The organism is Lactiplantibacillus pingfangensis, assembly GCF_005404945.1.
Taxonomy (GTDB): domain Bacteria; phylum Bacillota; class Bacilli; order Lactobacillales; family Lactobacillaceae; genus Lactiplantibacillus; species Lactiplantibacillus pingfangensis.
Genome location: NZ_BJDG01000003.1, coordinates 170,856 through 214,156, shown reverse-complemented (window position 1 = coordinate 214,156; position 43,301 = coordinate 170,856). Strand labels below are relative to the sequence as shown.

General features: G+C 42.3%; 45 protein-coding genes (1 of these 45 only partly in view). 6 read left to right on the top strand and 39 right to left on the bottom strand.

Annotated elements, in window-relative coordinates; all coding sequences use genetic code 11:
- Nucleotides 1-365 precede the first annotated feature (365 nt).
- Entirely contained in the window at nucleotides 366-1,781 is a 1,416-nt protein-coding gene (locus tag FFM74_RS02385) for an oligosaccharide flippase family protein (protein WP_137625023.1), read from the top strand.
- A gap of 119 nt (nucleotides 1,782-1,900) precedes the next feature.
- On the opposite strand, the gene FFM74_RS02380 is transcribed toward FFM74_RS02385, so the two are convergent.
- From FFM74_RS02380 to FFM74_RS02300, 17 genes are all read right to left on the bottom strand, one after another.
- The gene (locus FFM74_RS02380; RefSeq protein ID WP_223877138.1) at nucleotides 1,901-2,797 is read right to left on the bottom strand and encodes a glycosyltransferase family 2 protein; all 897 of its coding nucleotides are present in this window, start codon (nucleotides 2,795-2,797) and stop codon (nucleotides 1,901-1,903) included.
- Nucleotides 2,790-3,713: a GT-D fold domain-containing glycosyltransferase gene (locus tag FFM74_RS02375; RefSeq protein WP_171000631.1), complete on the bottom strand. Its 924-nt coding sequence runs from the start codon at nucleotides 3,711-3,713 to the stop codon at nucleotides 2,790-2,792. The genes FFM74_RS02380 and FFM74_RS02375 overlap by 8 nt, the downstream gene beginning before the upstream one ends.
- A 39-nt stretch (nucleotides 3,714-3,752) precedes the next feature.
- The gene (locus FFM74_RS02370; RefSeq protein WP_223877139.1) at nucleotides 3,753-4,730 is read right to left on the bottom strand and encodes a glycosyltransferase family 2 protein; all 978 of its coding nucleotides are present in this window, start codon (nucleotides 4,728-4,730) and stop codon (nucleotides 3,753-3,755) included.
- 4 nt (nucleotides 4,731-4,734) lie between these two features.
- Nucleotides 4,735-5,865 carry a glycosyltransferase gene (locus FFM74_RS02365; RefSeq protein ID WP_137625019.1) on the bottom strand — a complete coding sequence of 377 codons (1,131 nt, stop codon included), beginning with the start codon at nucleotides 5,863-5,865 and terminating at the stop codon, nucleotides 4,735-4,737.
- Nucleotides 5,789-6,565: a DUF4422 domain-containing protein gene (locus FFM74_RS02360; RefSeq protein WP_137625018.1), complete on the bottom strand. Its 777-nt coding sequence runs from the start codon at nucleotides 6,563-6,565 to the stop codon at nucleotides 5,789-5,791. Before FFM74_RS02360 ends, FFM74_RS02365 begins: the two co-directional genes overlap by 77 nt.
- A 45-nt stretch (nucleotides 6,566-6,610) precedes the next feature.
- Entirely contained in the window at nucleotides 6,611-7,804 is a 1,194-nt protein-coding gene (locus tag FFM74_RS02355) for an O-antigen ligase family protein (protein ID WP_137625017.1), read from the bottom strand.
- A 206-nt stretch (nucleotides 7,805-8,010) separates the two neighbouring features.
- Nucleotides 8,011-8,628, bottom strand: coding sequence for a Wzz/FepE/Etk N-terminal domain-containing protein (locus FFM74_RS02350; protein ID WP_137625016.1), 618 nt, complete (start codon nucleotides 8,626-8,628; stop codon nucleotides 8,011-8,013).
- Complete coding sequence (locus FFM74_RS02345) at nucleotides 8,625-9,692, bottom strand: acyltransferase family protein (protein ID WP_137625015.1); 1,068 nt, start codon at nucleotides 9,690-9,692, stop codon at nucleotides 8,625-8,627. The genes FFM74_RS02350 and FFM74_RS02345 overlap by 4 nt, the downstream gene beginning before the upstream one ends.
- 35 nt (nucleotides 9,693-9,727) lie before the next feature.
- Nucleotides 9,728-10,387 carry a sugar transferase gene (locus tag FFM74_RS02340; RefSeq protein WP_137625014.1) on the bottom strand — a complete coding sequence of 220 codons (660 nt, stop codon included), beginning with the start codon at nucleotides 10,385-10,387 and terminating at the stop codon, nucleotides 9,728-9,730.
- Complete coding sequence (glf, locus tag FFM74_RS02335; RefSeq protein WP_171000630.1) at nucleotides 10,384-11,526, bottom strand: UDP-galactopyranose mutase; 1,143 nt, start codon at nucleotides 11,524-11,526, stop codon at nucleotides 10,384-10,386. Before glf ends, FFM74_RS02340 begins: the two co-directional genes overlap by 4 nt.
- A 149-nt stretch (nucleotides 11,527-11,675) precedes the next feature.
- Nucleotides 11,676-12,389 (bottom strand): D/L-lactic acid transporter LarD, encoded by a 714-nt coding sequence (gene larD, locus FFM74_RS02330; RefSeq protein ID WP_137625012.1) that lies wholly within the window; start codon nucleotides 12,387-12,389, stop codon nucleotides 11,676-11,678.
- 307 nt (nucleotides 12,390-12,696) lie between these two features.
- A complete protein-coding gene (locus FFM74_RS02325) occupies nucleotides 12,697-13,830 on the bottom strand; it encodes an acyltransferase (RefSeq protein ID WP_171000629.1) in 1,134 nt (377 codons plus the stop codon).
- A gap of 97 nt (nucleotides 13,831-13,927) precedes the next feature.
- Nucleotides 13,928-15,577 (bottom strand): glycosyltransferase family protein, encoded by a 1,650-nt coding sequence (locus tag FFM74_RS02320; protein WP_137625010.1) that lies wholly within the window; start codon nucleotides 15,575-15,577, stop codon nucleotides 13,928-13,930.
- Nucleotides 15,574-17,139 carry a glycosyltransferase family protein gene (locus FFM74_RS02315; RefSeq protein ID WP_137625009.1) on the bottom strand — a complete coding sequence of 522 codons (1,566 nt, stop codon included), beginning with the start codon at nucleotides 17,137-17,139 and terminating at the stop codon, nucleotides 15,574-15,576. Before FFM74_RS02315 ends, FFM74_RS02320 begins: the two co-directional genes overlap by 4 nt.
- A gap of 244 nt (nucleotides 17,140-17,383) precedes the next feature.
- Entirely contained in the window at nucleotides 17,384-18,946 is a 1,563-nt protein-coding gene (locus FFM74_RS02310) for a glycosyltransferase family protein (protein ID WP_137625008.1), read from the bottom strand.
- A 51-nt stretch (nucleotides 18,947-18,997) separates the two neighbouring features.
- Nucleotides 18,998-20,551, bottom strand: coding sequence for a glycosyltransferase family protein (locus tag FFM74_RS02305; protein ID WP_137625007.1), 1,554 nt, complete (start codon nucleotides 20,549-20,551; stop codon nucleotides 18,998-19,000).
- A gap of 100 nt (nucleotides 20,552-20,651) precedes the next feature.
- The gene (locus FFM74_RS02300; protein WP_137625006.1) at nucleotides 20,652-21,560 is read right to left on the bottom strand and encodes a YihY/virulence factor BrkB family protein; all 909 of its coding nucleotides are present in this window, start codon (nucleotides 21,558-21,560) and stop codon (nucleotides 20,652-20,654) included.
- A gap of 123 nt (nucleotides 21,561-21,683) precedes the next feature.
- Here FFM74_RS02300 and FFM74_RS02295 point away from each other — a divergent pair, with 123 nt between their 5' ends.
- Nucleotides 21,684-22,625, top strand: a complete 942-nt coding sequence (locus FFM74_RS02295; RefSeq protein ID WP_137625005.1) for a glycosyltransferase family 2 protein — start codon at nucleotides 21,684-21,686, stop codon at nucleotides 22,623-22,625.
- A gap of 46 nt (nucleotides 22,626-22,671) precedes the next feature.
- On the opposite strand, the gene wecB is transcribed toward FFM74_RS02295, so the two are convergent.
- From wecB to FFM74_RS02275, 4 genes are all read right to left on the bottom strand, one after another.
- The gene (wecB, locus tag FFM74_RS02290) at nucleotides 22,672-23,793 is read right to left on the bottom strand and encodes a non-hydrolyzing UDP-N-acetylglucosamine 2-epimerase (protein ID WP_137625004.1); all 1,122 of its coding nucleotides are present in this window, start codon (nucleotides 23,791-23,793) and stop codon (nucleotides 22,672-22,674) included.
- Nucleotides 23,794-24,069: 276 nt separating this feature from the next.
- On the bottom strand, nucleotides 24,070-26,322 hold the full coding sequence (locus tag FFM74_RS02285; RefSeq protein WP_137625003.1) for a serine hydrolase domain-containing protein: 2,253 nt from the start codon (nucleotides 26,320-26,322) through the stop codon (nucleotides 24,070-24,072).
- A gap of 116 nt (nucleotides 26,323-26,438) precedes the next feature.
- On the bottom strand, nucleotides 26,439-27,992 hold the full coding sequence (locus tag FFM74_RS02280; RefSeq protein WP_137625002.1) for a serine hydrolase domain-containing protein: 1,554 nt from the start codon (nucleotides 27,990-27,992) through the stop codon (nucleotides 26,439-26,441).
- Nucleotides 27,993-28,009: 17 nt separating this feature from the next.
- Complete coding sequence (locus tag FFM74_RS02275) at nucleotides 28,010-28,336, bottom strand: hypothetical protein (protein ID WP_137625001.1); 327 nt, start codon at nucleotides 28,334-28,336, stop codon at nucleotides 28,010-28,012.
- Between the two features lie 73 nt (nucleotides 28,337-28,409).
- Between FFM74_RS02275 and FFM74_RS02270 the strand changes: the two genes are divergently transcribed.
- Nucleotides 28,410-29,435, top strand: a complete 1,026-nt coding sequence (locus FFM74_RS02270; protein WP_010622496.1) for an IS30 family transposase — start codon at nucleotides 28,410-28,412, stop codon at nucleotides 29,433-29,435.
- Here FFM74_RS02270 and FFM74_RS02265 read toward each other — a convergent pair.
- Nucleotides 29,432-30,331 (bottom strand): serine hydrolase domain-containing protein, encoded by a 900-nt coding sequence (locus FFM74_RS02265; protein WP_137625000.1) that lies wholly within the window; start codon nucleotides 30,329-30,331, stop codon nucleotides 29,432-29,434. The genes FFM74_RS02270 and FFM74_RS02265 overlap by 4 nt on opposite strands.
- Nucleotides 30,332-30,576: 245 nt before the next feature.
- Between FFM74_RS02265 and gdhA the strand changes: the two genes are divergently transcribed.
- Complete coding sequence (gdhA, locus tag FFM74_RS02260; RefSeq protein ID WP_171000628.1) at nucleotides 30,577-31,932, top strand: NADP-specific glutamate dehydrogenase; 1,356 nt, start codon at nucleotides 30,577-30,579, stop codon at nucleotides 31,930-31,932.
- 85 nt (nucleotides 31,933-32,017) lie between these two features.
- On the opposite strand, the gene FFM74_RS02255 is transcribed toward gdhA, so the two are convergent.
- Both FFM74_RS02255 and FFM74_RS02250 read right to left on the bottom strand, forming a co-directional pair.
- Nucleotides 32,018-32,581 (bottom strand): hypothetical protein, encoded by a 564-nt coding sequence (locus FFM74_RS02255; RefSeq protein ID WP_137624998.1) that lies wholly within the window; start codon nucleotides 32,579-32,581, stop codon nucleotides 32,018-32,020.
- A gap of 462 nt (nucleotides 32,582-33,043) precedes the next feature.
- On the bottom strand, nucleotides 33,044-33,490 hold the full coding sequence (locus tag FFM74_RS02250; RefSeq protein ID WP_137624997.1) for a hypothetical protein: 447 nt from the start codon (nucleotides 33,488-33,490) through the stop codon (nucleotides 33,044-33,046).
- A gap of 193 nt (nucleotides 33,491-33,683) precedes the next feature.
- Here FFM74_RS02250 and FFM74_RS02245 point away from each other — a divergent pair, with 193 nt between their 5' ends.
- Nucleotides 33,684-33,887, top strand: coding sequence for a hypothetical protein (locus tag FFM74_RS02245; RefSeq protein WP_137624996.1), 204 nt, complete (start codon nucleotides 33,684-33,686; stop codon nucleotides 33,885-33,887).
- Nucleotides 33,888-34,077: 190 nt separating this feature from the next.
- On the opposite strand, the gene FFM74_RS02240 is transcribed toward FFM74_RS02245, so the two are convergent.
- Nucleotides 34,078-34,941, bottom strand: coding sequence for an alpha/beta hydrolase (locus tag FFM74_RS02240; protein ID WP_137624995.1), 864 nt, complete (start codon nucleotides 34,939-34,941; stop codon nucleotides 34,078-34,080).
- Nucleotides 34,931-36,262, bottom strand: coding sequence for a PTS transporter subunit EIIC (locus tag FFM74_RS02235; RefSeq protein WP_223877137.1), 1,332 nt, complete (start codon nucleotides 36,260-36,262; stop codon nucleotides 34,931-34,933). The genes FFM74_RS02240 and FFM74_RS02235 overlap by 11 nt, the downstream gene beginning before the upstream one ends.
- Before the next feature lie 122 nt (nucleotides 36,263-36,384).
- Between FFM74_RS02235 and FFM74_RS02230 the strand changes: the two genes are divergently transcribed.
- On the top strand, nucleotides 36,385-36,825 hold the full coding sequence (locus FFM74_RS02230) for a universal stress protein (protein WP_137624994.1): 441 nt from the start codon (nucleotides 36,385-36,387) through the stop codon (nucleotides 36,823-36,825).
- Between the two features lie 49 nt (nucleotides 36,826-36,874).
- Here FFM74_RS02230 and FFM74_RS02225 read toward each other — a convergent pair whose 3' ends face one another.
- From FFM74_RS02225 to FFM74_RS02165, 13 genes are all read right to left on the bottom strand, one after another.
- Entirely contained in the window at nucleotides 36,875-37,411 is a 537-nt protein-coding gene (locus tag FFM74_RS02225) for a DUF1697 domain-containing protein (protein ID WP_137624993.1), read from the bottom strand.
- 299 nt (nucleotides 37,412-37,710) lie between these two features.
- Complete coding sequence (locus FFM74_RS02220; RefSeq protein ID WP_137624992.1) at nucleotides 37,711-38,085, bottom strand: phage holin; 375 nt, start codon at nucleotides 38,083-38,085, stop codon at nucleotides 37,711-37,713.
- Nucleotides 38,072-38,368: a hypothetical protein gene (locus FFM74_RS02215; RefSeq protein ID WP_137624991.1), complete on the bottom strand. Its 297-nt coding sequence runs from the start codon at nucleotides 38,366-38,368 to the stop codon at nucleotides 38,072-38,074. Before FFM74_RS02215 ends, FFM74_RS02220 begins: the two co-directional genes overlap by 14 nt.
- Nucleotides 38,369-39,442: a GH25 family lysozyme gene (locus FFM74_RS02210; RefSeq protein WP_137624990.1), complete on the bottom strand. Its 1,074-nt coding sequence runs from the start codon at nucleotides 39,440-39,442 to the stop codon at nucleotides 38,369-38,371.
- On the bottom strand, nucleotides 39,442-39,729 hold the full coding sequence (locus FFM74_RS02205) for a phage holin family protein (protein WP_137624989.1): 288 nt from the start codon (nucleotides 39,727-39,729) through the stop codon (nucleotides 39,442-39,444). Before FFM74_RS02205 ends, FFM74_RS02210 begins: the two co-directional genes overlap by 1 nt.
- A gap of 1 nt (nucleotide 39,730) precedes the next feature.
- Nucleotides 39,731-40,003: a troponin gene (locus tag FFM74_RS02200; protein ID WP_137624988.1), complete on the bottom strand. Its 273-nt coding sequence runs from the start codon at nucleotides 40,001-40,003 to the stop codon at nucleotides 39,731-39,733.
- The gene (locus FFM74_RS02195; RefSeq protein WP_223877136.1) at nucleotides 40,000-40,386 is read right to left on the bottom strand and encodes a hypothetical protein; all 387 of its coding nucleotides are present in this window, start codon (nucleotides 40,384-40,386) and stop codon (nucleotides 40,000-40,002) included. The genes FFM74_RS02200 and FFM74_RS02195 overlap by 4 nt, the downstream gene beginning before the upstream one ends.
- Nucleotides 40,387-40,446: 60 nt before the next feature.
- A complete protein-coding gene (locus FFM74_RS02190; protein ID WP_137624987.1) occupies nucleotides 40,447-40,890 on the bottom strand; it encodes a hypothetical protein in 444 nt (147 codons plus the stop codon).
- Between the two features lie 93 nt (nucleotides 40,891-40,983).
- Nucleotides 40,984-41,118, bottom strand: a complete 135-nt coding sequence (locus FFM74_RS02185; protein WP_137624986.1) for an XkdX family protein — start codon at nucleotides 41,116-41,118, stop codon at nucleotides 40,984-40,986.
- An 11-nt stretch (nucleotides 41,119-41,129) separates the two neighbouring features.
- The gene (locus FFM74_RS02180) at nucleotides 41,130-41,582 is read right to left on the bottom strand and encodes a hypothetical protein (protein ID WP_137624985.1); all 453 of its coding nucleotides are present in this window, start codon (nucleotides 41,580-41,582) and stop codon (nucleotides 41,130-41,132) included.
- Nucleotides 41,583-41,598: 16 nt separating this feature from the next.
- Complete coding sequence (locus FFM74_RS02175; RefSeq protein ID WP_137624984.1) at nucleotides 41,599-42,006, bottom strand: hypothetical protein; 408 nt, start codon at nucleotides 42,004-42,006, stop codon at nucleotides 41,599-41,601.
- A gap of 48 nt (nucleotides 42,007-42,054) precedes the next feature.
- Nucleotides 42,055-42,522 (bottom strand): hypothetical protein, encoded by a 468-nt coding sequence (locus FFM74_RS02170; protein WP_137624983.1) that lies wholly within the window; start codon nucleotides 42,520-42,522, stop codon nucleotides 42,055-42,057.
- Nucleotides 42,523-42,633: 111 nt separating this feature from the next.
- Nucleotides 42,634-43,301: the 3' portion of a phage baseplate upper protein gene (locus FFM74_RS02165; RefSeq protein WP_137624982.1), read on the bottom strand. Its footprint extends 436 nt past the window's final position; only the last 668 of its 1,104 coding nucleotides appear in the window; its start codon lies off the right edge, out of view — the gene reads right to left on this strand; its stop codon occupies nucleotides 42,634-42,636.

Genomic DNA, 43,301 nt, shown 5'->3' with positions numbered 1-43,301 from the left:
GTATAAAAAGCACATAAAAAATCCGTTGCCAGTAATCAAGATTGGTCTTGATTACCAACAACAGATATTATAGAGCCGTTTTTCGATAGTAACTTTTATTACACTTTATCGGCTTAACGCCACAATGCTTTCCAACTGTTCTATTCATATTGGGGCGCACCATCAAACAAAAGCTACCACGTAAGCATTAACTATTGTCCATCGATTGGTTGACCCTCAGCTTCTTTATTTCCACCGCCAGTCGGTTAGGACTAGCTTTAAGTCCCAAATTCAACACACTTCGAAGACATAATATGCTAAAATGAAAAGGTCGTTTTTATACATCAAATTGATTATTTTAGTCATCCGTTCTGAGGAGGACCTTAATGAAGTTAGTCAAAAATTACCTATACAACGCCAGTTATAATCTTCTAATCTTGCTAACACCATTACTTACAGTTCCTTATATTTCTCGTGTGCTTGGTCCAACCGGTGTTGGTATCAATGCGACGACAAATTCAGTGATTACCTATTTTCTGTTAGCTGGAACAGTTGGAATCACAATATACGGCAATCGCGAAATTGCATTTATTAGAGATGATGAACAAAAGCGTTCACAAGTGTTTTGGGAAATCGAATTGTTACAAATTCTAACGATTGCCCTCGCCTACATTGCCTTTTTAATTTTTCTACTGTTTGAAACCCAGTTTAAGATGGCCTTTTTTTATCAGTCCTTCTATATTATCGCAGGTGCCTTTGATATTTCATGGTATTTCATGGGATTAGAAGATTTTAAGAAAACCGTTGTTCGTAACACATTCGTTAAACTTGCATCGTTAGTTGCTATTTTTACACTTGTTAAAAGCAGCCATGATGTTGGCACATACATTTTAATACTTTCTTTATCACAGCTTTTGGGAAATGTTAGTCTCTGGCCGTATCTGATTAAATCGATTTCTAAGCCGGTCTGGCCTAAAATCAATCTTTTTCGGCACTTACTACCATCGTTGTCTCTGTTCGTTCCACAAGTTGCCACAACCATTTATTTAGCGGTTAACAAGACAATGCTTTGGAAACTTGATTCAGTCGTGGCCTCAGGATACTACGATTACTCGGACAAATTAATCAAGATCGTCTTGGCAGTCGTCACTGCCACCGGGACTGTCATGTTACCCCACATCGCAAACTTGTATGCAAATCATAAAATGGCACAGGTGAAAAAGTATTTATACTTGTCATTCGATTTTGTTTTGGCAATTTCGATGCCAATGGCATTTGGAATTGCGGGTGTTGCCACAACCTTTGCTCCCTGGTTCTTCGGTGCTAAGTTTTCATCGGTCAATACACTTTTGATTATTGAAGCACCAATTATTATCTTCATTGGTCTTAGTAATGTTCTTGGACAACAGTATTTATTACCGACGAAAAGAACTAAGGAATTCACCAAGTCTGTTGTGCTTGGTGCTCTCGTTAATATAATCATAAACGTCCCGCTAATCCTATTTTTGGGGGTTCGTGGTGCCATGTATGCCACGGTCTTTTCAGAATTAGCCGTTACCGCATATCAATTGTTCTGTGTCCGAAAAGACCTGAGTATTCCAAAACTATTCATTAATTTTGGGAAATATGCACTTTCAGCCGTAATTATGTTTATAACAGTCTATGAACTTAACGTCATGATGCCAATTTCAACGGTCAATCTAATTATCCAAATCTTAATTGGGCTACTCATTTATGTTGGCCTGCTATTAATCTTGAAACCAACAATATTGAAACAATTAAAACTTTTTCGAAAAGAATAACTATTTCGCTCAAAGGCTCGACGGAGGTACTTCCGCCGAGCTTTTTTATAGATAGCTCGTTCTAAAAACAAAAACGTTCTATTAGAATTACAAATTGACAACTCCAATAGAACGCATTATTACTTAACATATTCAGTTTTAGGATTAAAAATGAGCCCTTTAAAAGTCCCACTCAAAATGACGCCACTTCGTTTAAAGCGATGATCATGACTTTTGAACAAAATTAATAAGGCAGAAATCAGATTTCCCAAAATTCGTTTAATCATTTTCTTCTTCGAATGATATTTTTTGTCAATAAAAATCAGATTCCGATACATATATCTATACCGTGATAGTCGATTTAAACTATCGTTTTCAACGGTCACATCACTAATGTTTTTTTCGGAAAAATGTAACACATGACTGTTAGTGACAAAATAACAAGGATATTTTGCAGAAAGACGTGTTGTAAACTCAGTATCATCACCCCAAATAAATAGCGCAGCTGTGGGCAATCCAAGTTCTCTAACGACCCTTCTTGAAACCATCACCGAAACAAAAGTTGCTGTTTCAACTTTGACAATTCCCGAATCAATCTTTTCACTCCATCGACTGGCAACTGCTGGAATATTAGTCGTTTGACCATCCTTCCAACGGACGTTGCTACATAGAAAACCAACCTCAGCATGCAAGTCTTGCTCTGCTTTCAACAACTCTCGCAGGGCGTCTTCATCTGGAAAAGTATCATCATCCATAATCCAAAAAAAGTTGTCCTGAGTTTTTTGAAAAGCATACTTCATTCCAGTGTTGAATCCTTTGGCACCGCCCAAATTCTCAGACATGTTTAACACTAATACCTTAGGATTTTTCAACGCATTTAGATAAGAGGTCGTCCCATCCGTACTTTTATTATTGACGACAACAATATGTGAAACTGGTTCGGACTGATTTAATAACTTGTCTAGGCATTGCTTCAACAACGCGAGTCGATTATATGTCACGACAATGGCACAGGTAGACTTTTCCAATTTACTCAATTCCTACTTTCATAACAATCTGATTGTTATACTTTTGATTATTGATGGTCGCATTTACCTCACGACCACCTTCTGTGGGTGCCTCATTCACATACTTACCAGGAATGGCATGCTTCTTTTGATAGCCGGCCTTCATCCACTCGTATTCGACATCGACATGTCCAAGATCCAAAGCTTGTATCCCCGCATGAGACAAATCAAACGCCAATACTGTGGCAGTTGGCCCCAAAGCAACAATTACAATAGGATCTTCCAAACGATTGGCAATTCTGATCGTCGCATCATAAATTTCTTGGTACCTTTCCCACGCATCCCGCTCAGGACACAAAATTCGATGAACTGAAGCAGCAGAGTGAAATAAATCATTGCCAACACCTAAACGCGATTTAGCCCCTTCAACAATCAAAACTTGCCGTTGATGCCATAGCTGCTTAAACTGGTTAAAGGTATCATGTGCAGCCTCTTTATCCTTAAAGTCCATGTACGGCCGCGAAATATTTGCATTGCCATATACTCGATTCAAATCCAAACGTGGTAGCATTGGCAATACATCCTTTGCCATAATCAGTCGCCATCCACGTTTACCGTCATTCGTAAATTGGGCCGTTCCTGAAAATGCGTCCGGCAACCCAATAAGACAGTTTTCATTATCGGACTCCAGCACTTTGCTTAACCGTTCACTCAGTTTCCTATCAGGTCTTTGAAAAGAATCTTGTTTCCGCATTTCAATCCACTTGAACTCACCATCACCAAACCGACTGATTGATAGGTGCTTTTCAGTTATTAACTTCAACGTTTCAGGGATACTCATCACATGATAATTCTCAAACTTTGAACGTAACCGCAAGTACTTCAAATTGTAGTAGAAGACTGTTAGTCGGTTCCCAAGTACCTTCAATAGATTACGATGTGTCAATTTATACAAAAAATTTTTTATCATTTATTAATACCACACCTATGACAGACTTGGCTTATATTTACGATATAATAACTTGTACACCCTAGGAAAATATCTAAGCCCTATCCATGATACCTTATACTTCATTGAAAGCAAATTGTTTTTTAACACCGGAGTCGTTTTCATACTCTCTTGAAGAAAATTTTTCTCCCAGTTGGCACTCCAGGTTGGACTATACTGAATATAGTGGTGACTAACATGAATCAGTAATCGACTACGTAATGCAATCAATAGTGCATCAATTTGCCGCTGATCGAGCCTTGAAGCCACTAGGCGCTGTTTAACAATACGATAATAACGATTAGACTTATTAATAATATCCGGTGAAAAGTGACTCGTTGTCGTATGCCCTTGCTTGATTAAGACATATAAAGGCTTCTCAACATAATTGATATCAGCAGGGGTCATTTCTGAAAGATAATCTAACACAAATAAGCTATCTTCAAAAAAGTTTTCATTAGTAAATGCGAGTTGCTTTTCCTCAATTAATTTTCGTAAAAACACTTTATTCCAAACACCAACGTCCATCTCCAAATTCTTGGCGAGATAATTTTGTAGAATTTCTTGAGGAGTTGTACTGGCAGTCAGTGCCGATTTGACTTCAAAAACGCGCTCTGACTTATATTTCTTTTCGATTCCAAAAATTGTTAATTTATTTTCAGTCAAAAACACTTGTTTTAGTAATCCAGGCCGCCAAAAATCATCCGCATCGGCAAACATCACATATTTCCCAGTGGCATGTTTCAGACCATTATTGCGCGCAGCAGCCTGTTTTTGATTTCGTTGCTTATAACTCCTGACCTGGTCTGATTTCAAAGAATACTCACTCAAAATTGACCAAGTATCATCAGTTGACCCATCATCAATACAAATTATTTCATAATTAAAATCACAGTCTTGATTGAGAATCGACGCCATCAACTTTTGAATAGTTGCACTTGAGTTGTAGGTTGGGATAATTATACTCAATTTCACCAAATCAGCGCGGCTCCTTCCTTAGAATCTTCGAAAGTGTCATTGTCATCCTTTTAGTATAACTTGCAAGATAGAACGCTCCAATTGACTCCTGAACATCGCTTACATCAAAGCTGTGCTGGCTTACCTGTTCCAACGCTTGCGTATAAGCACCTATTGAGCCAAGTGGCACCAAATAGCCATTCTGGTCGTTTTTGACAATATCACTTGGACCAGTTGGACAGTTCATTGTGACAACCGGCAGCCCAAAGCTCATTGCCTCGAGTACAACCATCGGAAACCCTTCATAATTCGACGCTAATAATAACGCAGTCGCCTTATTGACTTGCCGCCATGGATGTTTCACAAATCCATTCCAACTAATCTGATCGCTAATTTCGAGCTTCTCTGCATAGTTTTGACAGTGTTTTAAATCAGCACCATCACCAAAAACGGTCAAGTGCCAATCTGACTTCAGCCCGGCCAATGAATCCAACAATAGTTTGACATTCTTTTGCCCCTCAAAAGTCACCCGACCCAGATAGATAAACTCTGCCATTTTAGGTTGAAACTGATATTTGATTTCTGTCTGTCTTGGGACACAATTATAAACTAAAAAAATAGTCTCTGGGTTAATTCCGAGTTGTTCAATCTCTCGCTGGATTCCAGAACTGATAGCCAAATGATAATCCGCTAACTTCAAAAATTTGGGGTTAACCGTTTGTTCATGATAGATCGAATAATGTATCCAAGAAATTAAATGGTACTTTTTTAGCGCCAATTTTCTAAACGCACTGAATAAAAAAATCAGGCTGGTGCTCAACGCAATATAGGCATCAAAATTAGACTTGAGTACAAAAGCACCAATTTTTAGTAACCTCGTTATCTTATTCGAATGGCTAACCATAACGGTTTTTACTTGCTCCGGTAGCTGTGCCGGCCAATCCACGTCACCCACACCATCAGCAAACAAAATTGTCACATCATAGTCATTGATTAGAAGCTGGCTAACTGTCGTTAAGATAGTTTCGGTGCCACCCTGCCCCGACAAATACGGCACAGCTAGACATATTTTGGACTTACCTGACATTTTCTCTGTGACCTCTAAAAAATTTTCTATAAAGAAAGTTAAAAATCTTCCTAAACCAATGTTCATTTTCTAAATTGGACTTTTGAACTTCAACATAGCTTAAATCATTTGCATCTAGCCACACATCAAGTAATAATTCACTCACAAACCCAAATACTCGTCGCTCATATTCGTCATAGCCGCTAACGTCAACCTGTTTCTCTAAAGTAAATAATATATCAAACAACCACTTACAGTATTTGTCGTTAAGACTCTTCTTCATAATATACATGTTAAACATGTGCGCTGACCGACGCTTTAGTACCTTATCAAATGACGCTAAATATCGTGGATATTTTTTTGAAATAATTTCGCGTGTCAGTTCTAACGGTTCTACATGGTGTACATGAATATAATGTGAATAGTTAGTCTCAATGTAATAATGGCGCTTGGTTGGCAGGATAATATCTGTCGTTTGGAATAACTTTTTAAGTTGTTGCGAGGTTAAGACATCCACTATGTTTTTGGACTTATGTAAAGTCATATATCTACGATAATGATCCAAGCCGATATAATCACAGTCTAAGTTTTTCCAACCCCAGTACAGCGCTGTTAACTCATTAAATGTGGTGTTTTTTGCTGAAATGTTGTCACCTGTGTTATCTGCAGTGTAGCTATCGTCAGGCTTTGGCCGCAGGGCACTTCCAACAAATACAGGTAAATACAAAGTCGTATCTTCCGGCATTTTATATGGCTTATGTGCTGCCACCATTATTTTAATATCCATCTAAATCCTCCATTAAATTGAACAACAGTAATTTGCTGCATTCGCTTATAGAATCTTCTCGTGATCACTGAACCAATTAATTGCATGTATAAAGAAGAAAAACATCAACAAAGTCGAAAAATCTGTGATTTGAAAACTAAAGCACCCTAAAATCAAAAACATTAATAGATAAACATAGAATGCCGTCATGAGAGAATGCTTAAACCGTTCATTCCAGGTAGAATCTTCATGTTTTACCCGTCGCATTTGCCAACTAGTTGCGATTTTATCCCAAATAAACCACAGCAATGGAATCATGATAATCAGGCCATTTTCCGCAAACATGGCCCCCCATACACTTTGAGGGGCAAACGACTTTTCTGGCAAGATGTGTTGAATATATTCAATATTATTTCTAGTCCAGGACGGGACGTACTCAAATGTGAAGTAATTTGTAAAGCCTTCCCCCACACCTAAAATTGGATGGTGTAAAAATGTCATCAGTAACCCAATTGAATTACCAAGACGATTGGAAGTATTCCCTTTGTTAAATAAGTATTCATTTAACAAAGTGTGAATACTGGCTATTCGACTATACGCCACTCCAACTAAAACCAATCCAATGACTGCGGTAATCGCCAATGCAACTTTTTCACGTTTATTGGCGGCTAAAAACAATAGTATTAGTGTTGTACCGATGACTAAGAAACCCGTCGTTGTCTTGGCAAAAAAAAGTATAACAAGCACACTGAAAATTGCCAACCAATATTTTAATAGCTTCGTCTTACTGCTGTCAACATGAAAATAATCGATTCGATTCCGAATCGCCGCGATGGAAAACGGAATGAATACCAAAGCAAGTTGAGCCGCAAGAAAACTTGCCTCTCCTTGAAAACCATTCACCCGTAGAAGACTTGAAACATAACTCCCGTTCCAATAAAAATCTGGACGAACAGCCTCCCGATCTTCAAACCATCTGCCTAAGAAGTTTACCCATGGATCAAGCGCTCTAGTTGATGTCGCAATAATCTGCGGAATTAGCACAAGTATTTCAAATCCCAACAGACTCCAAAAAACGCCCAAAATAAAGCGCCGCATATCAGCAATACTATCTATTGAAATTGCAATTGCTGTATAGGTAAGCATAATACTCGTCACTAATTCAATAAAGTGAACCGTTCCGCTTAAAACCCCCGGCATTGGTACAGTATTATTTGCAATCAGAAAGCTCAGAGTCATCGCCACTACTTGTGCAATCATCGCGACCATCATTGTAATAATAACTGGCCGACGATATATCTGACCAGTCAATAAGTTACGTTTCTGCTTTCGAAGTACAGTTACGATACAATAGCAGAGCATCACCCAAAAAGTTACTCGATGAAAGAAAATTGGCACACCATTGAAATAATTCTTTGAAAACAAGCTCAAACCGATCCAAAATGACGCCATATTCAACACCTCACCTAATGTTCTTCCCTGGCATGTAGGTTGGCACCTTTAATGGCTGCAATAAGTCCTCCCACTAATAAGCCTAAAATCAACCCAATTTCCATAATCTGACTCTTTGAAAAAACTGTTTTTGTTTCGACGTTGGTATCCTTTATGGGACCAAGAATTCTCACATTTCCAGCACCAGCAATATTATTCAATCTTTTCTTCGTCACATTTCTGACTTCATTTACAATATCAATCGCCATTTTTTTATTGTCTACATTGGTCACACTGATGGTCATGACAACTGAATCAGCGGCAGGTGTCGCTAAAACCATGTTGGTTAACTCATCAGCCGTGTAATGATAGCCAGCATGTTGACTTAAATTACTGTCCACTTCATTAATAATTTTTGAATCTGTAATCACATGCGCATACGTCGGCATCATTGCGATATCACCACTCAAGTTATCAAATTTATTCAAATGACCGTGATAAAGCATGACTTGCCCACTTACCGAATAACTAGGTTTGCTATATTTTTTAGCAATAAAATAACTAGCAGTTGCAAAGACAGCAATCGAGATAATTATTATGAAAACATTTTTCCAAATACGCGTTAAGACATCACCGAGACTTACTCTTTTCATTTTGAATTATCGATGCTCCTTTTCAAAAATGGATATTCACGCGACAAATATATCGATCTCACAATTGGAACCCATTTAATCGTATACATCGCCATTAGTGGAATAATCAGATGATAGACAATCACAATGATTGCAGCCACATTAGGACCAACACTATTGTTCATCCGAGCAGCAAGCACACCACCAACATTAAATGCATCTAAATCAATTAGGTGAAAGCAAAAAATGATTATCGAATAATGACCACACTTTTGTAAAAAACTGCCCATTTTCTTAAATCTGGATAACCACTTGCCAAATTGAATCAGGCAAACCGCACCACCAAATGCACCGACAATACTGACAAGCATATTGGGTGACCGTGTCGTTACAACCGAAAGGAAGCCTTGGGAGGCACTAACTGTCCAAAGCCCAAAGCTAATCAATAAAAGCAACCAGCTAATCTTGTATGGCAGGCGCCATTTCTTCATTAGATAGCCCATGTATAAAAAGACTTGCACTAAAAACGCCGCATTTAGTGACCAAGGTAACAAATAAACTTGTCCAATTTCAAATCCTACCACGCCACAGGTACTAAAAAAAACAAACCTCACAAATTCCCGATGGTACACATCTTTGGTAATTCGCATTAATACATTAAAAATCTGAATGGCAAGAAACATTGCCAGCAGGAACCAAATTGCACCAATTGGTTGGATATTTTGGAAAAAAGCATACTTTCCTACGTCACCTGCTCCATACAGACTGCCCTTAATAGCACTCTGAAAATCTGGAAACTGTGCTTTCAAAATATGAAAACTGTAAGGCGTCAACAGTCCTAAAATAATTACCATTAAAGCAGTAAAAGCATATGGTACCACCAAATTTTTTAACCCATTGGTGAACTCACGCTTATAGCCTTTCTCGCGATACAAGTAACCGCTGAGTATAAAAAAGATTGGCATATGGACAGCATAAATATATTGATTTAATAACCCATTATCAGTCTGTTGTAACGAATGACCAACGATTACTGCCAATATGGCTATGCCTCTAACCGTATCTATCCAACGAATCCGCTTCATCACTGCCTCCTAATGACATACTTTCCTATGATTGTTTAGTACGCTCCTTCACTTCGGAAAATACTAATAATATTTTTAAAAAATATCTTGATGTCAAATGACAAGGACGCATGATCAACATAAAATAATTCAATTTCACAGCGCTGTGGATAACCAATATTCGAACGCCCCGATGCTTGCCAATATCCCATTGCACCCGGCTTGACCGAAAGCAACTTATCAACCCGCTTACCATACTCAGAGAGTTCTTCTTCTACAACCGGTCTGGGACCAATAAGCGCCATTTCACCCTTCAAAACATTGATAAACTGCGGAATTTCATCTACCGATGTTTTCCGCAAAAAATGACCGAGCGACGTGATTCTCGGATCTCGCCCCTCTGGTAACTTATAACTATTCTTGATGTATTCCTGATACAACTCAGGATTTGCTCTCAAACGTTCGTCGGCATTCACGACCATCGAACGAAACTTGATAATCTTAAATGACTTGCCATTGAGGCCAATTCGTACCTGTCGATAGAAGAGTGGCCCTTTATTATCGCCGATTCTATCCAGAATACTGACCACTAAAAAAATGGGACTAAGCACAACTAATGCAACTATTGATAAAACGATGTCCAAAAATCGCTTCAATAATAAATAAGTTTTCATGGTCCCCCAACCTACTTTTTCTTTTGCTTTTATCATTCTCATTTGCCGAGCTCACTGTCGCATAATACTAGCGCTGAATGAATAACTTGATGCATATCATAGTACCGATATTGCCCCAGTCGTCCACCAAAGACGACCTTGCCTTCTTCCTTTGCTAAGGCAGCGTATTGCTTATATAAAGAATTATTACGGCTATTGTTTACCGGATAGTATGGTTCGTCACCACGTTTCCAGTTAGCTGGATATTCGCGTGTAATGATTGTTTTGCCCTTGTCACCTTTACCAAATTCAAAATGTTTGTGCTCAATAATTCGGGTAAATGGTGTCTCAGCGTCTGTGTAGTTAATTACAGCATTGCCTTGATAATTATCAACATCTAGTTCTTCACTCTCGAAACGTAATGATCGATATTCCAACTCACCAAGTTGATAATTGAAATATTGATCAATCATCCCAGTAAAAATAATCTTAGGATAATCTGCTAAATACTCATCTTTATTCGCAAAGAAATCCACACCAGTCTCCACATCAATTTCAGGATGAGCTAACATTTTTTCAACGATTTGTGTATAACCACCAATTGGAATTCCTTGGTATGTATCATTAAAGTAGTTATTGTCATACGTATAACGCACTGGGAGACGCCGAATAATAAATGCGGGTAAGTCCGTTGCTTTCTGCCCCCATTGTTTTTCAGTGTAACCTTTAATTAGTTTTTCGTAAATATCTGTTCCGATTAACGAAATAGCTTGTTCTTCCAAATTTTTAGGCTGTCCACTTAACTGTGCGGCATCTTTTTGAGACTGAATTTTTGCTTTGGCTTCTGCAGGCGTTCGAACTCCCCATAGTTCACTAAAAGTGTTCATGTTAAATGGTAAATTGAACATACGCCCCTTGTAATTTGCAACTGGGCTGTTGGTATAACGATTAAACTCTGCAAATTGGTTCACGTAGTTCCAGATCTGCTTGTCGGAAGTATGAAAGATATGTGCACCGTATTGATGAACTTGAATACCGTTAACTTCCTTGGTATAAATATTACCTGCAATGTGGTCACGTTTTTCAATAACTTTGACACGTTTTCCCTTTAAGGCTGCTTCATGGGCAAATACCGCTCCAAATAAACCGGCACCAACTACCAGATAATCATATTTACTCAATTTAATTTTCCTCCAAGTCATAAAGTACCATTAAGCCATTATATCAAAAAAGAGTTAAGAAAGAAGGGGCATACACACGATTTTCTCTGCACGTTATCATTTATTAACTAACTAGATGATATAAAAAGGGACAACTGGAATATATACCAGTCGCCCACTTACTTACTCTATTAAATACCAAAAAAACCACGCATAAACAATGCCGCACACGCAGCACCAACAAATGGCGCAATCCCAGGAACAATAATCCCATATTGCCAGTCACTATCAGCCTTATTCTTAATCGGTAGGATAGCATGTGCTATCCGTGGGCCCATATCTCGTGCCAAGTTCATGGCAAACCCAGTAGGGCCACCAAGACCCATACCAATTGCCCAGACAAGTAAGCCAACACCAATTGGCACGATTCCAGGTGTCTTAATTTGTGAAATTGCTAAGATACCTGAAATAAACAAGAAAGTATCGAAGAATTCAACAAAGAAGTTACGAGGTAAATTCCGAACAGCAGGTGCTGTGGAGAATAAATTACGAATGGTAATTGGTGAAATTTCACCTTCCGAAGCTTTAAAATGATCGGCATACATGATCCAAACAATTACAGCGCCGACAACGCCACCTAAAACTTCAGCAATTGAATAAGGAATGAACACACTCCAAGGTAAATTGCCTAATAAACATTGTGCTAAGACCATGGCTGGATTAATACAAACATTACCAAAAATAAATAGCGAAATCGTAATCCCAAAACCCCAAGTCGTAATCGCAAAAATATGTCCAGAACCGCGATACTTAGTCCCTTTCAATACCTCACTACAATGAACTCCAACACCAAAAATAATCATCAAAGCGGTTCCCATGAACTCTGCCAGAAGCTGATGAATCACTATATTCTCCTCCTGCGGCGCTATAGCGCCAATTTATTTGACTAATCTTATCTTTTCTGAAAGTAATAGTCTTTTTTTCACATAGGTATCATTATACACAAAAAACTAACTGTTTAATACGTAAAATTTACTAATGTTCACCTTTTGAAAAATATCTTGCGACTATTCTTAGTCTACCAACTGATGTAAGCATTAATATAAGTGATAAAAATTGGCTGACATAACGAGAGTACGTCCACCTTCAAATACTGGATAATATCAGTCAACTATGATATCTGAACTGTGACCCAACTTCTATAAAGCCAACTCATTTTTCATACAATAAATATATTCTGAAAATTTTGACCTTACTCAACAAATAGACAAACAGCAGACTCAAAAAATATGTTGCAAATAAATTGATAAAAAAATTAAACATGCTTGAATTTGTCAAGAATAAATATTTTTCAAGGATAATTTGAATGGGACGATGAATTAAAAAAATACCTAAACTAAATCCTGAAAACACCATTATTACGTTGGAAAAAGAGTATTCATCAGTTCTAATTCGATTAACCAACTCAAATATTGAAACAGTAGCGATGAATATAAATAAATTATCATACCAAGTAAAATAGGACTGGGACATCAATGTATTTCCAATATATTGCATTAGCCAAGTCACGCCAATGCCAATAATGGTACCTCCCCAAAGTAGTTGGCCTGACACTTTAGCTAACCTTCCCTGTCTAATAAGTGCACCGATGAGCACATACACACCAAATTCTGTCCCACCAAAACCATGATCCAGGCTTACATTAACACCTATGTCCTTTCCAAAGAATTTAAGAAGAATATTCACGGTTGGTATGACAAAATTAAACCCAACTGCTAAAATAATTAGCCAACTACTAAACCGCTCCGGTAGCTTCTTAACTATTGCCACCAACACTGGCATGAAAAGATAAATACCAAGAATAACAGGTATGAACCAAATCTGTATCATCACACTGCCCAATATATTCGGGTAGCTTGGTTCTTTCGTAACAAATAATAATTCCGTGATAATTTGTAATAGCCCCGCTTTTACGCCTAAGATATACCTAACAAATATTTCATAAAGTATCATCCAAAGTTCAAAAGTAATAAGAAGCCGTAGAAACCGCTTTTTGTAAAATGACGAGATTGCCTTGTCAGTCAATTGAAATCCACTGATTAAGAAATAGCCTGACAACATGAAAAAGAAGGGAACCCCTAGTCTTCCAGCAACTGCCATCAGTGAACTGAATAGCTTATCAAATAGACTTAGCATGACAAAGCGTGGTACTGCAGCAGTTCCGCTGCCAAAATATGGATATGCATCGGGAATACTGTGACAAACAACCACTAAAAAAATAGCTATAATTCTTAAATAGTCAAATGCAACCTTCCTACTTTTGTGCTTATTAGTCCCTTCACTCAATTTTTTGCCCCCCATATTTATTGTCAGAATGCAATAATGCTCGTAAGCACTTATTATTTTTGTGACAAGCAATTATATATTGCAGTTTCAGAAACAACTATCGCTTCAACCTGGAAATTAATCTCACACCGCCAACCGTTGCCAGCATAAAAATCAAGGGTAGAAATTGAATCACATAGCGACTACGTCCACCTTCAAATAACAACAAAAATAGCATGAAACCTACGACACTATACTTCAAAAACTGAACTCGCCATCGGTCTGTAGAAATTGTAAACAATAAATTTGCCAAAACACCGCACCAAATCAATTGAGCATAAAAACGATATTCAAAATTATTAACTTGAACCACACCATCTTTCGCGAATAGTCGCCTAATTAATGTGCGATTGAGTTTTTCATTATTAGATTCATTGGTAGTTAGAAAGCCACCTTCTAGTCCCCAACCAAATGAACCATCAGATACATTGTTAATCTGCTTCTGCGCCAAAAACTTGCCGTAATTACTTAATCCATGAAAATCTTTAAATCTTTCTATAAGCAACTTCACGTCAGCCTTTTTCCGAGCAGATGGAGACTTAATTTGCTCATCTAATGCTACATCAGGAGCATAAAAAGCCCCACTACCTTTCATACCCATTGCCATAAAATGGACCAGCGGATGGGCACGTCCCGGTTTGATGCTTACTAAGTCTTGTCGCGCCACAATCGTTTTATGAATTGTGAGTCCAATTCCACCACCTACTAATATTAGGGCAAAGCTAATGATTAGTGTTCGATTAATCATATTTTTTCCGTCAACCATCAACTTTAAAATATAAACAATACCAGCAGCTAAAACTGTGATAACCAGTGAAGGTTTCATGAAATATGCAAAAATAATAATAAATCCTATCCCTGCTGCCAGCATATATCTCGAATACTTATATTGACAACGTCCGTACACATCACCAACATATAGCAACAGTGCGGTCAGAAAATAGGCCCAATTATCCGTGTACGGAATCGCAATCCATGGAGAAACTACAAAAAGCACCCAACTCATCACAATCAATAATTTTTCATATTGCCGCCCGAACCAGTGTTTAACCACCACGGCACTCATTAGGACTGCACTATCGATTAAAATTATATTAACGACATTTAATAACACAACAAAATAATGTAACTGTGGCTGCCCACTAATCAACCACAAACCATGCTCTATAAAGGTTAACAACAGTGTGTTTGGTGACAACGAAAAATACATAGAGGCAACACTTGGTGAAATTTGCCTTATTGCTGTACTCATTATTGTATAAGGATCCCAACCACCGGTTCCAGACAACAAAAAGACTACTGCAAGTTGCCACATAATTGTCACAACAGTTAAACTCAAAAGAAATGGGACTTTGTGTTTTCGTATATACCATAACAAACACTTCCAGCAACGATTTATTAATTTTCGTATGGGTAAACTGATAATATACACTAGGATTGCTAAAAGCACTGAACTCACAATTATAAAACCAGTCCTGCTCAGGCTTTGAAAATTGCTTAGAACTAACTGAATCCCACCTAAAAGAGCAATCAAAGTTAGTGGTATCAAAAATATATTAATCATGCCATTACTAATTTTCTTGATTTGTTGACGTCTCATTCCAATGACTCCTCCAAAGGCTACGCGGCTGATTTCATCTATTAAATTTACTGACAAATATGATTTATCTAACCTAGAGTTGTGTATTTTCACTTTACCATAATTCAAAACTTCTGAATATTTTTCGATAAGCTCAACTTTTTAACTTCTAAAAGCAATCGTTTACCACCAATTGATCCGAGTAACAAAGTTAATGGCAAGAATTGGATCAGATAGCGACTACGCCCACCCTCAAATAACAGTAAGAACAACATGAAACCAACCATCCCATATTTTAGGAATTGAACCTTCCAATCATCAACACCTATTGTAAACAGCAACATAAATAATACACCACACCAAATTAATTGCACTATAAACCGGTATTCAAAATTATTAACCTGAACAATCCCATTTTTTGCAAATAATCGTCGAATTAAAGTATTGTTGAGCCTAGCACTATCGGCATGATTCGTAATGATAAACGTCCCATCTTGTCCCCAACTAAATGACCCGTCAGCCGTATTGCTAATCTGTTTTTGTACTAAAAACTTTTCATAATTTGTCAAACCATGGAATGCCTTAAAACGTTCATGAACCAGTTTAAGATTTGCTTTTTTACGTGCAACTGGTGATTTTATATGTGTGTCCATAACAACATCCGGTTCATAAAATGCGCCATTTCCCTGCATTCCCATTGCCATAAAATGCCAAAGCGGATGTGCTTTTCCAGCTGTAAAAGTGACTAAATTCTGCCGGTTTAGAGTAATTTGATACGCAGTCACTCCTATTCCAGCACCTAGCAACATCCAGCACAATCCTATCCATACTGTTCGCTTGAAAATAATTTTCGCATTTTCAAATACTATAAAGGACAAAACTATTACCGCCGCAAAAACTGTAATTACTAGTGATGGTTTTAGGTAATATCCAAAAATAATGAGCAATCCCAGACTAACAGCAAACAAATATTTTCTACTAATCATTTTGTTCCGAAGTAAACAATCACCAAGAAATAAGCCCAATGCAGTGACAAAGAACGCCCATGTATCAGAATATGGTAATGCAACCCACGGTGACATTACCATTAGTCCCCAACTTGTCATCAATAATATTTTTTTAGAAGTTTTCCCAAACCAATGTCCAGCTACCCTTCCCACCATCAATACTGCACTGTCAATCAAAAATACATTTACAAGATTTAAAAAAATGATAAAATTCTCAAACTCAAGTCGACCACTGATTAGCCATAATCCATGTTCTAAAAATAATAACAGCAGCGTATTCGGATTGACTGAAAAATAATCTGGCGCCATTCCTGATGAAAGATCTCTCATCGCAGTTTTTGTAATAATATCCGGATCCCAGATGCTTCTTCCAGATACCAAAAACACAACGGCAACTTGCCAAAGCAACGTGACAACAATCAGTCCAGCTAAAAATGCCGTTCGATGCTCATTAATTATTTTCAATAACCGCTTAAAAACACGATTCATGTATTGACGGATCGGAGCACAAACCGTGTAGCACATCATGCCAAAGAACACAATGGCTACTACTTTTATACCAGTACTGCTCAATCCCTGAAAATTACTTAAAATTAACGTTAAACTACCTAAAAACGACACCAAAACAAACGGAATGAAGAAAAAATCAACAAAACCACTACTAAATCGTCTTAATCTTTGCATATTCAACTCCTATGTACGGTTAGTCTGCTACGACTAACGTTTTCTAAATCTACCAATTGTAAATAATCTTATGTTCACAGTTATTTCAACCACGCTAAATATTGTAATCCACAATCTAGCTTTGTGAACTGTCGTACGCGTTATTATATATTGCCTTTTTGAGCGACTACGACCATCATCAAGTGTATCCGAAACATCATCTAAAAATACACACTTCAAGAAAGCACTATCATTCATTTCTTATCTAATACTTAAGCCTATCCAGTGAGCCATGTCGGTTCAACATATTCATTAGTCGTGTCCCCCCAACACTCGCCAATACCAAAATCAGTGGCAAAAATTGAATGACATAACGACTGCGGCCACCTTCAAATATTAGTAAGAATAGCATGAAGCCAACAACCCCGTACTTTAAAAGTTGAACTTTCCAATCAGATAAGCTAATTGTAAAGAATAATGCCACTAGCACTGCCATCCATACCAATTGTGCTACAAACCGATATTCAAAATTATTCGTTTGCGCCGTCCCATGCTTGGCAAATAGCCGACGAACGATGGTATGATTCAATTTCTTATTGTTAGGCTTATTTGTCAGTAAGAACTGACCTTCTTGTCCCCAACCGAATGACCCATCAGCGGTATTATTAATTTGTTTTCGGACCAAGAACTTTTCATAATTCGTCAACCCGTTAAACGCTCTGAAACGCTGATGAATTAATTTAACATTGGCCTGATTACGTACAGTCGGTGACTTAATGAAATAATCCATCACCGCATCATCACGATGAAAGCCACCATTACCATACATTCCCATGGCCACAAAATGAGTCAATGGATGTGCTTGCGTAGAATCAATTTTAACTGAATCCTGATGCGCAATCATTGCATGATCAAACAACACACCAGCGCCCACCCCAACGATAACCAAACAAGCACTCAATAACACCGTCCGATTAAACAGCTTTTTCGGCTGTTCAATCGCTTTAAAGACCAGCACAATCAGAGCCGCGATTGTAATAATAATTAACGACGGTTTAATGTAATAGCCAAGAATAATCGCGATCCCCAAACCAACTGCCAAAATTGCGCGGTAACCCCAGCGATGCGAGTTAACTAAACAATTACCCAAAAACAAACACAACGACGCTAAAAAGAACGCCCAAGTATCAGAATATGGCATGGCAATCCAAGGTGCCATCACAATCAATACCCAGCTCACTACGACCAAGAGGATTGCTTGTTGCTTACCGAACCAACGTTTTGCGACTGCGCGCAACATCAGCACGCCACTGTCAATCAAGATGATATTGATAAAGTTCAAAATCACGATAAACGTTTGTAGCTTCGGTTGACCACTCACGAGCCAAATGCCACGTTCTAACAGTAGTAAGAAGACCGTATTCGGATAATTTGAAAAATACGGTGATGGGTTTGGCAGTTGTCCAATCGCAGCTAGAATGATCTTGCCAGGATCCCAAGCACTAAAGCCCGACAACAACCAAACAACGGCAACTTGCCACAATAATGTGCCAACGATTAGTACCCACAATAATGGCCGTCGATAGCGTTTCACGAGCTGAACAACTGGCCGCGACCACTTACTGATGGCGTGACGAACCGGTGCACAAATTAAAGCCAGTATTAGTATTAAGCCAATCACATCTACGACTTTGATCCCAATGCTACTTAGCCCTTGAAAGTTAGCTAAGATTAATGGTGCCCCGCCAAGCAATGTGATTAAAATCAATGGAATAAAAAATAAATTAACTAAGCCATTACTGACGTTTTTTAGTTGCCAATGTTTCATTTCAAAACCCCCATACAAATTCTGAGACAGCAATGATCACACTGTCCTCAATCAATCTCTCTTTAATGCCTGATGCGAACGTATTCTGGTCATCAGGTTGACCGCCCCTACCGTTGCCAAAACCATCATCAAGGGTAAGAATTGGACAACATAGCGACTACGGCCACCTTCAAATATGAGCAGGAATAACATAAAGCCAACGACGCCGTATTTGAAGAATTGGACACACCAAGTTTCCGAACCAACCGTAAACAAGATCAAGCCCAAGCAAACACTCCAGACAAGTTGTGCGATAAAGCGATACTCGTAAGTATTCCCACGCGTCTGTCCCTGTTTTGCGAACAGTCTTCTAATAATCGTTTGATTACGGACATGACTATTGGCCTGATTCGTATCAATCTGGACATCCGTACCCCAAGCAAAAGTTCCGTCAGCAATATTATTGACTTGTTTTTTCGTAATAAACCTTTGATAATTCGGCCAGCCATGAAACCCTTTAATTCGTTCTTTTATTAACTTTACATTCGCCTGCTGACGCTTCTTGGGCGACTTTATCGTGACATCTAATTCTGCGTCTGGATAATTGTATGCGCCGGTGCCATGCATCCCAATGGCAATAAAATGAATCATCGGATGACCCATTTTTTTATCAATGGTGACAAAGTCTTGATGTTGGATAAAACTTTTATACGCGGTAAAACTGGCCCCAAAACCAATCACGACTAACAACGTACTGATGAGCACAACTAGTCGCGGTCGAAAATGGTGATTGTTGATAAGCCGGAACAATCCAATCAAACAAAATGCGGCTAGCGCAATCACGACGGAAGGCTTTAGCAGATAGGCCATCGTTACCGTCAAGCCCATGAGTACGGCCCAGACGTATTTTTGCCAAGTCTTGCTACTGTTAAAATAACTAACACCAATCGCGACAATTGCGGCCGTCAAAAAGAACGCCCAGGTATCCGTATACGGCACTGCGACCCACGGTGATAATAAGAACAACAACTCGCCAATCACAACTAAGACGGCTTGGTGTTGCTTGCCAAATAATCGCTTGACCGAATGTGCTAATAGCCAAAAGCCACTATCAATTAAGATCAAATTAATGACGTTGGCATACACGACAAAGGTCGATAGACTTGGTCGACCCGTCATAAACCAAAAGCCGCGCTCTAGAAATAACAGCATCAAGGTATTTTGATTCAACGAGAAATACGTCCGATGTGCCTGAGCACCATTAATGGCCGCATCCATAATTTTCCCAGTATCATAGGCGTTTTGACCAGAAAGGAGGTAAATAACCGCTAATTGCCAACACAATGTCAGAATAATTACGACCCACATGAGGACTCGGCGGTGCGGATAACCCTTTGCATAAAGACCCGTGACTAGTTTGCGACAAGCCTGTCGGACTGGTTGACTGATCGCAATCACCAAGCCGATAACGCCTAGTCCAGTCACTAGCTTAATTGCTAGCCCGCTCATACCTTGAAAGGCCGGCACGATCAACGCTAGTGACCCCAATAGTGCAACTACCACCAATGGGATTAAAAATAAATTGACCAGAACATTACTAATTTTTTTAACACGATCCTGATGCATTTCAATTACCCCAATATCTATTATTTAACGATAATTATTTAAGAACACATGCGCCTACAAGCATATCAGACTAACTCCCAGAAAAAAATAGCCAATTTATTCATTTTCGCTTAAATTGTCGCCGTAGCCGCCGCATCACTCGTGGCGACTTCGGCTCAATCGTGTGTTCGAACCACTCTTGCACCGAGGCATTGACGACCCCGCCAAACATCAGCAGCATGCCGGAAAAATTCAACCAGAACATCAAAACAATCAAACTTCCGATCGTTTGATACGACGTCACGCGTTTGGCAAAGAGTTCAACATACAAGCGAAACCCTTGGGAAATCACAATCCACCCAAGCGTCGTCACTAGCGACCCAATCCAGACATAGCGCAACTTCACCGCCGCATTCGGCACAAAATAATACAACAACATCGCTAACATAAACATCCCGACAAAGGTAATCAAGTTCTTATTCGCCAACAATCGCGCCCACCATTTTGGAATAAAGGCGGCCGACGTATTGGTTAGACTCAAAATCGCATCCATCACCACTTGACTCAAGGTGAAGAAGATCGACAGGCCAACGATTAGGAGTAACAGTCCTAACGTTAATAAGAAGGCCATTAAGCGCGTCACGATGGCCCCCTGCGAACTGGTCACGCCATACGCTTCATTTAAGCTCCGCCGAATCGCCGCAATAATTTGTGACGCAGACCAGATGGTTACGACAATCCCAATTGACAAACTCCCACTCCCACTTGATGATAAGAATGATAACAGAATCGGTTTGATGGTCGCATAGATGTTACTTGGAATAAATTCTTGGGCGTACGCCAAAATCTGGCGCGTCTGTAGATTAAAACGCGCCACGATATTCCCGATAATCAAAATAATTGGTGCAATTGACATCAACGCATAGTAAGCTAAAACTATCGCATTATTACTAACGTTAGCTTGGTTATATCGTCGAATAATAATTTCAAGCCATTTAGCTGTCTTGGGGTAACGTTCCTTTAATTTCATGTTGCTTCTCCAATAGTTAACTTAGTATTGTCAATTATACAATGGTTTGAAAATTGAAACATCTTTATTCCGATGTGGTAAGCTAATAAGTGTTCAAAAATGGACTTAGGAGATAACTAATTTATGAAAACCATGAGTTTAATTGTGCCCTGCTACAACGAAGAGCCAACAATTGAAATCTTTTATAACACTGTTGAAAAAGTCTTCAATGACCATCCTGACGAATTTAAAGACATTCATCATGAATATTTATTTATTAATGATGGCTCCAGTGATGGGACTTTAGCTGAATTTCGAAAATTAAATACCGCGCATCCCGATGTCGTCCACTATGTCTCGTTTTCAAGAAATTTTGGTAAAGAGGCCGGACTAGCCGCTGGACTGCAACATGCCGAGGGTGATTACATCGCGGTAATGGACGTCGATTTACAAGATCCCCCTGAACTATTGCCAAAAATGTTGACGACCTTAGAGAGCGGTGACTTCGATTGTGTCGGCACTATGCGGGAAGATCGTAAAGGCGAACCAGTCATTCGTTCCTTTTTCTCACGGGCCTTCTACTCAGTCATTAATAAAATCTCGAAAGTTCAAATTATCCCGAACGCCCGTGATTACCGTTTGATGACCCGGCAAATGGTTGATGCCATTTTAGCTATGCCAGAATACAATCGTTTTTCCAAAGGTATCTTCAACTGGGTCGGCTTTAGAACAACCTACTTAAAATTCGAAAACGCCCCTCGCTCTGCCGGCGAAACGCATTGGTCTTTCTGGCAATTGGTCAATTACTCGATTGAAGGGATCATTGACTTTTCAGACGTCCCATTAAAGATTGCCACTTTTATTGGTGGGCTATTTGCTTTTATCGCCGTCATTGGCATGATTTTCGTCATTATTCGAAAACTCATGTTTGGTGATAGCGTTGGTGGCTGGGCCTCAATGGTCACCCTGTTACTATTTATCGGCGGCATCCAATTATTCTGCCTTGGCATCATTGGCAACTATATTGGTAAGATTTACTTAGAAACCAAACATCGACCACTTTATATCGTTCAAGAAAAGAAATAATCAAATAGCCCGTCGTAATTTCATCAAAATTACGACGGGCTTTTTATTATTCGTGATTAAAATGTTTCCAAACCGCCTTTAAAATATATTCCGCGGCATGACCATCACCGTAAGGATTCTTGGCGGCCGCCATCTGGGCATATTCGGCGGGATCGTCCAACAATGTTTCCATTGCGGAGCGGACAGTCGCCGCATCAGTACCAACCAATTTCAGCGTCCCGGCAGTCACCCCTTCTGGCCGCTCAGTCGTCTCCCGCAAAACTAGCACGGGTTTATTGAGGGATGGGGCTTCTTCTTGGACGCCACCTGAATCCGTCATGATGAAGTAACTACGCGCAGATAAATTATGAAAATCAACGACGTCTAATGGGTCGATCAAATGAATCCGGTCGGTATGGCCTAAAATCCGTTTCGCCACCGTTTGCACCGCTGGACTCAAATGAACGGGATACACGACCTCAACATCTGGGTGAGTCGCAACGACTGACTTAATCGTCTTAAAAACAGTTTCCATTGGGGCACCTTGATTTTCGCGGCGATGCATCGTGAGCAAAATCATGCGATGCCCAGGTTGAACGAGATCTAAGGCAGCATGGTGATAAGTTTCACTCACCGTCTGGGCCAACGCGTCAATTGCGGTATTGCCAGTCACAGCAATTTGCTCGGCCGGATGATGTTCCTTTAACAGATTGGTTTTGCTCAATGTCGTCGGCGCAAAGTACAAATCAGCCAAGACATCCGTCAATTGCCGATTCATCTCTTCCGGGTATGGCGAATATTTGTCCCAGGTGCGCAAGCCGGCTTCGACATGTCCAACCGGAATTTGATGATAAAATGCCGAGACGCTGGCGGCAAAAGTTGTTGTTGTATCGCCGTGAACAAGCACAATATCCGGCTGGGCTTCGGCCATAATCACATCCAACTTCGTCAGCACCCGACTGGTAATCCCAGCGAGCGTCTGATTCGGTTGCATAATGTTTAAGTCGTAATCTGGTTTAAGCTTAAAAATCGCCAACACTTGATCAAGCATCTCACGGTGTTGCGCCGTCACAACGGTAATCGGGATAAACTTATCCGTCTGTTGTTGCAGTTGCAACACGATTGGGGCCATTTTGATTGCTTCGGGCCGGGTGCCAAAAATCGTCATTACCTTTAATTTTTTCGTCATCGTCCACACACTTTCTACAAGAATCTGATTAGTTCTATCATAACGTTAAACCCGTGATGTCGCTAACTTTTCCGTCAATTTAAAAAAGTCCTAAAAAAAGTCTGGGTGCAAAACCCCAGACTCAGTTTGTAGCTCTGAATATTTGTAGTCGAAACGTGGCGCAAAAGGCACGGATGCAACAGAGCTACGGAAACCGAACGATTGAAAGTCCCAATCATCCGATTTCCTAGGCTATGCTCGGTAGCAACCCGCCTTTTGCCCCACTCTTTAACACCCTTATAACTGTTTATTATCTGACACTAATTGTAAAATTTGCTTGGCAGCGTTGTTTGCCGCCGTCCAGCCACTTTGATTGGTGAAGAGGACCACACCAACCCGACCGTCATTAGACCCAACGTAGACGGTATGGAACGAATTATCCGCGCCACCAATCCGTACTAAATTTCCGGCCTGATAATAAATACCACCAGAATACTGCAAGGCATAATTATCGGCCAATTGTGCGATCCCTGCCTGCCCATCAAGTTTACCAGATAATAAGCTGTCGATGACCGTGTAATAGTCGCCAACGCTGGCATAGAGATTCCCACAGCCTAACTCGCTAGAAAGCAAGGCTAGCGAAATGTTATCTTTCTTCGACCCAGCAGGTTCATAAGTATACGATGCCGGCGTAATCACATTACCCGGAACTTGATTATACAAATACATATTTTTAAGATTCAACGGCGCAATAATGCCCGTTTGCACATTGTTCCAATAAGAGTGCCCCGTCACTTGGCTAATAATTCCTGCAAGTAAGGTGAAGTTCGCATTGGAGTAGCTCCAGACATGTTGATTGGTCGAGGTCAAATGACTCAACGTGAACGCCAACGCGGCAGCTTCATCTGGTAAAACGGTCGCTGGCACTGGTTCACCCATTCGAATCCCCGACGTGTGGTCCAATAATTGGCGAATCGTAATCTGGGACGCGTAAGGCAACGTTGGATAAAACTTCGTCAATGTCGTCGCCATAGTCAGTTTGCCGCTATTAATCAATTGTTGGACTAACGCTCCTGTGACTGCCTTTTGTAACGACGCTAACGGGTAGGCCTCTGTTGCCGTATTCGCAACTTTATTGGCGACATTGGCATCACCATAAGCTTGAATCTTCACCCCACTGGGACCGGTATTCGTAACCAATAACGTGCCCATAAAATGATTTTGGGTCATGATTGCGTTCACTTTCGCCATCGTCGCGGACAAGGCGACTGGTGCCGCAGTTGTGACCTTGGTCGTCGGCTTAGTCGATACTGGCTTTGTGGTTATCGGATTTGTAGTTGCCGACTTCGCGGTTGCCGGTTTCGCGGTTGCCGGTTTCGCGGTTGCCGGTTTCGAGCTCGTTTGTTTAGCTGTTGTTGCCACAGTTGGTTTTACAGTAGCTGCCATACTTGTCTGAGTCGGTTGTGTCTGGGCAGGCTTTGTCGTTGAGGACAACTGTTGCGTGGCTGATTTAGCAGGCACCGTTGCGGTTGTGGTCGTGGTTTGCTGGCTGGTCACAGCTGGCACCTTTTTAGCCACTGTCGGTTGTGGCTGTTGAACCGTCGCTGACGTGCCCGGCTTGACGCCAGTCGTGGTTGTCTTAGGACGCGTGGTTTTGTTGGCTGTGACTGGCGTCGTTGGCTTCGCTATCGACTTTTGGTTATCTGATTTCGCGGTCGTCCTTACCACCGGATCTGTCGGTCGTTTGACAACCACGGTTGCCGTCTTTTTGACTACCGTTGTTCTAGAAGTCACCCTACCAGTGTTAATCGGTCGCGATACTCTGGCCTTCGCCTCAGCTGTCGGCCGAGTCACAACTTTGACCTTGGCCGTTTTCCGCTGGCTGACAGCTTTAGCGTGAACCCTAATCACTTTTTTAGTCGGCTTAGCGTGCTTGGCAATCGGTTTAATCGCCGGCTTAGTCACTTTCACCGTTTTCCGAGTGACGGGCGTTTTTAGCTTTACTTGCGTCGCATTGACCCAGCCAGCGACATGTCGGCCCTGTAACCAGTAAAACTCACCAAAATCAGTCCAGGCAACTTTACTGGCCTTGATTGGTTCGCGTCGTAATTGTTGCGCTCGCAATAGTTGATAAGCCGTCCGCGACTGTGTGGCGACTGGCCCATTAGTCGTCAGCTCAAGTTGTGACCGCCCGTCCAAACTCGCTAGCTGGGCGTTAAATGACCGTTGCCTGAAAATCGACAAATTGCCAGTCGAGTTGACATGGGTTAATTTAACCGTCGCAGCTTGTGCGACCCAGCCAAGATGTGCCAAGGACAAATAGCCCGATCGTTGCTGTACGACTCTAAAAACTTGTGTCGCTGAAACCTTTCTTGCTTGTACGCTAGGACGCCGCTGCGCTTCGCGTGGCAACCGCGAATATACCGCCAACCGCCCCGACATCGTTTTAATCCTGACATAGCTGACTTTGCTCGCCGCAGTCGCAGTTATTGGCCCAGTGACAAGTAAACTCAATCCCCCAATAAGCCCAATCAATTGTATCCGTCGCATCAAAATCTCCCCCTCATCTTTTGATTGCGGCAAGTTTAGTCGCTATTAAATTAAAAGTCACTCATTATTAATAACTCGTTAATCTGACAAACCAAATAAAAAAATCAAGCCAGTGCTTACCGACTTGATTCGATGAGGGTCATAATTTCATGGACTAACAGCTTCGCGCGATAGTGGTTGCCTTGATTCATAAACAAGACCACCGTCGCATCCCCCGCTGCAGAGCGACTATAAAAATTGCTAATATTATTATCAAAACCAGTGGCATGTTGCGCGCCATCCGTCCCATAATATAACCCGGCCGCGTATGTATTCGTTCGAACGGCTGTTAGCTGACGCTGCATTGCCGTTGACAGAAATACGCCTTGATTAAAGGCCGCTACGAACCGAAAGTAGTCAGTCACAGTTGTTCCAATATCGCCGGCTCCTAGTTCACTTGAAAGCAACGGCGTGGAAATTGTCGCCGGAGTGCCATCTGGCAAATATGGCGTGGCCACCTTTTCCGGACCAAATTGATTCCAAGTCATGGTCTGCGTCATGCCAGCTGGCCGCAAAATTCGCTGTGTTAAATTGGTCGCATAGGATTTGCCCGTCGCTTGGCGAATGATCCCCGCTAGTAACGTATAGTTTGCACTGCAATAGTGCCAGCGATGTTCTCCAGTACTCGTCAAATGCTGCAGGTTCCACCGAATTGCCGCCGCTTCGGACAAACTTTTTGGCGGCGCAACCTCGGGCATCCAAATCCCTGAGGTATGATTCAATAATTGCTGAATGGTAATTTGTGACGCCCCTTTTAACTGCGGATAAAAGGATTTAAGGGTCGTCTGCAAACTCAAGCGGTGCTGCGCAATCAATTGACCAATCATCACACCGGTCATCGCCTTTTGTAATGACGCAATTGGATAAACGGTCGCGGCGGCATTCGGTCGTCTAGTCTGCCGATCTGCTAAGCCATAACTTCGAATGTTGGGCTGTGCTTTGCCCGCCTGAGCGACCAGCAATGTCCCCTGAATTCCTTGGGCCTTAATTAATTGATCAATTCTGCGCCAAGTCGTCGCACTAATTTGTTGAAATGATGTCGTTTCATAATGAAATGACGCTGCCGACACCCAACCGTAATTGTGCTGATTACGTTGCAACAAATAATACCGGCCCATCGGTGTTTGAACGCGGCGAATCACTTGAAATTCTGGACGAGTCAATTGTTCCGCTGATTTGGTCCAAGAATTTTTGGCTTTGACCGTTCCAATCGGCCCACCAGCCGTGACCACGACGTGCGTCGCCGCTTGGCCTAAACGCAAACGACCATTCAAATTTTGTGATGACCACTGTTGTAACTGACTTTTTGCGGGGATAGTCGTCAAGACGTGCACGGATTGACGTGCCACCCAGCCCAAGCGTTGACCAGCTAAGGTGGTCAACCGCAAGTAACGCGTTTTCAAATAATTCGCGTGTAAAGTGCCTAAATAGAGCTGTCCGGCCGGCAAGTCAACCGTCTGCTTAGGATCAGCTGATTGATTTGCCATTGGAACTTTCGCGACGGTCCTGACAGTCGCCGTTGGAATCGTCACGTAAACCACTTTCGCCAAGGACTCGTGACAGCTAATTGGCCAGAGCAATAAGCCTAGTAACAGGCTCAGTCCTCCAATGCCAATACGTTTAAGTCCCATCCTGTCACCCCCAAAATTTAAAATGGATCTGATTTTGCCAAAATAGCTTGAATGGCAAAGCCAACGCTGTTATCCCCATCAAAGACGCCTTGATTATCGAATAAGACGACCCCAATTTTAGCGTCCACCGTACCCATGTAGTACGTTTGAAACGAATTGTCACTCCCACCGATCCGCACATTGCCGTGTCCAAGATAATAAATGCCACCGGCGTAACTTATTTTTTGATCTGCAGCTAATTCATCAAACCCAGCCTTGCCGACCAGCTTGCCAGTAAACAACGCATGAATAAATTTATAATAATCGCCAACACTACTATAGCCGGATTTAAAATCTAAGTGCAACAGATAAAATTATACAAATAGGCCATGGAGACCTAAACTTTAAGTGACACAACTCAAAAGAAAGGACATCTCCATGACCCAACCCAAGTCTAGCACTGTTAAACATTACCAACAACTAACCCCAGAAGAACGAGGTGAGATTGAAGCCTACCTAAGAGCAGAAAAATCACAGGCAGAAATTGCTCATCGACTACACCGTAGTCGTAGCACTATCTCTCGTGAAATCAAGCGTGGCCTTGTCCAACAACGTCGTTACGATTACCAATTCGTTTATCTTTACTATGCGGACACCAGTCAGCTATTTCACGATCAAAAACGTCAAAAGTGCCATTCTAAGGGCCTTTTAAAACGGTGTTGGCTATTTTTTGCGATGTTAATTAAGACCCTTAAGCAACGTCCACGTAGTGAAAGTATTGATAGCTTTATCAATGCCTTTAAACAGATGTATCCAGATAAACCTTGCCCTTCGACACCTACGGTCTATCGGTATATTGATCAAGGACGTCTGGATATTCAAAACATTGACCTACCGGCTAAGCTCAAACGCCATGTTAAGGGCAACCACCATGGCCACGCACGTATTAATAAACGATTAGCTGGAACATCAATTGAGCAGCGACCCGCTTCGGTCAATCAACGCCAAAGTTTTGGTCACTGGGAGGGTGATCTGGTCAAAGGAAAGCGAAAAGCGAGCGAACCAGCATTAATGACGCTAACCGAACGTAAAACGCGTTATGAGATTATTGTGAAGATTCCCAACTATCACGCCACAACATGTTTAGCTTATCTACAGCAGTTAATTGATAAAAGCGCGAAGAGCTTCAAATCAATCACATTTGATAATGGTTCTGAGTTCAAGCTGTTAAACCAAATCAAGGGTCCTAAGATTTACTTTACTCATCCATCTGCACCTTGGGAGCGCGGTAGTAATGAAAATCAAAATGGATTAATCCGTGAGTACATTCCTAAGGGCCAATCACTGTACAATTTCACAGTAGCCACAATTACTCAAATTCAAACTGCACTGAATCAAAAGCATCGCCGAATTCTTGACTATAAGACTGCCGCCAGTCTGTTTCAGAAATCACTGACATCTTAATGTTTATCTTCATGGTTGGTTGTTGCACTTGATTTGACAATTCGGGCAACACTACTATATAAACTACCAGCGCCTAATTCACTTGACTGCAACGGTTTTGAGATCACTGCGCTTTGCGAATAGCCTTTCGTCAATTGATAGGAGTTCGGATCAATCACATTGATAGGTATTTGATTATAATCATAAGTGTGGTGCATTGCTAGTGGTTTTAAAATAATATTACGCACATTCGTCTGATAAGATTTACCGGTAACTTTTCTGATTACCCCGGCCAGCATCGTAAAATTCGCATTTGAATACGCGAAAGCGTGGTTATTCGTTGACGTTAAATGGGAGACGGTATACGCCACTTCGGCGGCTTCGTTAGGCAGAATGCTGGCCGGAACTGGTTCCCCCATCCTTAAGCCAGAACGATGATCTAATAACTCACGAATGGTAATATTTTTAGCATACGGGATCTGCGGAAAATATCGACTCAAGCGTGTCGTCATGGTCAATTTTCCTTGATTGATCAAGCCTTGAATCACCGTCCCCGTGATGGCCTTTTGGAGGGAGGCTAACGGATAGACTTCATCAGCACTGTTTTTCTTGGCACTCGCAACATCCGCATAGCCGTATGACCGCGTCATCACCCCGGCTGGACCATTATTAGTAATCAGCAGGGTTCCCATAATATGCGCATTTTTCATCAACGTATCAATCTTTGCCAGCGCCTGTGCCTTCGTATAATTGCCCGCGCGATGTTGTGGTGCCGTTTTTTTGACGACAATCGACGCACTGTCGACGGTTTCGTGGGTCGCTTTAGTCGCCGCGACCTGCTTAACCGTCCAAGTCCCAAGGCCAACAGCTACGATCAGCCCAATCACCGCCGTGATCACTAATCCTTGACGTTTCATGATGATCCCCCCCAATCTTTATGCGGCAAGAATACGACGGTCGCGAAAAAAATGCACGTAAAACCAAACCAATGTTAGGCCACCGAACGACTATTTATGATTCAATATGTAAATATTATTATTTTCATCAAAATATAGCATTATCACTAAAATCTCACGGAAAGTTAGTCAATTTAACTCGTGCAATTAACGAACAAAACCATTAGAATATGAATCATAGTTAACATATACATATTAATGGAAGGATGATTATATTGAGTAAAGCTACCGATTATTTACAAACTGTCTATCAAGTCATTGAACATCGTGATCCAAATCAACCCGAATTTTTGGAGGCCGTCCATGACTTCTTCAAAACGATGACGCCAGTTTTTGAAGCTCATCCAGAATACATTGACGCCAACATTTTGGAACGTTTGACCGAACCAGAACGAGTCATTCAATTCCGGGTTCCTTGGCTGGATGATGCTGGTCATGCTCGCGTTAACCGCGGTTTCCGAGTTCAATTTAATTCCGCGATTGGCCCGTACAAAGGCGGCTTGCGACTCCACCCTTCCGTGAACTTGAGTATCGTCAAATTCTTAGGTTTCGAACAAATCTTCAAAAATGCTTTAACCGGCTTACCAATTGGTGGCGGGAAAGGTGGTTCTGACTTTGATCCTAAAGGCAAGTCAGACAATGAAATCATGCGCTTTTGCCAAAGCTTCATGACCGAACTCAGTAAATATATTGGTTTAGATACCGACGTACCCGCAGGTGATATTGGTGTCGGTGGTCGTGAAATTGGCTACCTTTATGGTCAATACAAACGTTTACGTGGCGCTGATCGTGGCGTGTTAACTGGCAAGGGGCTGTCCTACGGTGGCTCACTCGCCAGAACAGAAGCCACCGGTTATGGCCTAGCTTACTACACTGATGAGATGCTCAAAGCCAACCAGCTCTCATTTGCTGGTCAACGAGTCGCAATTTCTGGCGCTGGGAACGTCGCGATCTATGCCATTCAAAAAGTCACTGAATTAGGCGGTAAGGTCATTACTTGTTCTGACTCGAACGGCTACGTAATTGACGAAAACGGCATCAACTTTGACCTCGTCAAGCAAATTAAGGAAGTTGAACGTGGCCGCATCAAAGACTACGCCGCTCGGGTTGAAACTGCGACTTATCATGACGGTTCCGTTTGGACAGCTAAGTTGGCCTACGATATTGCCTTACCATGTGCCACGCAAAACGAAATCGACGCTGACAAGGCGCAAATCGTTATTTCAAACGGTACCAAGGCCGTCGCTGAAGGGGCCAATATGCCTAGCACCCCAGAAGCCATTGCCGCCTATCAAGCAGCAGATGTCTTGTATGGCCCAGCGAAAGCTGCCAATGCTGGTGGCGTAGCCGTTTCAGCGCTCGAAATGAGTCAAAATAGCATGCGTTTGAGCTGGACATTCGATGAAGTCGATGCCCGTTTGAAGCAAATTATGCAAAATATCTTTGCACAATCCGTAGCCGCCGCGGATAACTATCAAGTAAGTGGCGACTATCTGAGTGGCGCCAACATCGCTGGCTTCACAAAAGTTGCCGATGCGATGATGGCACAAGGTCTCGTTTAACAGTACCCATTAAAAAGAACCATTTGTTAGTCATTAATTTGACCGACAAATGGTTCTTTTTTGATAATGTTCGCTATAACTAATTTTATACTTTAGAATTTGGGTAGCCGGTATGTGCTGCGAGCTGGGCATAGGTCTCATGCAATGTCACCGCAGCGACTTTCCAGCCTAACTTCAATAATGGCAATAAACGTAGTGGATCTTCAACTGGAATACCATGCGTGTGTGCAAATTTGAAAATAGCTGGCAAAACTTCCATATCAGAATTGGCAAAATAATAATTGCCTTTGTCAGTGACAACAAAAATGGTGGCGCGAAAAGCGTGGCGTGGATCAAGGCCTTGTGTTACGTGCCAACGAATTGCGCCAACTTGAATCAACTTCACGTCGGACAACGCCATCTCACCTAAATTGCGTTGCTCTGGTGACCAAAGTACAACTTTAGTTGGCGTCAATTCAACAACCGCATACTTTTCACTACGAGTCCCCGATAAGCGACGGAGCCAATTACGTTCTGGTGCTGGTTTTGGATATTCAACCCCTTGAATTTCAAAATGAAATGGGACGATACATTTTTGAGCACGATCAATCGCCCGGTAATGTCCGGCGATTTGATGATTCGTAAAAACGGATGCCATTGGTTTAAACATGTCGGTCACTCCCCTCACCGTTAGTATACGCTTTCACGTTTCAGTTTTCAGCTATTTTGGCACCATCGCTGAAGCCACTAAAAAACGGTGTCAAAATTACGCTGAATCCGTAATCTTGCACCGTTTACTTGATCGTCGTTTGGTTGTCAATTCTATGTGCGCATTTGTGAAATGAAAAAGTATGTGTGCTGACGGCTCAACTTCACTCAAACCGTCACCCCCAACTTTGACAAAACCATTTTGGCGCGACGAACCAATTCGATAATTGCAAACCCTCCAAAAACCTTTTGACACTTCCAACTGATACCAATGCAAGCTAACAGTTCTTATCTAGGCTTAGGTTTATTATATCACTCTTGTTAACGGTTACACAAACTAAAAATTAAGTTTACTTGCACAACTAATTAACTCAAAAAACGACCTACAATTGCTTGTAAGTCGCTACTTTAATCGCTGAATCAATTATTCTGCTTCTGGATCGTTAGCTTGTTGGTTATCAAAATCGGCTGGCATAATGGCAAAGTTGCTAGCTTCAGTGGATAGCAAGGCAGCATAGGCCCGTGCTTTGGCAGAAAGTGCTGGGATGATGGCATTGTTCAAATTATCTAACATCGCCTGTTCGTCATCTTCAACCTTTTTGTCGCCTGATTGACGTTCGATAATGCCAACCATTTCACCACTGAGGCGAACAATCGCGAAGACCGTGGCAGAAAGATCATACATGTCTTCCTTATAAGTCACTTCTAGTTGTGCCTGAACGACATCATCGCCAAAAGTCTTCTTAACATCTGGATTAGCGGGCGTATAACTAAATTGGCCCTTGCCAGGTTCATCTTTTGATTCGTCTCGATCATAAACGATTTGGAAATGAAGATCTTGAATCGCTGAGTTTAAGATTTCAATATTCATGTTGAGTAACTCCCTTTTTGTTAATATCTTCACCTTAAAGGAAAGCCTGTCAAAATACAATCAAATTTCGCCGGTTTTCGTTAATTCTTTATTAACGTCACGTAAAAGTTTGGTAAATAATTAGCCACTAGCTATTGACCGGCCACCGCCTAAACGATAATCTTGAATCACCTAAATAAGGGGGACAACCGCGATGAAGTTAAAAAAAGTTGGCATTATCGGCTTAGTTTTAGGACTTACCGCATCTTTGGCCGTCACACCGCCCCTGACCGCCATGGCCGTACGCCGACCCGCAGCGCGACCAATGATGCGCCTGCGTTTAAAGGTCAAGCGCCCAGCCAAGCAACAACACAAAGTCACCGTTGTTAGGCGCCATCGAACCACGCGCCATCGCTAATCAAGGAGTCTGGGGCAAAACCCCAGACTCTTTTTGTAACTCCGAATATTAATAGTCGAAACGTGGAACGAAAGACACGGATGCAACAGAGCTACGGGAACCGAACGATTGAAAGCCCCAATCATCCGGTTCCCTAGGCTATGCTCGGTAGCAACCCGCCTTTTGTCCCACTCTTGATCGGCGTTTTTGCTTAATTTTTCAATTGTTGTTGATTTTGTTTCCGAAGCTTACTTGGCACATTTTCATCCAAGAGATATTGACGAATCAAGCTAACAATTTGCTTGTTCTGCGGTAAATCAGAATGGGCAGTATTCGCCCCAGTGACTGTAATTTCCGTAAAATGCTTGATTTCATCTTGGAAGATATATTTGCCAAAGTTAACACTGTTATATGGCACGGTGCCATCGCTCGTATAATTCTCGGTTCCCGCGATCGAATAAGCTGTCAGCCCATTTGGGAGACCTGTTCGATACTCATAAAGTTCATTGAACATGCTCGTTTTGGCCGTGGTACTCGTCGATTCCATATTAAATGGCGCCGCAATCGTCATCAATCGGTCAATGTGGACCTTGGGCGATTGTTTAAGATAACGTTCCAAGAAGAGCGTCCAAATTAGCCCACCATTCGAATGTCCCAGTGCCCGAAAATGATTAAATTTATACGTCTTCACCAAGTCCTTGAAGGCATCGTTCAACCAAACAGCTTGTTGATCAATATTGGCCTTGCCATCCTTATTATTTGCAAATGCCACAATAATAAAGGGTTGATTGTCATTGCGCCCAATATTGCCACTATATTTAATTTTACCATTGGTCTGAACAGTTAATTTCAAAACGCTATGTTGCTGTGGCGTTTCTTTTCCTAACTCAGTAATCAAATCATCAAACCGGTTCTGGCTTGCGCTCGACCCTGGCACCATGATTACTGGCGCCATCCGAGTTCGCCCAGCAGTTTTGAGTGATTTAATGTTCGCCTTTGACCAAGTATAGGCCGGCCAGCAAACGCCAATCAAGACGATCAGACCTAGACACCATCGCCACCAATTACGCTTCATCTGTCCGTCCCCCTTCCATTGATCGGTTCTCTAACAGAATAAATGGCAAATAGATCGCGGTTGCCACCGCTAAATTTATCAAGCTGACCAATAAGGCGCGCCAATCGCCGCCAGTACCTAACCAGCCAACTAAAAATCCAGGCATGGTCCGCTCCACCGGATAAACCACCGGTGGCATGAATGACAGTTTTAACGCGCCCCAGGTAATCAACAGACTGGCCATTGGCGCTAATAAGAACGGGATCGCCAAAATTGGGCTAAACATGATTGGCAACCCAACTAGCAGTGGTTGATTAAAGTTAAATAAACTTGGTAACCAACTGGCTTTCGCGACAGTCCGAAAGTCCGCGTTGTGTGAGCGCCACAAAATGGCAATAATTAAGGCCAAGGTCATCCCAGGACCCCCGACATTGGCAAAGCTGTCAAAGACCGTATGCAACGTGATCGGGTTGGGGGCGCCCCAGGCCGAACCATGCTGCAAGGCATACTCCAAATTTTGGACGGTGCTCACCGAACTATTCCCGCTAAAATCAATCGGTCCAATGATTCCGATGACCCAGAAAAAGTTACTCAACAAGGTCACGCTCACAATATTTAAAAAGACGCTCCCTGGATTGACGAACGGTGAACGGAACGCACTGTAAAACAACCCATTGAGTCCATTTTTACTGACAAAGCTAATGCCGTAGCTCAGAAGACTGAAAACAACTAACGTGACGGTCATTGGCAACCAATTTTCTTGCGCGCGGTTCAGTAAATGGCGACGCGTTTCAATCAATTGGTGTGAATGCGGTTTGAACGTTAAATGGTTGAATAACCAGCCGGTGATTAATCCCACGAGTAGCGCGAGAAAAATACCTTGCGATCCTAAATTCTGTTCTAGGAATTGTGAGCTAGCGCCTTGACCTTGCTTCGTGAACGCCGCGTAATTAAAATTCAGCAGACAAAAACTCACGGCCGCAGTTAAACCAGCCAACAAATTATCACGTTTTAGCGCGCGCGCCGCAAAATTAGCAGCGGTAAATGCCGCAACCACGGCAATCACGCCATTGACAGTTGCGCTCAACATGGTCGTGTAAGTCATCAGCGACTTGAATCCTGGAAACCAGCTGCTCAAGTGATAGATTTGCGCTAAAAAACCATTTTTATGAAAAATTGCTTGATTAAAAATATTAATAAAAGCGCCAATTAACACAAATGGAAACAGTAACGTTAAGGTATCTCGTAGTGCGTGGAAATAGCGCCGCTGGTTGAGCCACGCTTCCCACTTTAATAATTGATTTGCAATTTGTTTGATCACACTCGTCCCCTCAAATGACATACCTAATGATAATATACACGCTCAACCGTCAATTGGCGACTAGACTTACTTTAAAGGTGCATTTAGCTTCCTAAGCGTTCTCAAATCGGTTATGCTTAAGTCAACTTAATGGAGGTGGTATCATGCCTAGTACTTACCAGCACGTGTTAGTTCCGGTTGACAGTTCGGCTGCAGCCCAAGCGGCATTTAACGAAGCCGTTAATATTGCCCAGCGTCATCAAGCCAAACTAACGACCTTCTATGTGGTCGACGATAGCGCCTATCATACGCCGGCATTAGATCCTGTCTTGGGTGAATTACTCGATGCCGAGGCCGCTCACGCCAAAGCAGCTATGGTGGATCGCCGCCAGTTTGTCCAAACGACCACCGTAGCCGATTTCAAAGCCGAGGTGGCTTATGGTAATCCGAAGCGTTTAATTATTGACTATGCCAAACAACATCCTGAAATTGATCTCGTCGTTCTCGGCGCAACTGGCAAGGACTCCCCACATCGTGTCGCCGTTGGCTCAACGACGAGTTACGTCGTCGACCACGCGCCTTGCAATGTGATTGTGATTCGCTAAATAACACGGAAACGCCATCCCCTGCAGGCTCGTAGGTGATGGCGTTTGTTTATCGGTCGAGTAATTTTTCAAGCTTCATTGTCGTGTTAAAATTCCGGGCACTCGTCTGCTGATAAAATGGTGTGCCGAGCAGCTTTGAATAGAATGATTTACTGAAATTCACCCGGAATGTCGACGTCCAAAAAATAATATTAGGCGTAATCAATACTTGATCGTAGGCAGTCAACTTCGTCGGTAGCCAGCTATCGTGACTTTGATCATATGACCGCAATTTAAACAAAGCATTGTGCCGCAGTGTTGGATCAGCGCCCCACCACGTTGGCGCCTGTGCCAAGTCGGTTTTAAATTCAGCCTCAGTTAACACACGAAAATCAATTGGAAAGTCAAAGTTAGTCGTCAAAATGTCGACGACCAACGCCTCAACTTCGGCGCGCTCAAGGTCACTCGTAAAGCACAAATTACCACTATTGATGTATGACTGAACCTGTCTGCAACCAGCAGTGGTGAACAGGTCGCGTAACGTTGCCATTGGGACACGATGATTGCCACCAACATTGACCCCGCGTAATAATAATAGATACTTCATTTGACACCTCCAAGTTTAGCTAAAGAACTTTTCATGTACAAAAAAAGTGATAAATACCGTTACCAGCTATTTATCACTTCCATTATTTCCCAAAATCAACAATTCGATGACCCCATCCGGAGTAGTATACGGTGGTTAGGTACTGACATAGCAACGTTTTGTTTCACGGCGTGCACCAAATGTGCACCAAAATTCCTAGGCGGGTAATACATAAAAATTCCCCCACGCCGAAACGCAGGGGAAAAGTTGCAGAGTGATCAAGCTCCGCAATTAATTAAACTATATATCAAGTTATAGTACTATTTTGCTGCTTGTGAGGCGGATTCTAACGCCGCTTCAGTTTCAGATGATGCAGAACTATTCACTGCAGCAACTGCGGACGTTGGTGTTTTAACTTCGTCAGCAACCTTATTAGCCGTCGCTTCAACTTGGCTTTCCTCGTCACTTTTAACCGTTGGTGCTGTCAATGTTTGAACGTCAGTAATAACGCCCAGCATACCAAGGATCGTTAATACTGTGTTCACTACTGCGATAATTGCTGACCAGTCACCGGTAAACTTAATGCCAAACATGGCAAAGACTTGTTGGACTAAAACGATCAGTAAGGAAATAATCCCAGCGATCAATTTACCATTCAAACTTCCGTCAGCATTCTTGAAGCTAATTTTTTTCATTTTCTTTGGCTTCCTTTTCATATAGGTGTTTAAATTCAATGTCATGGCCATCTAACCGGCCTTCTACCTTAATGACCCGATTTTCAATAGCGTTCATTGTGTCGGCGTTTTGCTGTCTCGCTTTTAAACTTTCATCGGTAAAACGGCTAAGCCGCTTGCCTAAATCGTTAAGCGGGATACGGACCGTCTTATTGAGAATCCAATTAGCTAATACACAAATACTAGTGACAATGGCAACAATCGATCCCCATTCATCCCAACCTAATCCTAATAGTGTATGCAATTACCGCACCACCAATCGCTGGCCAGGATAGATAGTGGTGTAGATCGTCTTGCCGTTCTGACTAGCTAATGTAGTCATACTTAGGCCGTTTCGCTGAGCGATTGACCACCAACTGTCGCCAGACTTGACTGTGTAATACGTGTGAGCGGCACCACTTTTGACATAAGCCAGCGTGTCACCAACGGGACCGGTCGCCATATAAGCATAGCCACCAGAACGAGGTTGGCGGACCCAGCGGAAACCATTTTGGATAATTGCTGCATCCGTTTTGACCGTTTGGCCTGCTGCTAAAGTCATAATCACACTAGAACCGGTAGATGCGTCAGTACGGAGTTTGACCGCAGTCACCAGCGTGTAAGTCTTAGATTCAGACACCCATTGCGGGCCGCTGGTTGGAGCTGGATTTACTATCGCTGGTCCACTGACCGTTGATGTCTTGGATGCTTTAGCATAGTTGTCCCATGCGGCTCCATCGCCATAAAACACGTTAAGGTCTAGGTTAGCGCCCCAACCTGATAAACGGCCAGAACTCGTGTATTGGAAAATGGCTGCTGACTTCCAATACTTAAGTGAGCCGTACAGGTCACGCGGTTGGTAGCCCGCTACCTGATTGTAATTGTTGTACTGGGCAATCCACAGAGCGTAGCCACCAGCAACAACCGACGACCAATCAAGCGTGTTTTCACAACTGATCCCCGTATAGAGCATAGGTCGCGCGCCCGTTTGCTGATAAACGTAGTCAAGCCATTGCTTAGCTAGACCAACGCCCGCTTGATTTTGGATTGTCGAACCTGTCGTATTCTCGAAGTCTAAAACTAAGACAGCCCGGCCAATGTAATCTTTAGCGGCTGCTAGGAAGTAATCGGCCTGTTGCTTAATGTCCACATCGTTGCGAATAAAGTGGTAAATACCCAGCTTCTTACCAGACGCCATTGTTTGCTTTGCGTGGCCGCTAAAGCACGGATTAGTGTAGCCCGTCCCTTCTGTAGCCTTCACGATTGCGAAGTCGCCAGTCACTGCAGTCACGTCTAACCCGGATTGGAAACTTGCTAAATCAATCCCATTCATTGCCATTATTTTGCCTCCTTTGTCGGAAACACAGCGGCAACTGACTTGATAAGCTCGTTGCCGCCGACACTGATCGCGCCAGCCGCTAAGCCATCGATTACGCCAAGAACTGCACTTACGTCGCCTTGAAGCAAGCTGATTGCCAAACCAATCACACCGCCAATAATCTCAGCCACGATCGGTAGATATTGGTTATCCAGCTTACTTTGCTTGATTGCCCATACCACCAAATAGACCACCAATGCAATCAGGAACACTGTACTGCCGTTTGCAATATTTACTAAACTGCTCAAATCAAATTCCTTCTTTCTTCATCTCGTCCTTTAAGCTCTCAACTGCTTGCGTCAGAGCTTTGACCTCTGATTGGAGCTTCAAGACTTGACCCTTGAGGTCGTCGCGCTCGTCTGTTAATTTATCAATCCGATCAAATAGATCGTCGGTCTTATCCGCATAAATCCGCTCGTTGCCGATGTTAGCCTTGGCGATGTTACCTTTGAGAGCAAGCAGTGCCGCCGCAAAACCTGTCGCAAACGTGAAAAACGATTGAACCACTGTTGTCCAATTCATTTGCGCCCACCAGCCCACGATTCAAGAATTACCCGGATTGCAATGCCAAACATCAACCAGCAATCTAAGCGTCTAAATGCGTGACCCATCACTTCGACGTTCTGCAGCATGAAAGCAAAACCATAAATCGTCCAGATAAACGCTGCACCTGCGTAGCACCACTTGATTAAGTGATGAATGTCAAAGTAGGCGACCATCACAATGATGGTTCCCACAATGATGTCAATACTTGCAAACGGCGGGTCGTCGATGTGGCTCGCCAGTGAATTCAGCAAGTCCGGCCGATCGAATCGCAGTGAATTTGCCACAAAAAAAGCGCCGAGCATGATAATCTCAACGCCTGTGATTAGCAGTGAATAATTTTTTCTGATTCCTTTCGACACATAGCATCATCTCCTTTATTATTTTCAAAGAAATATCATGCAACTCAATTGCTGATAATCCTAGTTGCTTACCTTTGCGATGTATGCAGGGACGCTGCCGAAATCTAGTGACGCCGTCTTTAATAGTGACTTGTGTAAATAAATCCCGTCTGGCTGAATGCTAATCCGTGCAGTTTCTTGGGCAAAACTCTCAACCGCTTCACACCAAATCCAGCCACCAGCCGGTGCAAACTGCGTTGGGAAACTGATGATCTTAATTCCTGCATTTGTGGGATTACCGTCGCCACCGAAGTTAATGTCTTCGCTCAGGACAACGCCGCCATCCATTAATACGATCCCTTTATAAAGTCTCATCTCAACCGGTGAGTTGCCAACTGGCGCCATAGCTGGCGCGATAATTGTTGGCGTAATCCAGCCGCTATCCTGATTTAATGCTTCAAAGTTTGCTTCGATACTCTTATCCCAACCGGCAGCGCCAGAATCAATGTTTACTAGTTTAGCCATGGTAAACACCACCAATCAAGATTGTAACAGGGTTAGAAATGCCGTTAGATAGGCATTCTACCCCCCCGTTAAATTCTAATGTATTTTTAATCATTACGCTACCTCCGCAGTTTTAGTCGTCAATTCGTCGTATTGCGCTGATGTGATCATAGCAGCCGCTTTAAAGGTTGCTAAGTCGGCCACCGTGTAAAGTCCCATTTGGTAAAATTGTTTAACATATACAAACATTTTAATTCCTCCTATTCAACTGGTGCTGCTGTCGTGTCAGTGGTTGTGTTAGTCGGCGTTGTCGTAGTGCTTGCGTCAGTGGCTGGTGCAGTGGCTGTGTTGCTCTTCAAACTAGCAACTTGTAACATGATTTGCGCATCGAAATTGGCTTGGTCTGTTTTCATTTGAGCCACTTGCAACATTAGTGCGGCCTGATTCTGTTGATCCGCGGTCGGTGTTGTTGGCGCCGGGTCTGGAAGACCTGCGAGCCAATCCTCACGCGTTGCACCGAACCAAGCTTGCTTCACAAGGTCAATTTTAATTGGCGTGTAAAGGCCGTCTGCTGGCTTAATCAGTGTGACACCGAGTGCTTCACCGGACGCATTAGTGCCAGTAGTTGGGACTGGTGCCATGTCGTCCATCAGCACTTCACTATGATCTAGCTCTTTAGTGCTGAGATTGTAAAAATAAATTACTCTCTTCATTTGAATACTCCTTTACTTATTTACCCGGGTAGTAGAGATTGCTAAAATCAAGGTTCCAGCCACTCGGTAGTTCTTTTGCGATAAAAAGGCCACCATCGCTTACATATACGGGAAACGGTTCTTGAGTCGAGTCGTTGCGACAAAACAAGAAGATGAGGCTCTCCTGTCCCATAAATTGGTCTGGCAAAGCTAAGATTTGCGTCTTAGATGGTAGGACATCAGTTGACTTAATCCCACTGGATAAGTGGACCTGTCCGTTAATTCGCCGGGCTGATGGAACACTATTGCTATACAGTCTCTTCACTGCACCCATCATCGTTAACGGAACCTCGCCCGTATCTTGGTTTAACGCGTCAAAGTTGGCCTCAATACTCTTATCCCAGCCAGCCGCACCGGGATCTACTGTTACTAAATTTACGCTCATAATTGAACTTCCTTTCTATATAAAAGGCCGCCCAATTATGGACGACCATTACGCTACAAATACTGTGTCAAACCGTCCCCAAGTGTCCTTAGTGACCGTCTGATAGTTATAATTTAAATATAATCCGCTGTCGGTGCCGATTCGCCAACTTAATTGACGGTCAATCGCCGTTGTTGACCAATGGCCGTTGGTTTGTTTGTGCGAATTCAGCCAATCGAAAACAGCGGTCGGGAATGTGGCAACTTTTACATCATTATTGCCCACTGCTAAATCAAATCCTCGAATTGAACCTTTAAGGATAAGCGCCTCAATTGAACCACTTTGAATGATCCGATAACTTGGCGTATCGCCCTCATAGTCGCTATATTGGGTGATCCCATTGAGTAAAGTAATGGCACCGTTCACATATCCTGTGTCCGAATATGTGGTGCTACCATTTCCCATTAGCTTAAGATTCTGATTGAAAATTTCATCCCAACCAGCTTGGGCAGGGTCAATCATTTGAATGTTAGCCATAGTAAGCACCACCAATCAAAGTGGCAAAGAGGTTAGAAACGCCGTTGCTTAGGTGTTTCTGCCCCCCCCCGTTAAATTCTAATGTGTTTTTAATTTTCATGATAGAACCTCCTATTTAAATTTCGCGTTCAAGCATTCGATGCCAATTGTGGCGATGTCTGAGACCAAATAAACCCACTTGCGATCACTCGCGTTATTTACGGTGATCTGGTTTGGATTGAATTCAGGCAAAGTCTTGGTGACTTCAGCAGTCTTAAAGTATGGGATTACCGTTTGTCCGTTATCTTGGAGTGTTACCTTCAAGTCAAAGTCGAACATGTCCTTGACTCCAAAATAGCCATCCCCGGTTTGTGGGATGCCAGCGCCGTTGTAGTAACCCCACGCCTTAAACCGCGGATAATCATTAATTGCTAGACCTGATGTGTCTACTGACAGGGTTAAACCCGCCAGTGTCTCCATCTTAATCTGGTCGGTTGTGACTAGGTTTTTATCACTGATCTGTTTGGACAGTGCCGCGAACTGCTCAGTCAACGCGTTCTTGGCCGCCACTAAGTCAGCATAGTTGGTGTTCCAAGCAGTTACCGCATCGCTAAATTTTTGCTTCCACTTGTTAATTAAGGTCTGTCCGTTGGTTGCAAACAATGTTGTTTGGTCAGTCATGGTCTTAACAGCGTTGGCAAAGTTCTGCTTCCACGTATCCAGCAAGGCTTTGGCGTCGTCCCCAGCCTTAGTAAGGATTACTTCAAGCTGGCCGTAAAGGTCTTCAAACGGCGTGATGT

What these genes read in the sequence shown, in the direction of transcription:
- FFM74_RS02385 (WP_137625023.1), top strand. Translation starts at nt 366, where the DNA reads ATGAAGTTAGTCAAAAATTACCTATACAACGCCAGTTATAATCTTCTA.
- FFM74_RS02365 (WP_137625019.1), bottom strand. Translation starts at nt 5,865, where the DNA reads ATGAACATTGGTTTAGGAAGATTTTTAACTTTCTTTATAGAAAATTTT.
- FFM74_RS02360 (WP_137625018.1), bottom strand. Translation starts at nt 6,565, where the DNA reads ATGGATATTAAAATAATGGTGGCAGCACATAAGCCATATAAAATGCCG.
- FFM74_RS02355 (WP_137625017.1), bottom strand. Translation starts at nt 7,804, where the DNA reads ATGATTGCACAAGTAGTGGCGATGACTCTGAGCTTTCTGATTGCAAAT.
- FFM74_RS02350 (WP_137625016.1), bottom strand. Translation starts at nt 8,628, where the DNA reads ATGAAAAGAGTAAGTCTCGGTGATGTCTTAACGCGTATTTGGAAAAAT.
- FFM74_RS02345 (WP_137625015.1), bottom strand. Translation starts at nt 9,692, where the DNA reads ATGAAGCGGATTCGTTGGATAGATACGGTTAGAGGCATAGCCATATTG.
- FFM74_RS02340 (WP_137625014.1), bottom strand. Translation starts at nt 10,387, where the DNA reads ATGAGAATGATAAAAGCAAAAGAAAAAGTAGGTTGGGGGACCATGAAA.
- glf (WP_171000630.1), bottom strand. Translation starts at nt 11,526, where the DNA reads ATGACTTGGAGGAAAATTAAATTGAGTAAATATGATTATCTGGTAGTT.
- FFM74_RS02315 (WP_137625009.1), bottom strand. Translation starts at nt 17,139, where the DNA reads ATGCAAAGATTAAGACGATTTAGTAGTGGTTTTGTTGATTTTTTCTTC.
- FFM74_RS02310 (WP_137625008.1), bottom strand. Translation starts at nt 18,946, where the DNA reads ATGAAACATTGGCAACTAAAAAACGTCAGTAATGGCTTAGTTAATTTA.
- FFM74_RS02305 (WP_137625007.1), bottom strand. Translation starts at nt 20,551, where the DNA reads ATGCATCAGGATCGTGTTAAAAAAATTAGTAATGTTCTGGTCAATTTA.
- FFM74_RS02300 (WP_137625006.1), bottom strand. Translation starts at nt 21,560, where the DNA reads ATGAAATTAAAGGAACGTTACCCCAAGACAGCTAAATGGCTTGAAATT.
- FFM74_RS02295 (WP_137625005.1), top strand. Translation starts at nt 21,684, where the DNA reads ATGAAAACCATGAGTTTAATTGTGCCCTGCTACAACGAAGAGCCAACA.
- wecB (WP_137625004.1), bottom strand. Translation starts at nt 23,793, where the DNA reads ATGACGAAAAAATTAAAGGTAATGACGATTTTTGGCACCCGGCCCGAA.
- FFM74_RS02285 (WP_137625003.1), bottom strand. Translation starts at nt 26,322, where the DNA reads ATGCGACGGATACAATTGATTGGGCTTATTGGGGGATTGAGTTTACTT.
- FFM74_RS02280 (WP_137625002.1), bottom strand. Translation starts at nt 27,992, where the DNA reads ATGGGACTTAAACGTATTGGCATTGGAGGACTGAGCCTGTTACTAGGC.
- FFM74_RS02270 (WP_010622496.1), top strand. Translation starts at nt 28,410, where the DNA reads ATGACCCAACCCAAGTCTAGCACTGTTAAACATTACCAACAACTAACC.
- FFM74_RS02265 (WP_137625000.1), bottom strand. Translation starts at nt 30,331, where the DNA reads ATGAAACGTCAAGGATTAGTGATCACGGCGGTGATTGGGCTGATCGTA.
- gdhA (WP_171000628.1), top strand. Translation starts at nt 30,577, where the DNA reads ATGATTATATTGAGTAAAGCTACCGATTATTTACAAACTGTCTATCAA.
- FFM74_RS02255 (WP_137624998.1), bottom strand. Translation starts at nt 32,581, where the DNA reads ATGTTTAAACCAATGGCATCCGTTTTTACGAATCATCAAATCGCCGGA.
- FFM74_RS02250 (WP_137624997.1), bottom strand. Translation starts at nt 33,490, where the DNA reads ATGAATATTGAAATCTTAAACTCAGCGATTCAAGATCTTCATTTCCAA.
- FFM74_RS02245 (WP_137624996.1), top strand. Translation starts at nt 33,684, where the DNA reads ATGAAGTTAAAAAAAGTTGGCATTATCGGCTTAGTTTTAGGACTTACC.
- FFM74_RS02240 (WP_137624995.1), bottom strand. Translation starts at nt 34,941, where the DNA reads ATGAAGCGTAATTGGTGGCGATGGTGTCTAGGTCTGATCGTCTTGATT.
- FFM74_RS02235 (WP_223877137.1), bottom strand. Translation starts at nt 36,262, where the DNA reads ATGTCATTTGAGGGGACGAGTGTGATCAAACAAATTGCAAATCAATTA.
- FFM74_RS02230 (WP_137624994.1), top strand. Translation starts at nt 36,385, where the DNA reads ATGCCTAGTACTTACCAGCACGTGTTAGTTCCGGTTGACAGTTCGGCT.
- FFM74_RS02225 (WP_137624993.1), bottom strand. Translation starts at nt 37,411, where the DNA reads ATGAAGTATCTATTATTATTACGCGGGGTCAATGTTGGTGGCAATCAT.
- FFM74_RS02220 (WP_137624992.1), bottom strand. Translation starts at nt 38,085, where the DNA reads ATGAAAAAAATTAGCTTCAAGAATGCTGACGGAAGTTTGAATGGTAAA.
- FFM74_RS02210 (WP_137624990.1), bottom strand. Translation starts at nt 39,442, where the DNA reads ATGGCAATGAATGGGATTGATTTAGCAAGTTTCCAATCCGGGTTAGAC.
- FFM74_RS02200 (WP_137624988.1), bottom strand. Translation starts at nt 40,003, where the DNA reads ATGAATTGGACAACAGTGGTTCAATCGTTTTTCACGTTTGCGACAGGT.
- FFM74_RS02190 (WP_137624987.1), bottom strand. Translation starts at nt 40,890, where the DNA reads ATGGCTAAACTAGTAAACATTGATTCTGGCGCTGCCGGTTGGGATAAG.
- FFM74_RS02185 (WP_137624986.1), bottom strand. Translation starts at nt 41,118, where the DNA reads ATGTTTGTATATGTTAAACAATTTTACCAAATGGGACTTTACACGGTG.
- FFM74_RS02180 (WP_137624985.1), bottom strand. Translation starts at nt 41,582, where the DNA reads ATGAAGAGAGTAATTTATTTTTACAATCTCAGCACTAAAGAGCTAGAT.
- FFM74_RS02175 (WP_137624984.1), bottom strand. Translation starts at nt 42,006, where the DNA reads ATGAGCGTAAATTTAGTAACAGTAGATCCCGGTGCGGCTGGCTGGGAT.
- FFM74_RS02170 (WP_137624983.1), bottom strand. Translation starts at nt 42,522, where the DNA reads ATGGCTAACATTCAAATGATTGACCCTGCCCAAGCTGGTTGGGATGAA.